General features: G+C 73.1%; 46 protein-coding genes (1 of these 46 running past the window's edge). 18 read left to right on the top strand and 28 right to left on the bottom strand.

Annotated elements, in window-relative coordinates:
* Window positions 1-474: the 5' portion of a phospholipase gene (locus ACFO60_RS24195; RefSeq protein ID WP_380843739.1), read on the bottom strand. It extends 48 nt beyond the left edge of the window; the window shows 474 of its 522 coding nt (coding positions 1-474); the start codon lies at window positions 472-474; the stop codon falls past the left edge of the window.
* 303 nt (window positions 475-777) lie between these two features.
* Between ACFO60_RS24195 and ACFO60_RS24190 the strand changes: the two genes are divergently transcribed.
* Window positions 778-1,926 (top strand): geranylgeranyl reductase family protein, encoded by a 1,149-nt coding sequence (locus ACFO60_RS24190; RefSeq protein WP_380843737.1) that lies wholly within the window; start codon window positions 778-780, stop codon window positions 1,924-1,926.
* On the opposite strand, the gene ACFO60_RS24185 is transcribed toward ACFO60_RS24190, so the two are convergent.
* The 8 genes from ACFO60_RS24185 to ACFO60_RS24150 form a co-directional block, all read right to left on the bottom strand.
* Window positions 1,880-2,689, bottom strand: a complete 810-nt coding sequence (locus ACFO60_RS24185; protein ID WP_380843735.1) for a MerR family transcriptional regulator — start codon at window positions 2,687-2,689, stop codon at window positions 1,880-1,882. The genes ACFO60_RS24190 and ACFO60_RS24185 overlap by 47 nt on opposite strands.
* Window positions 2,686-3,492, bottom strand: coding sequence for an alpha/beta fold hydrolase (locus ACFO60_RS24180; RefSeq protein WP_380843733.1), 807 nt, complete (start codon window positions 3,490-3,492; stop codon window positions 2,686-2,688). The genes ACFO60_RS24185 and ACFO60_RS24180 overlap by 4 nt, the downstream gene beginning before the upstream one ends.
* 117 nt (window positions 3,493-3,609) lie before the next feature.
* Complete coding sequence (locus ACFO60_RS24175) at window positions 3,610-3,927, bottom strand: alpha/beta fold hydrolase (RefSeq protein WP_380843937.1); 318 nt, start codon at window positions 3,925-3,927, stop codon at window positions 3,610-3,612.
* 261 nt (window positions 3,928-4,188) lie between these two features.
* Entirely contained in the window at window positions 4,189-5,325 is a 1,137-nt protein-coding gene (gene nrfD, locus ACFO60_RS24170; RefSeq protein ID WP_380843731.1) for an NrfD/PsrC family molybdoenzyme membrane anchor subunit, read from the bottom strand.
* Window positions 5,322-6,149 carry a 4Fe-4S dicluster domain-containing protein gene (locus tag ACFO60_RS24165; protein WP_380843935.1) on the bottom strand — a complete coding sequence of 276 codons (828 nt, stop codon included), beginning with the start codon at window positions 6,147-6,149 and terminating at the stop codon, window positions 5,322-5,324. Before ACFO60_RS24165 ends, nrfD begins: the two co-directional genes overlap by 4 nt.
* A gap of 77 nt (window positions 6,150-6,226) precedes the next feature.
* Complete coding sequence (gene fdh / locus ACFO60_RS24160) at window positions 6,227-9,454, bottom strand: formate dehydrogenase (protein WP_380843729.1); 3,228 nt, start codon at window positions 9,452-9,454, stop codon at window positions 6,227-6,229.
* Between the two features lie 246 nt (window positions 9,455-9,700).
* Window positions 9,701-10,492: an isocitrate lyase/PEP mutase family protein gene (locus ACFO60_RS24155; RefSeq protein ID WP_380843727.1), complete on the bottom strand. Its 792-nt coding sequence runs from the start codon at window positions 10,490-10,492 to the stop codon at window positions 9,701-9,703.
* 4 nt (window positions 10,493-10,496) lie between these two features.
* On the bottom strand, window positions 10,497-10,994 hold the full coding sequence (locus tag ACFO60_RS24150) for a carboxymuconolactone decarboxylase family protein (protein ID WP_380843725.1): 498 nt from the start codon (window positions 10,992-10,994) through the stop codon (window positions 10,497-10,499).
* Between the two features lie 47 nt (window positions 10,995-11,041).
* Between ACFO60_RS24150 and pdxR the strand changes: the two genes are divergently transcribed.
* The gene (gene pdxR, locus ACFO60_RS24145) at window positions 11,042-12,484 is read left to right on the top strand and encodes a MocR-like pyridoxine biosynthesis transcription factor PdxR (protein ID WP_380843723.1); all 1,443 of its coding nucleotides are present in this window, start codon (window positions 11,042-11,044) and stop codon (window positions 12,482-12,484) included.
* 20 nt (window positions 12,485-12,504) lie between these two features.
* Here pdxR and ACFO60_RS24140 read toward each other — a convergent pair whose 3' ends face one another.
* From ACFO60_RS24140 to ACFO60_RS24130, 3 genes are all read right to left on the bottom strand, one after another.
* Window positions 12,505-12,825 (bottom strand): DUF952 domain-containing protein, encoded by a 321-nt coding sequence (locus ACFO60_RS24140; RefSeq protein WP_380843721.1) that lies wholly within the window; start codon window positions 12,823-12,825, stop codon window positions 12,505-12,507.
* 261 nt (window positions 12,826-13,086) lie between these two features.
* Entirely contained in the window at window positions 13,087-14,601 is a 1,515-nt protein-coding gene (locus ACFO60_RS24135) for an SPFH domain-containing protein (RefSeq protein WP_380843719.1), read from the bottom strand.
* Between the two features lie 32 nt (window positions 14,602-14,633).
* Window positions 14,634-14,834: a hypothetical protein gene (locus ACFO60_RS24130; protein WP_380843717.1), complete on the bottom strand. Its 201-nt coding sequence runs from the start codon at window positions 14,832-14,834 to the stop codon at window positions 14,634-14,636.
* Between the two features lie 349 nt (window positions 14,835-15,183).
* Between ACFO60_RS24130 and ACFO60_RS24125 the strand changes: the two genes are divergently transcribed.
* Window positions 15,184-17,181 carry an NAD(P)-binding protein gene (locus tag ACFO60_RS24125; RefSeq protein ID WP_380843715.1) on the top strand — a complete coding sequence of 666 codons (1,998 nt, stop codon included), beginning with the start codon at window positions 15,184-15,186 and terminating at the stop codon, window positions 17,179-17,181.
* Here the strand turns inward: ACFO60_RS24125 and ACFO60_RS24120 are convergent.
* Together ACFO60_RS24120 and ACFO60_RS24115 are read right to left on the bottom strand one after the other, a co-directional pair.
* Window positions 17,173-18,288 (bottom strand): acyltransferase family protein, encoded by a 1,116-nt coding sequence (locus ACFO60_RS24120; protein WP_380843713.1) that lies wholly within the window; start codon window positions 18,286-18,288, stop codon window positions 17,173-17,175. The genes ACFO60_RS24125 and ACFO60_RS24120 overlap by 9 nt on opposite strands.
* Window positions 18,289-18,446: 158 nt before the next feature.
* Window positions 18,447-19,271, bottom strand: coding sequence for an SDR family NAD(P)-dependent oxidoreductase (locus tag ACFO60_RS24115; RefSeq protein WP_380843711.1), 825 nt, complete (start codon window positions 19,269-19,271; stop codon window positions 18,447-18,449).
* A gap of 109 nt (window positions 19,272-19,380) precedes the next feature.
* Between ACFO60_RS24115 and ACFO60_RS24110 the strand changes: the two genes are divergently transcribed.
* Genes ACFO60_RS24110 through ACFO60_RS24095 form a run of 4 tightly spaced genes read left to right on the top strand, consistent with a single transcriptional unit; the run spans window position 19,381 to window position 23,540 of the window.
* On the top strand, window positions 19,381-22,209 hold the full coding sequence (locus tag ACFO60_RS24110) for a sensor histidine kinase (RefSeq protein ID WP_380843709.1): 2,829 nt from the start codon (window positions 19,381-19,383) through the stop codon (window positions 22,207-22,209).
* The gene (locus ACFO60_RS24105; protein WP_248963046.1) at window positions 22,206-22,613 is read left to right on the top strand and encodes a roadblock/LC7 domain-containing protein; all 408 of its coding nucleotides are present in this window, start codon (window positions 22,206-22,208) and stop codon (window positions 22,611-22,613) included. The genes ACFO60_RS24110 and ACFO60_RS24105 overlap by 4 nt, the downstream gene beginning before the upstream one ends.
* Window positions 22,610-22,984 (top strand): DUF742 domain-containing protein, encoded by a 375-nt coding sequence (locus ACFO60_RS24100; RefSeq protein ID WP_380843707.1) that lies wholly within the window; start codon window positions 22,610-22,612, stop codon window positions 22,982-22,984. Before ACFO60_RS24105 ends, ACFO60_RS24100 begins: the two co-directional genes overlap by 4 nt.
* Window positions 22,965-23,540 carry a GTP-binding protein gene (locus ACFO60_RS24095; RefSeq protein WP_380843705.1) on the top strand — a complete coding sequence of 192 codons (576 nt, stop codon included), beginning with the start codon at window positions 22,965-22,967 and terminating at the stop codon, window positions 23,538-23,540. Before ACFO60_RS24100 ends, ACFO60_RS24095 begins: the two co-directional genes overlap by 20 nt.
* A 314-nt stretch (window positions 23,541-23,854) precedes the next feature.
* Here ACFO60_RS24095 and ACFO60_RS24090 read toward each other — a convergent pair whose 3' ends face one another.
* The 6 genes from ACFO60_RS24090 to xylA form a co-directional block, all read right to left on the bottom strand.
* Window positions 23,855-24,217, bottom strand: a complete 363-nt coding sequence (locus ACFO60_RS24090; RefSeq protein WP_380843703.1) for a DUF742 domain-containing protein — start codon at window positions 24,215-24,217, stop codon at window positions 23,855-23,857.
* Window positions 24,217-24,603: a roadblock/LC7 domain-containing protein gene (locus ACFO60_RS24085; protein ID WP_380843701.1), complete on the bottom strand. Its 387-nt coding sequence runs from the start codon at window positions 24,601-24,603 to the stop codon at window positions 24,217-24,219. The genes ACFO60_RS24090 and ACFO60_RS24085 overlap by 1 nt, the downstream gene beginning before the upstream one ends.
* A 2-nt stretch (window positions 24,604-24,605) precedes the next feature.
* Window positions 24,606-27,266, bottom strand: coding sequence for a nitrate- and nitrite sensing domain-containing protein (locus ACFO60_RS24080; protein WP_380843933.1), 2,661 nt, complete (start codon window positions 27,264-27,266; stop codon window positions 24,606-24,608).
* A gap of 177 nt (window positions 27,267-27,443) precedes the next feature.
* The gene (locus ACFO60_RS24075; RefSeq protein ID WP_380843699.1) at window positions 27,444-28,136 is read right to left on the bottom strand and encodes a DUF998 domain-containing protein; all 693 of its coding nucleotides are present in this window, start codon (window positions 28,134-28,136) and stop codon (window positions 27,444-27,446) included.
* A gap of 322 nt (window positions 28,137-28,458) precedes the next feature.
* Window positions 28,459-29,832, bottom strand: coding sequence for a xylulokinase (xylB, locus tag ACFO60_RS24070; protein ID WP_380843697.1), 1,374 nt, complete (start codon window positions 29,830-29,832; stop codon window positions 28,459-28,461).
* Window positions 29,829-30,980: a xylose isomerase gene (gene xylA / locus ACFO60_RS24065; protein WP_380843695.1), complete on the bottom strand. Its 1,152-nt coding sequence runs from the start codon at window positions 30,978-30,980 to the stop codon at window positions 29,829-29,831. The genes xylB and xylA overlap by 4 nt, the downstream gene beginning before the upstream one ends.
* A 132-nt stretch (window positions 30,981-31,112) precedes the next feature.
* Here xylA and ACFO60_RS24060 point away from each other — a divergent pair, with 132 nt between their 5' ends.
* Both ACFO60_RS24060 and ACFO60_RS24055 read left to right on the top strand, forming a co-directional pair.
* Window positions 31,113-32,279 carry an ROK family protein gene (locus ACFO60_RS24060; protein WP_380843693.1) on the top strand — a complete coding sequence of 389 codons (1,167 nt, stop codon included), beginning with the start codon at window positions 31,113-31,115 and terminating at the stop codon, window positions 32,277-32,279.
* Window positions 32,280-32,382: 103 nt separating this feature from the next.
* The gene (locus tag ACFO60_RS24055; RefSeq protein WP_380843691.1) at window positions 32,383-32,898 is read left to right on the top strand and encodes a VOC family protein; all 516 of its coding nucleotides are present in this window, start codon (window positions 32,383-32,385) and stop codon (window positions 32,896-32,898) included.
* On the opposite strand, the gene ACFO60_RS24050 is transcribed toward ACFO60_RS24055, so the two are convergent.
* Window positions 32,844-35,825 (bottom strand): AfsR/SARP family transcriptional regulator, encoded by a 2,982-nt coding sequence (locus ACFO60_RS24050; RefSeq protein ID WP_380843689.1) that lies wholly within the window; start codon window positions 35,823-35,825, stop codon window positions 32,844-32,846. The two genes, ACFO60_RS24055 and ACFO60_RS24050, sit on opposite strands and share 55 nt — an antisense overlap.
* 233 nt (window positions 35,826-36,058) lie before the next feature.
* Here ACFO60_RS24050 and ACFO60_RS24045 point away from each other — a divergent pair, with 233 nt between their 5' ends.
* Window positions 36,059-36,955 (top strand): M23 family metallopeptidase, encoded by an 897-nt coding sequence (locus ACFO60_RS24045; RefSeq protein ID WP_380843687.1) that lies wholly within the window; start codon window positions 36,059-36,061, stop codon window positions 36,953-36,955.
* A gap of 133 nt (window positions 36,956-37,088) precedes the next feature.
* Here ACFO60_RS24045 and ACFO60_RS24040 read toward each other — a convergent pair whose 3' ends face one another.
* Window positions 37,089-38,312 carry an MFS transporter gene (locus tag ACFO60_RS24040; protein ID WP_380843685.1) on the bottom strand — a complete coding sequence of 408 codons (1,224 nt, stop codon included), beginning with the start codon at window positions 38,310-38,312 and terminating at the stop codon, window positions 37,089-37,091.
* A 135-nt stretch (window positions 38,313-38,447) separates the two neighbouring features.
* Between ACFO60_RS24040 and ACFO60_RS24035 the strand changes: the two genes are divergently transcribed.
* A complete protein-coding gene (locus ACFO60_RS24035; RefSeq protein WP_380843684.1) occupies window positions 38,448-39,197 on the top strand; it encodes an ArsR/SmtB family transcription factor in 750 nt (249 codons plus the stop codon).
* Here the strand turns inward: ACFO60_RS24035 and ACFO60_RS24030 are convergent.
* Window positions 39,151-40,269, bottom strand: coding sequence for a hypothetical protein (locus tag ACFO60_RS24030; protein WP_380843682.1), 1,119 nt, complete (start codon window positions 40,267-40,269; stop codon window positions 39,151-39,153). The two genes, ACFO60_RS24035 and ACFO60_RS24030, sit on opposite strands and share 47 nt — an antisense overlap.
* A gap of 735 nt (window positions 40,270-41,004) precedes the next feature.
* Between ACFO60_RS24030 and ACFO60_RS24025 the strand changes: the two genes are divergently transcribed.
* Entirely contained in the window at window positions 41,005-41,811 is an 807-nt protein-coding gene (locus ACFO60_RS24025) for a putative protein N(5)-glutamine methyltransferase (RefSeq protein WP_380843931.1), read from the top strand.
* Here ACFO60_RS24025 and ACFO60_RS24020 read toward each other — a convergent pair.
* From ACFO60_RS24020 to ACFO60_RS24010, 3 genes are all read right to left on the bottom strand, one after another.
* Window positions 41,805-42,767: a serine hydrolase domain-containing protein gene (locus ACFO60_RS24020; protein WP_380843680.1), complete on the bottom strand. Its 963-nt coding sequence runs from the start codon at window positions 42,765-42,767 to the stop codon at window positions 41,805-41,807. The two genes, ACFO60_RS24025 and ACFO60_RS24020, sit on opposite strands and share 7 nt — an antisense overlap.
* Window positions 42,768-42,945: 178 nt before the next feature.
* A complete protein-coding gene (locus tag ACFO60_RS24015) occupies window positions 42,946-43,614 on the bottom strand; it encodes a response regulator (protein ID WP_380843678.1) in 669 nt (222 codons plus the stop codon).
* A complete protein-coding gene (locus ACFO60_RS24010; RefSeq protein ID WP_380843676.1) occupies window positions 43,611-45,002 on the bottom strand; it encodes a sensor histidine kinase in 1,392 nt (463 codons plus the stop codon). The genes ACFO60_RS24015 and ACFO60_RS24010 overlap by 4 nt, the downstream gene beginning before the upstream one ends.
* 232 nt (window positions 45,003-45,234) lie before the next feature.
* Here ACFO60_RS24010 and ACFO60_RS24005 point away from each other — a divergent pair, with 232 nt between their 5' ends.
* The 5 genes from ACFO60_RS24005 to ACFO60_RS23980 all read left to right on the top strand — a co-directional run bounded on the left by ACFO60_RS24005 (window position 45,235) and on the right by ACFO60_RS23980 (window position 51,893).
* Window positions 45,235-46,362 (top strand): hypothetical protein, encoded by a 1,128-nt coding sequence (locus ACFO60_RS24005; RefSeq protein WP_380843674.1) that lies wholly within the window; start codon window positions 45,235-45,237, stop codon window positions 46,360-46,362.
* 104 nt (window positions 46,363-46,466) lie between these two features.
* Complete coding sequence (cseB, locus tag ACFO60_RS40850) at window positions 46,467-48,530, top strand: two-component system response regulator CseB (RefSeq protein WP_417765085.1); 2,064 nt, start codon at window positions 46,467-46,469, stop codon at window positions 48,528-48,530.
* Between the two features lie 157 nt (window positions 48,531-48,687).
* A complete protein-coding gene (locus tag ACFO60_RS23990; RefSeq protein WP_380843672.1) occupies window positions 48,688-49,968 on the top strand; it encodes an ATP-binding protein in 1,281 nt (426 codons plus the stop codon).
* Window positions 49,969-50,185: 217 nt separating this feature from the next.
* The gene (locus tag ACFO60_RS23985; RefSeq protein ID WP_380843670.1) at window positions 50,186-51,157 is read left to right on the top strand and encodes a hypothetical protein; all 972 of its coding nucleotides are present in this window, start codon (window positions 50,186-50,188) and stop codon (window positions 51,155-51,157) included.
* Between the two features lie 178 nt (window positions 51,158-51,335).
* A complete protein-coding gene (locus tag ACFO60_RS23980) occupies window positions 51,336-51,893 on the top strand; it encodes a hypothetical protein (RefSeq protein ID WP_380843668.1) in 558 nt (185 codons plus the stop codon).
* A gap of 206 nt (window positions 51,894-52,099) precedes the next feature.
* Here the strand turns inward: ACFO60_RS23980 and ACFO60_RS23975 are convergent, their stop codons facing one another.
* Entirely contained in the window at window positions 52,100-53,620 is a 1,521-nt protein-coding gene (locus ACFO60_RS23975; RefSeq protein WP_380843666.1) for an MFS transporter, read from the bottom strand.
* Between the two features lie 79 nt (window positions 53,621-53,699).
* Window positions 53,700-54,374 carry a TetR/AcrR family transcriptional regulator gene (locus ACFO60_RS23970; protein ID WP_380843664.1) on the bottom strand — a complete coding sequence of 225 codons (675 nt, stop codon included), beginning with the start codon at window positions 54,372-54,374 and terminating at the stop codon, window positions 53,700-53,702.
* A gap of 584 nt (window positions 54,375-54,958) precedes the next feature.
* Between ACFO60_RS23970 and ACFO60_RS23965 the strand changes: the two genes are divergently transcribed.
* Window positions 54,959-57,671, top strand: a 2,713-nt coding sequence (locus tag ACFO60_RS23965; protein WP_380843662.1) for a type I polyketide synthase, incomplete at its 3' end; no start/stop codon positions are given.

Below are 57,671 nucleotides of genomic sequence, written 5' to 3'. Positions count from 1 at the left end.
CTCGATCTGGGCGTCCGTCACATTGAGGGAGCCGAATTCCTTGACGGCCTGGTAGTAGGTCCACGCGAGGCTGTTGCAGGTTGCCCTCGGGATGGTTGAATATCCCGCGCACACCTGCTTCATGTCGTAGTAGAACGAGTCGTCGATGCGCGGCTTGTTCGCCGGGAACTGGCTCACCGCCTTGTAGTTGCGGTAACCGAAGTCATGCCGCCTGCACGGCATTCTGAAGTCGAAGCCGAGGGGCTGGTCGGGGCTGGTCGAGCACAGGTCCGTCGACCAGTCGAAGGCGTAGTCCGCCCAGTTCCCCTGGTTCTGCCAGGCGGAGCGCCAGCTCGACGCGCTGGCCGACGTCGGCTGCGTGAAACTGGAAAGTGCGGCGAGTTTTTGCTCCAGCGTCACCGCGTATGCGGGGAGCGTTAATCCGAGTATTGTGACGAGGGAGAGGGCGACGGCTGCGAGGACTCGTCTGAGCATGGGGGGCTCTGCTTTCGCGTGGGGGGATGGCTCTCACGGCAGTGTTCTGCCAATGCACAACAATGCGGCGAAATATCCGGCTACGCCGGAACAGATCTTCATCAAGACCCGAGCCGATATTCGCGAACAATCGCTCTTTACAGGATGACTGCGTCCTGTAAGATCGATCTTCAACGTTCGCGTGGCCATGGCCGGCGCGGCGATCCCCGTGACCAGGCCGCCACCAGGGCCGGCGTCGCGGTCGCCCCGCCCCGTCCGCCCCGTCCTCCGTCCGGTGGCGTTCCGCTGTGGCAGGCTGGCCGGGTGCTGGAGAACTGGGACGTGGTCGTGGTGGGGGGTGGGCCGGCGGGGGCGGCGGCGGCCATCCGGGCCAAGCAGCTGCGACCGGACGCCCGGGTGCTGCTCGCCGACAAGGCCGACTTCCCGCGCGACAAGGCCTGCGGGGACGGCATCGCCGCGCACGGCCGCGAAGAGCTGGCCCTACTGGGCGTCCCCGGCCTGATCGACGACTACCGGCCCGCGCGGGGCCTGTCGGTGGTGTCGCCCGGAGGGGCGCGGGTGACGGCCGCCGTCGCCCGTCCCAACCACGTCGTCCCGCGCACGGTGTTCGACGCCCGCCTGGTGGACGCCGCCCGCGCCCGGGGCGTCGAGGTGCGCCGCCACCGCGTCCGCGCCCTCACTCTCCATGACGATCACGTCGTCCTGGACGGGGCCCTGTCCGCGCGCACCGTCGTCGCGGCCGACGGGGCGAACTCCGCCGTGCGCCGCCTCATCGGCGTGCCGCCGGCGCCGGACAGGCACACCGCGATCGCCGTGCGCGGCTACGCCGACGTGCCCGCCGATGACGACGTTCAGTTCATCGCCATGCAGAAGGACGGGTGGCCCGCCTACGCCTGGTCCTTCCCGGTCGGAGACGGCACCGCGAACGTCGGCTTCGGGATGATGCTGCCCCGGCTGCGCGCCACCGGCCGTCCGGGCCGCGAGGTGCTGCACGGCCGGCTCGCCGAACTGCTGCCCGATCTGCCCACTCGTGACCTGCGCGCCCACCACCTGCCGCTGTCCCCCGGCCGCCCCAGGCCGGGCGCCGGGCGGGTGCTGCTCGCCGGCGACGCGGCGAGCCTGATCAACCCGCTCACCGGCGAAGGCATCTACTACGCGCTGCTCTCCGGCCGGCTGGCCGGAGAGGCCGCCGCCGAGGCGGGCGCGGACCCGCTGGCCGCCTACCGCCGCAAGCTGCGCGGCGCCCTCGGACGGCACCTGCGCACCACGGACGTGCTCGCCCGCGCCGCCCAGTCGCCCGGGTTCATCGACGCCGCGATCGCCACCGCCGCCCGCCACAAGGAGGTCTTCGACCTGCTCGTGGACGTGGGCCTCGGCGCCGGGACCGTCCCCGCGCCGATCGCCCTCACGGTCGCGCGCCGCTGGCTGTGGAACGGCCTGCGCCGAGGCTGAGGACGCCGGCCGCGCGCCATCTCGCCTCGACCAGCGCGTTCAGCCGAGCCCAGGCCGGCCTCCGCTCTTCTCCGTGCTGACTGAGCAGGCTGTACCGGATCGCGCCGTCGGTGCGGGCCTGGAGGCCGGACGGGATGGGCAGCAGCGCGGGATGGGCGAGATAGTGGTCGGCCATGGCTGAGGCGAGTTCGTCGATCCGGGGGTCGTCCGGCTCCCACTCGGCGGCACGCCACATGCGCTTGATCAAGGAGACGTACCGAGGGTCGTCGAGGCCGCGCTCGACCCGGGCGATGTAGTCGTCGAAGCCCTCCGGCACCAGGGCCCTGATCAGCACCAGGCCCTCCCGGGCCATCGTCACGTCGCCGGGGGTGAAGCCGAGATCGGCGGCCACCTTGTCGAGCTTCGCGAGCACGCGGTCGGGCAGCAGCGCCCGGTCGCCGGTGGCGAGCCGGCGCAGCATGTCACGCCGCGCGATCAGCTCGTCGATGCGATCATCGAGGCGCCGTTCGACGTCGACGAGCGCGGCGGCGAACCGGTCGGGATCGGCGTCGAGTATCGCCCCGATCTCGGCCAGCGGCACCCCGGCGGCGGCCAGCATCCGGATCTGGACGAGCCGCAGCAGGTCGGCCGATCCGTAGCGCCGGTAGCCGGAGCCGTCGCGCCGGGGTTCGTCGATCAGGCCGTGCTTGTGGTAGTGCCGCACGGTCTTCACCGTGACGCCGGCGAACGCCGCCGCCCGGCCGATCGTGACGCCGTCCGTCATCCGCGCGGCCGGCCCTGTGATCGCAGGGTGTCCGCGAGTTCGCGAATCGCGTCCGCGACGGCGCGGTAGTCCTTGCGCAGCATGTTGCCGTGGTTGCCGGCGACCTTCGCGCTCACCTTGATGTTCGGGTTGCGGGCGAGCACCGGGCCGAGGGTGGCGCGCATCCGTTCCATCTCCTCCCGGCCGCCTCCGAGGTTGCCGCCCGTGGCGACCACGCACCGGACCGGGAAGGTCACGCCGTCCAGGACCGGGCCGAGAGCGCCGCAGATCTCGACGAGCTCGATGTTGCTCCGGACATGCTCCTCGACGGACATCTTCGCGCACAGGCGCAGTGGACGCAGCACCGGGAACAGCCAGCCCCACCTGCGGAACAGCCCCCTGATGCGTTCCGGGGTGATGGTGTCGGTCCAGCCCTGCGGGTACGCGCCGTCCACGGACACCATCCCAAGGACGCGGTCCGGATTCCGGTCGGCCCAGTGCAGCGCGACGGGCGCGCCGTAGGACCAGCCGACCAGAAGCGGCCGGTCCACGCCCCTCGCCTCGAGGACGGCGTCGACGTCACGGACGTTCGCCTCGAACGAATAGTCCGCCGAACGCCTCGACCGGCCGCGTGCCCGCATGTCGTAGGTGATGTGCCGGTAGCCGCCGCCGAGTTCGGCGATGACGCGCCGCCAGTACGACTGGGTGGCGAACTGGCCATTGAGGTACAGCACGGAACGGCCGGGCCCACCGGTGTCGGTCACGGCCAGCGCGGTGTCGTCGGCCGGCACCATGCCGGTCCAGGTCCGGTTCGAGTCGGTCACCCGTTCAGCGTGCACCCTGCCCCAAGGTCAAGGTCAACCTCGCGTGCGTGCGGCGACCGCGCCACCACAAACCGCCTGATCGATCACAGGCAGAATGGATACGTCTCATCGTCTCGTTCAGTCCGCCTGCGCGGCGTGGATCGCGGTGAAGGCCAGGAGGAGGGCGGCGGTCCGCGACGGATCCTCGAGCATGGGCGAGTGTCCGACATCGGGCAGCAACTCGACCCTCGCACCCGGAACGGCGCGGTAGTCGGCGGCGGAGGAGGATCGCCATCTCCGGTCTTCCCCGCCGAAGATCACCAGCAGCGGCGTGCCGAGGACCGTCAGCCGATCGGGGAGCGCGCGCTGTTGCAGGTAGTCGTCGGCTGCCCGCGATGTCGCGGTGAGCGCATCGTAGGTCATCCCTCGCACATCGTTGACGAGCTGTTGTGGGATGGTCCGCTTCGACCATGCCGCCCACCGCCTGGCCGCGGGTGAAGGCTCGGCCCGAGTCGCGGCCGACGGCGGCTACGCCGACCAGTCCCACCTGCATCGGGACGTCGTGGCGTTCACCGGAGTAACCCCCACGACCGTGGCCGGCGAGCCATTTCTGGCGGTTGACGACGTCGCATGGACCGGCCACGGAACACCCGTCCAAAGACCCACGCGCACGGCCTGGCCCAGAGGGCGGCCCACCGGCCCGGCCGCCCGCACGGCCTAGCCCGGTGGGGTGGACAGGTGGGCGCGTTGCGGGATGACCGTGTAGCGGGGGTCCTCGGTGGAGGCCACGCCGGCCGAGTAGACGCCGAAGCGCACGCAGGCCGCCGCGGCCAGCAGGGCCGCGCCCGAGACGGCCGCGAGGGCGCGTTCACGGCCGGTGCCGGCGCGGCCCGCACCACGGCGGCCCGCACCGTGGCGGCCCGCACCGTGGCGACCCGCACCGCGGCGGCGGGCGACGCCACCGAGGCCGGCGCCGCCAAGGCGGGCACCACCGAGGCCGATGCCACCAAGGCCGGTACCACCGAGGCCGGTGCCACCAGGACCGGCAGAGCCGCCGGTGGTACGGGCGCGGGCGACGCGACCGGCGGCCAGGGCGCCGAGGGCGCCCACCAGGCTCAGCGCCTCTCCCGCGCGGCACAGAGTGCCCGGCCGTCCACGCTCGTACGCCTCGGCCACCATGCCCATGCGGCGGCGCATCAGCCGTCCCGCGACCAGTTCCAGCGCGGCGCCGATGACGGCGGCGTGGCGCGCCGGGGCGTTCTCCGCCGCCGGCGCGGTGAGCAGCGCGGCGCCGGCCGCGGTGGCCATGGCGGAGCCGGCGAACAGGAACGGCATCTCGCGGTGTCCCTCGTGCCAGGCGGGCACGGCGGTGTCGGCGATCAGCACGGCGGTGTAGGTGCCGACCGCGGGACCGAGGACCGCCGCGCCGTAGCCGGCCGCGCGTCCCACCGCGGCGTACCTGCCGGTGAGGTCGGTGAGCGCGCTGACCCCCACCAGGGGCGCGTACGCGGCCAGCAGCCAGGACCCCATGTTCATCGGCGAGGTCGGTTTGACGACGCGCAGCATGTTGACGAACCGCGCCGGGCGCCCGAGATCGGCGACCAGCGCCACCATCGACAGCGTGATGCCGGTGAGCGCGGCGACCTTGGTGGCGCGGGCGAGCCCCGGGCGGCCGGTCAGCTGGCCGCCGGCGGCGAGCGCCGAGGACGCCCCGGCCAGGCCGCCCAGGTACAGGTACCCGGCGATGTACCGCTCGTGCCAGACCGGCGGCTTGAGTATCCGCCGGTCGTAGTAGGAGGCGAACTCCTCCGCCATGTGGGTCGCCTGGCCGTCGGCCCGGGCTCTCGTGGTCATCTCACTCCTCGGCGGGCCGTGGCGAACGCGGCGGCGACGCCGCAGGCGAGGGTCAGCGCCGCGGCGGCGGCGTGCCGCCACATCGAGGGCAGGTCGCGGGTGGTGTCCATGGGGGCGGGTGGAAGGCCGTACACCTCCGGTTTGTCCAGCAGCAGGAAGAACGCGCCGTTGCCGCGGACGCCGTCCTGCGGGTCGTGCCCGTAGAGGCGGGCGTCCTCGACGCCGTCGTGGCGCAGCGACCGCACCCGCGCCTCGGCCCGTTCGAGCAGCTCGTCCAGCGGCCCGTACTGGATGGACTCGGTGGGGCACGCCTTGGCGCAGGCCGGGGTGAGCCCGTCGCCCATCCGGTCGTAGCACATGGTGCACTTGAAGACGCGGCCGTCGTCCTCGCGCTTGTCGATGACCCCGTACGGGCAGGCCGACACGCAGTAGCCGCAGCCGTTGCACACGTCCTGCTGCACCACCACGGTGCCGAACTCCGTGCGGAACAGCGAGCCGGTGGGGCAGACGTTCAGGCAGGCAGCGTCGGTGCAGTGCTTGCACACGTCGGAGGCCATCAGCCAGCGCAGGTCGCCGGTCCCAGCGCCGGCGAAGGCCCCGCCGTCCGGGGCCGGGGCGCCGGAGTGCGCGGGCGCGCGGACGGGTCTGCTCTGCTCGATGAAGGCGACGTGCCGCCAGGTGGACGCCGACAGCTGCTCGGTGTTGTCGAACGACATGGCGGTCAGCTCGAAGGGCGCGTCCGCCGGCAGCCGGTTCCACTCCTTGCAGGCCACCTCGCACGCCTTGCATCCGATGCACACGGAGGTGTCGGTGAAGAACCCCATGCGCGGCGGATGCTCGGGGTAGCCGCTCTCCTTCTGGACGTCGGGCGGCGCGGTGGCCGCGGGCACGGGTCGCGCCGTCATCTCATGCCTCCGTGGTGTGCGGGCTGGTCGATGCCGGCGCGGCGGCGGAAGGTCTCCACCAGGCGTTGCAGCCCTGGCCCGCGCGGCCGCCGCCCGGGCTGGATGTCGGCGGTGAGCACCTTGGTCTCCTGGATGTCGGCGTTCGGGTCGAGCACGATGGAGGTCAGCTCGTTCGCCGGGTCGCCGGTGGCCAGGCCGTTCGGCCCCCAGTGATAGGGCAGGCCGATCTGGTGGACGACCCGGCCGTTCAGGTGGAGCGAGGGCATCCGCTCGGTGACCATGACCTTGGCCTCGATGGCGCCGCGCGCGCTGATGACGGTGGCCCACCCGCCGTGTTCCAGCAGGCGCTCCTCGGCCAGCTCAGGCGACACCTCGCAGAACATCTGCGGCTGGAGCTCCGCCAGGTACGGCACCCAGCGGCTCATGCCGCCCGCCGTGAATTGCTCGGTCAACCGGTAGGTGGTGACCACGTACGGGTACACCTCGCTGCCGGGCGGGTGGTAGCGGTTGCCCGGGCGGTCGTAGGTCAGCCGCGCCGGGTTGGAGCGCTGCGAGGGGTGCAGCGTGTTCTCGGCGGGGGTGTCCTGCGGCTCGTAGTGCGTCGGCAGCGGGCCATCCATCAGCCCGGCCGGGGCGAACAGCCAGCCTTTGCCGTCGCCCTGCATGATGAACGGGTCGATGCCCGACAGCGCGTCGGTGCCCCGGGCGCCCTCCGGCGGACGGTAGTCCGGCGGCCGGTCCTCGATGAAGTCGGGCACGTCGTGCCCGGTCCACCGGCCGATCGAGGCGTCCCACCACACGAACGCCTTGCGCGCGCTCCACGGGTCGCCGTTCGGGTCGGCCGACGCGCGGTTGTACAGCGTGCGCCGGTTGAGCGGCCAGGCCCAGGCCCACTCGCGGGAGGTCCAGCTCTGCTCGGTGTGCGGTCTGCGGCGCGCCGCCTGGTTCACGCCGTCGGCGTACACCCCGCAGTAGATCCAGCAGCCGCACCGCGTCGAGCCGTCGCCGCGCAACTGGGTGTAGGTGGACAGGAGCCGCTCGTCGGGGCCGTACCCGTTGATCTCCTGGAGCACGGCCTCGGCGCTCGGCTCGTCGAGCGGTCCCTCCACCGGGTAGTCCCAGGTGAGGTCGAGGAAGGCGCGGTCGCCGGGCTCGCGGGAGCCGGCCAGCCTCTCTTTGACCATCCGGCCGAGGTGGTACATGAACCAGAGGTCGCTGCGGCGGTCGCCGGTGGGCTCGACGGCGGTGTCGTGCCACTGGATCAGGCGGTTGGTGTTGGTGAAGGTGCCGCTCTTCTCGGTGTGCGAGGCGGCCGGGAAGAAGAACACCTCGGTGGCGATCTGCTCGGTGCGCAGCTCGCCGTCCTGCACCTCGCGGCCGTCCTTCCACCAGGTCGCCGACTCGATGAGCGAGAAGTCGCGGACCACCAGCCATTCGAGGTTGGCCATGCCCAGCCGCTGCAGGCGGGCGTTGGCGGCCCCCACCGCGGGGTTCTGCCCGAACAGGAAGTACCCCTTGCAGACGCCGTCGAGCTGGGCCATCGTCGTGTCGTAGGCGCTGTGCGAGCCGGTCAGCCGGGGCAGGTGCCCGAAGCAGAAGTCGTTGTCCGGCGTCGCCGCGTCCCCGTAGTAGGCCTTGAGCAGGCTGACGACGTAGCTGCGTGCCTCGGCCCAGAACCCCTTCTCCGTGCTGATGACGTCGATGAAGGTGTCCAGGTTCTCGTCGCTGTGCGCGTAGGGCATGGGGATGTAGCCGGGCAGCAGGTTGTACAGGGTCGGGATGTCGCTGGACCCCTGGATGCTGGCGTGGCCGCGCAGCGCCATGATGCCGCCGCCGGGCCGCCCTATGTTGCCGAGCAGCAGTTGCAGGATGCTCGCCGCCCGGATGTACTGCGTGCCCACGGTGTGCTGGGTCCACCCGACGGCGTAGGCGAAGGCGCTGGTGCGGTCGCGCCCGGAGTTCGACGTCAGCGCGTCGCACACCCGGTGGAACAGCTCGGGCGGGATGCCGCACGTCTCGTGGACGAACTCCGGGGTGTAGCGGGCGAAGTGGCGTTTGAGTATCTGGTACACGCAGCGAGGGTCGGTGAGCGTGTCGTCGTGCTCGGGGTGCGCGCCGACCGGGGCGCCGCCCGAGCCGTGCGCCTCGCTGCGGCCGGGCAGGTGGTATTCGGAAAGGCGCAGCCGCCGCCCCGACACCGCCTGCACCGACGACCCCTTGTACCGCCAGGTGCCCACGTCGTACGTGCGGGTCTCCGGGTCCCAGCCGCTGAAGAGCCCGTCCAGGTCCTCGGTGTCGGCGTAGGCGTCGGTGACGATGAACGGGGCGTTGGTGTAGTTCAGCACGTACTCGCGGAAGTCCTTGCCCTTCGACAGGACGTGGTTGATGATCGCCCCGAGGAAGGCGATGTCGGTGCCCGGGCGTATCGGCACGTAGAGGTCGGCCATCGCGCTCGTCCTGCTGAAGCGCGGGTCCACGTGGATGACCGTGGCGCCGCGCGACTTGGCCTCCATCACCCACTGGAAGCCCACCGGGTGCGCCTCGGCGAAGTTGGAGCCCTCGATGATGATGCAGTCGGAGAACTGCAGGTCCTGCAGGAACGTCGTCGAGCCGCCGCGGCCGAAGGTGGTGCCGAGGCCGGTGACCGTTGAACTGTGGCAGACCCGCGCCTGGTTCTCGACCTGGATCACGCCGAGCCCGGTCATCAGCTTCTTGATGAGGTAGTTCTCCTCGTTGTCCAGCGTGGCGCCACCCAGGGTCGCGATGCCGAGCGTCCTTCCGACGCGTCTGCCGTCGCGCTCCTCCTGCCAGGTCTCGCGGCGGGTGCGCACCACCCGGTCGGCGACCATGTTCATGGCCGTGTCCAGGTCGAGCTGTTCCCACTCGGTGCCGTACGGCCTGCGGTACAGGACCGAGTGCTCGCGCCCCGGGCCGGTGGTGAGCTGGAGGGACGCCGAGCCCTTCGGGCAGAGCCTGCCCCTGCTGATCGGAGAGTCCGGGTCGCCCTCGATCTGCACGACCTTGCCGCCGGACACGTACACGTTCTGGCCGCATCCCACCGCGCAGTAGGGGCAGACGGACTTCACCACGCGGTCGGCGGTGGCGACGCGGGACCGCAGGGCGTCGGTGGCGGGCGACCTGGCCGCCGCCCCGAGGCCGCCGCGGTCGGGGCCGGTGAGCTGCCGTAGCACCGGCCACCTGCCGAGGAACCCGCTCATCCTCATACAGCCCCCCGCCCGCCGCTCGCCGGGCTGATCTCGCACCGTCGCCGTCGGGGGGCCATGCGCTTCCTGCGGGTATCTGCCCCTTATGGTCGGGCGCCAACCTCCCGTCATGGCCGCCCGCCGGCCTCCCGCCGTGGCCGCCCGCGGGCCCCTTTCGCGGCTACCCGCCGACCCTTGTCGCGGATGCCCGCCGATCTTGCGCTGGGTGCCCGGCGCCCCCTGTCGCGGATGCCCGCCGATCTTGCGCTAGGGCTGCACGCCGGCCGCCCGGCCATCGTTGTAGGGGCTGTGACCTGCGGTGATCGCCGACAGCATCGCGGCGAGACTCTGCTGGACGGCGGCGTGCAGACCGGAGCCGAAGCTCACGCGGGCGACGCCCAGCTCGGCCAGTTCCGCGAGCGGCGGGACGCCTTGGCGGAAGTACACGTTGACCGGCCCGCCGATCTCCTTCACCAGCGTCCTGATCACCTCGCGGTCCGCGGCCATGATCGGGTAGACGCAGTCGGCGCCGGCGTCCAGGTAGCGGCGTCCGCGTTCGGCCGCCTCGGCCGTCCGCCGCTCGGGCGGCCCCTCGCCGTGGATGAAGGTGTCGACCCGGGCGTTGATCACCAGGTCGGCTCCCGCCTTCGCGGCGCCGGCCCGCACGGCCGCCAGGAAGTCGGCCTGCTCGCCCGGTTCGGCCGGCACGCCGGTCCGCGGGTCGGAGTCCTCCAGGTTGAGCCCGGCCACCCCGGTCTCCGCGAGCCGCTCGCCCAGCTCGGCCGGCGCGAGCCCGTATCCGCGCTCCAGGTCGGCGGTGACCGGAACGGGCACGGCGCGGACGATGCGGGCCACCGCTGAGAACATCGCGCCGGCCGGGGTGTCCTCCTGGTCGGCGTGCCCGAGGACCGCGGCGACCGCCCCGCTGCTGGTGGCCACGGCCGGGAACCCCGCCGCCACCACGGCGCGGGCGGAGGCGGCGTCCCAGATGTTGGGCAGGACCAGCGGCCTGCCGGGCACGTGCAGCGCGCGCAACAGCGCGGCCTTGTCCTGCGGCATCGGCTCAGCCCGACGAGGGGTGGTAGTGGCCAGGGGCCAGCCGGGACGTGACGCCGACGCGGTTCCAGGCGTTGATCACGATGACGGCCCAGATGAGCTTGGCCAGTTCGTCCTCGCTGAAGTGCTGCGCGGCCTGGTCGTAGACCTCGTCGCTCACCCCGCCCGGCAGCAGCGTGACCGCCTCGGTCAGCTCCAGCGCGGCGCGCTCGCGGCCGGTGAAGAACGGCGTCTCGCGCCAGGCCGTCAGGGCGTAGATGCGCTGTTCCCGCTCGCCCGCGGCCCGCGCGTCGATCGTGTGCATGTCGATGCAGTAGGCGCAGCCGTTGATCTGCGAGGCGCGGATGCGCACCAGTTCGAGCAGCGGGGCCTCAAGGCCGCTCCCGGCGACGAGGCCGTCCAGGTCGGCGAGCGCCTTGTAGATCTGCGGGGTCTGCCTGTTCAAGGTGACACGGCGCCGCGCCCGCACGGTGGCGGCGGCGTCCGTGGTGTTCGTCGTTGTCATGCGACCCATGCTAGGAAACGAGTGGACCGACGGTAAGGTCCATTCTTGTGTCGACAAATTGGTCCACTTTCGGAATTGACCTGCATGTCGAGTTCAACGCCGGCGCCGGCCGGCGCGACGGCCTCGAACACGCGCTGCGCGACGCCATCCGCGCGGGCCGGCTCGCACCGGGCACCCGGCTCCCCTCAAGCAGGGCGCTGTCCACGGAGATCGGGCTTTCGCGCGGCACGGTGAGCGCCGCCTACGACCAGCTGGTCGCCGAGGGCTACCTGACGTCCCGCCAGGGCTCGGGCACGTCGGTGGCCGAGATCTCGCCGCAGCGCACGGGCGCGCCGCCCGAAGGCGGCGACGACGTGACGCCCAGGTACGACCTGCGGCCGGGCCGCCCTGACGTGACGACGTTCCCGGCGGCGGCGTGGCTGCGGTCCACCCGCCGGGTGTTCTCCACCGTCCCCGCCGCCGCGCTCGGGTACGGGTGGCCGGGCGGCACCGTCGAACTGCGGACCGCGCTGGCCGCCTACCTCGGACGCACCCGCGGGGTGCTCGCGGGCCCGGACCAGATCGTCATCACCACCGGGTACGTCCAGGCCCTCGCCCTGCTCGCCGGGATCGTCGGCGCCGGCGAGCGGCCGCTGATCGCGATGGAGGACCCCGGGTTCGCCTTCCACCGGAACGTCGTGCGCCGCGCCGGGGCCGGCGTCCTGCCGCTGCCGGTCGACGCGCGCGGCGCGCGCACCGGCCTGCTGACCACGACGGCCTACGACGGCACGGGCGCGGTCGTCGTGACGCCCGCCCACCAGTACCCCACCGGCGCCACCCTGCATCCTGATCGCCGCCGCAGCCTCACCGACTGGGCGCGGAGCACCGGTGGGCTGATCATCGAGGACGACTACGACGGCGAGTTCCGCTACGACCGCCAGCCCGTCGGCGCCCTTCAGGGCACGGCCGCCGATCATGTGGCCTATCTCGGCACGGCCGCGAAGACACTGGCGCCGGGGCTGCGCCTCGCCTGGATGGTCCTCCCTCCGCACCTGGTCGGGCCGGTCACCGACGCCAAGCTGCACGCCGACCACCACAGCGAGACGCTGGCGCAGCTCATACTGGCCGACCTCATCACCTCCCACGCCTACGACCGGCACGTGCGCGCGCGCAGACTCCGCTACCGCCACCGCCGCGACCTCCTGGTCTCCCGGCTCGGCGCCGCATCCGCCCGGGGGCGGCAGGGCGGCGTCCGCGTGGAAGGCATCGCCGCCGGCCTGCACGCCATGATCGGCCTGCCTCCCGGCGGCCCGGACGAGCCGGAGGTGCTGGAACGGGCGCGGGCGCGCGGCCTGGCCCTGGACAGCCTCGGCGAGTACTGGCACGGCGGGGGCGCCGACCGCCCGCAGGGCGTCATCGTGGGCTACGGCACGCCGCCGCAGCACTCCTATCCCGCCGCGCTGGACGCCCTGGCCGCCGTCCTCGGCGCCTCGAGGATCGGCACGTCATAGACGGGCGGCCGAGGCCGGCGTCACAGGGAGAAAGGGGCGACGGAGGTGACGGCGCGCGCGGGAAGGGGGCCGTAGATGTGGGGGAAGGCCTCGTCCGCGCCGGGGGGCACCTCGAAGCGGACGTCGCAGTCCAGCAGCGCCTCGTCGATGGTCAGGACGACCAGGGGGTCGGCGACGCCGGCGTAGAAACGCTCGGCGACCCCTCGCAGCTGCGCCGGGCCGGCGCTGGCGTGGATGAACCCCTCCTGTTCGAGGGTTCGGCCGAGGGTCGAGACGCGGTATTCACCGGCGCGCACGGCGGCGTCCCAGTCGGCGGCCAGCGCGAGATGCAGGATCGTCACCGGGCCGAGCCTAGGTCACCCGGGAGACCCGCCGCCACGCCCGCCCGGCGCCGCGAAGCGGATCACCCGGGACGCTGCGGCGTGCCGCCCCGGCGCCGCGAAGGCCCACGGCGGCACGCGAAGGCTGTGGAGCACGCGTTCCCGGCCCGTCCGTGGGCGGGTCGGCCACGAAGGTCACCGTCGCGCCGGCGTTTCCGGCCCGCATGTGGGCGGGGCCGGGCGCGCCGACGCGCCCGGCCCCGCCGCTCACGTGCCCGAAGGTCAGTTCTCGAGCCTCTTCTCCAGGGGGACGGTGCCGTTCATGACGGTCTCGGGGGCCGCGGCGCCGTTCAGGTTGGGAGGGGTCGCGCCGGACAGCAGGGAGCGGGCCAGGCCCAGGCCGGTGCCGCCGAGGGTCAGCGCCTTGGCCAGGAGTTCCTCGACGCCCTGGGCGCCGTTCAGTACGACCATGTGGTCGACGTTGCCGAACGCCTTGGAGCCGGCCTCGACGATCGCCGGCCAGTTCTCGGCGAGCTGCTGGGCGATGACGGCCTCCTGGTTCTCGGCGAGCGCCTGGGAGCGAGCCCTGATGGCCTCGGCCTCCGCGAGGCCCTTGGCGCGCGCCGACTCCGCCTCGGCGAGACCGCGGGCCCTGGCGGCCTCGGCCTCGGCGATGCCGCGCGCCTGGGCGGCGGCCGCCTCGCCCTCACCGGTGGCGCGGGAGGCGGCGCCCGCCGCTTCCGCGCGCAGCCGCACCGACTCGGCCTCGGCCGCGGCGGCCTGCTTGACCTGGGACGCCTGCGCGACGGCGCGCAGCTCGGTCTCCCTCGCCTCGGCCTCGGCCTGGGCGATGCGGGCGTCGCGCTCGGCCTGGGAGAGGGTGACCGTCTCGTATGCCTTGGCGTCGGCGGGCTTGCGGACCTGCGACTGGAGCCGCTGCTCGGCGAGGTTGGCCTCCAGCTCGGCGGCGCGGGTCTCCTGGACGACGACCTCCTGCCGGGCCGTCGCCTCCGACAGCGGCCCCGCCTGCCGCGCCTTGGCCGACGCCTGGTCGACCTCGGCCTGGTAGCCGGCCTGCTGGATCTGGGACTCGCGGATGGCCGCGGCCTTCTTGGCGCCGGCGACCTGCTCGGCCTCGGTGGCCTCCTGGTCGCGCTGGGCCTCGGCGATGCGGGCGGAGGCGGCGACGCGGGCGGCGTGCGGCTTGCCGAGGTTCAGGATGTATCCGGTCTCGTCGTCGATCTCCTGGATCTGCAGCGAGTCGACGACCAGGCCGAGCTTGCTCATCTCGTCGGCGGCGCTGCTGCGGGTCTCGCCGGTCAGCCGCTCGCGGTTGAGGATGAGGTCCTCGACGGTGAGGTTGCCGATGATCGAGCGCAGGTGGCCGGTGAACAGCTCGTGGATCGCGCCGCTCATGCTGTCCTGCTGGTCGAGGAAGCGGCGGGCGGCGTTGGCGATCGAGACGAAGTCGTCGCCGACCTTGTAGATGATGACGCCGCGCACCTGGACCGGTATGCCCTGCTGGGTCACGCAGTTGACCTGGAGGTTGGTCGCGCGGCTGTCGAGCCGCAGGCGGCGCGCGGTCTGGAAGCCCGGGATCACGGCGGTGCCCTTGCCCGTGATTATCTTGAAGCCCAGGCTGTCGGCCAGTTCGTTCCTCGTGTGGGCGCCGAGGCCGGAGATGATGAGCGCCTCGTTCGGCTCTGCGACCCGCCAGACGGCCTTGAACAGCAGGATGAGGACGACGAGCAGCAGGACGATGCCGCCGGCCCAGAAGGCCAGCTCCGTACCGGTCATGGGAGACCTCCGTGATGAGGGGGGTGGGAGGGTCAGACGATCGCGCGTGCCACGTAGACCGTTCGTGGCGGCGAGTATTCGACGACGACGATGATCGTTCCCACCGGGATCTCCTCTTCGGGCAGGCTCGGGTAGGCGTAGAAGGCCTCGACGCCCCCGCGTATCGGCACCATCACCTCGCCCACAAGGCCCGGCCCGATCTTGCCGGTCACCCTGCCCTGCCTGCCCACCACTGCAGCACACCCCGTCGTCATAAAATCGACCGCGAACGCGAACGTTACCCCGTTTGCCCCGTATCTTCATCGGCTCGCGAGAAAGGCTCCCCTAGCCTTTCTCGACGATTCCGACCGTTCGCGCGCATCGTCTTCATCCCGCCAACGAACCAGGTGATCGCCGCGTTCCCCGCATGAGGCACGATCTCCCCCAAAGCAGGATGCCGCGCCCGTAGGGCCGACGCAATGAACCCGAAAAGACTCGGCTCGTACCCCGCGACGTGCGCCTTGTTCGGTTCCCTGCCGGGTGAGGATCGGCGGAATGACGGCTCATTTCCCGCCTGGCGGGCAATCGCGTGGGACGCGGGCGATGACCACCCCCGAGACGGATCGGGAGATCAGCCGCCGGGAGTTCCTGGACGGCGTGGCGACGGTGGCCGCGTGCGCCGCCTTCGCCTCCCCGGAGTGCGGGCAGGCGGCGGAGGCGCCCTGCCCGCCGGCCGGCGGCCCCGGCGGCGACCCGCCGTCCCACGAGCACTGGGCGCGCGAGAGGCACGGGCGCGCGGCGCGGCATCCGGCGTCGCTGCAAGGGCTGCGGGGGGACACCCCGGACGCGCTGAGCGTGGCGCACGCCCTGCGCGACGGCAGGTTCTGGGAACGCGCCGGCGCGCCGCGGCGGGCGCGGGAGACCTACGACCTGGTCGTCGTCGGCGCCGGCATCAGCGGCGTCACCGCCGCCTACACGTGGGTGCGGCGCCACCCCGGGGCGCGCGTGCTCATCCTGGACGACCACGACGACATCGGCGGCCACGCCCGCCGCAACGAGTTCCACCCCGCCGGGCGCGGCGGGCCGCTGGTCGGGCACGGCGGCGCGCACTCGCTTCACGCTCCCTCGGCCTGGTCGCAGGAGGGCAGGGACCTGCTGGCCGACCTCGGAGCCGAGCCGGGGAGATTACGCGCGTGCGCCGACCCGGACCTGTATCCCGGCCTGGGCATGCACGACGGCGTCTTCTGCGACCGGGAGACCTACGGCGCCGGCGCCGACCGGCTCGTGGCGCTCCATCCGGCCAAGACGACCTCCCAGTGGGCCGCCGAGCTGCCGATCGCGGCCGAGGCCAGGAGAGACCTGGTCATGCTGTACGACGACCCTCCCGACTGGTTCCCCGGCCTGTCCGACGAGGACAAGAAGCGGCGGCTCGCCGAGCTCACGTACACCGGCTTCCTGCGCGAGGTCTGCCGTGTCCACCCCGACGCCGTCGCGTTCTGCCGGACGATGCCCAGCGCCGCCTGGGCCCACGGCGCGGACGCGCTGGGCGCCATCGACGCCTGGGCCGCCGCGGACCGCTTCACCTATCCCGGCTTCGCCGGACTGGCGCTGGACGACGCCAAGCCCTCGCCGTACAACTCGGCGCGGGCCGCGAGGAAATGGCAGGCCGGGGACGGCGACGTGTACTGCCTGCCCGAAGGGCCGCAGGCCCTGGTCCGCATGATGGTCGGGCGCATGGTGCCGGGGTTCGCCGGGACGACGGCCCTGGACGGCATCACCACGACCTCGTTCGACTACGGCGCCCTGGACCGGCCGTCGAACCGCGTGCGCGTGCGGCTGTCCAGCCCGGCGGTGCTCGTGCGCAACGACGGGGAGCCCGGCACCGCGACCTCGGTCACCGTCGGGTACTTCGACGGCCACGAGGTCGTCACCGTGCGGGCCGCGGCCGTGGTCATGGCGTGCTGGGCGGCGGTGGTCCCGTACCTGATGCGCGACCTTCCCGCCGCGCAGAAGGACGCGATGCGGCAGGCGGTGCGGATGCCGGTGGTGTGCGCGACGGCGCAGCTGCGGGCCTGGCACGCGTTCCGCGAGGCGGGAATCCGCCGCGCCCGCTTCACGGGGGCGTTCTGGGTCTCCGCGGAGCTGGCCCCGCCGGTCGGCGCCGGCTCCTACCGGTGCCCGCGCCGCCCGGACGAGCCGATCAACGTCCATCTCGTGCACGCGCCGGCCCCGCCCGGCATGGCTCCGGCGGACGCGGCGGCGGCGGGGCGCCGCGCGCTGGCCGCCACGCCGTACGCGGCGCTGGAGTTCGGCGTCAGGGAGCAGCTCACCCGGCTGCTCGGCCCGTTCGGGTTCGACGCGGCCCGTGACATCGAGGGCCTCACGGTGAACCGGTGGGGGCACGGGTACGCGCGCGAGTACGCGCGGCCGTGGGACGCGTTCCATCCCGACGGGCCGCTGCCGTCGGACACGGCGCGGCGGCGCTTCGGGCGCGTCGCCATGGCCGGCGCGGACGCGGCGCCGGGGGGCGACGCGGACGCGGCCGTCAGCGCCGCCTGCCGCGCCGTGCGCGACCTGGAGGACGCCGGCCCTTCATCGTGAGGGGCGGGGGCGCCGGATGGCGGTGAAGGCCCAGGAGATGTCCGGCTCCACGGCCCACCGGAACACGCGGCGCACCGGCGGCGTGCACAGCACGGTGGCCAGCACCACGCCGAACGCGGACGCCAGTGCAACTCCCCCCGGAGTGCTCAGGTCGGCGTCGTACCTCTCAAGGACCTTCACCGCGAAGCCGTGCAGCAGGTAGGCGTACATCGTGGACGCGCCGAGGCCGGAGAACCACGTCCGGCGCGAGGGCGTCACCGCGAGGAACGCGAACACCAGCACCGCGCCCCCCGAGAGCATCGCGAGCCGGATGAGGCTCCCGCCGAGGTCGCTCACGCCGATCTTGGCGTTGCTGTGCCGCCAGCGGATCCACTCGGTGGCGACGTCGGCGTGCACGGCGAACGCGACGGCCAGCCCGGCGACCAGGACCGCGGCGCCGGCGGCCCGCACCCACGGACGCTTCAGGAGGTCCAGGTGCTCCGGGCGGAGCATCAGGCCGAGGACGTAGAACGGCAGCAGGCCGAGCGTGCGGTTCATCGACAGCTCGTCGGGCAGCTCGCTCATGCCCGCGAGCAGGGACAGCAGCACCGCGACCGCCAGCGGCCACCGCAGCTGCTGCCACACCGGGGTCGACAGCCGCCACAGGAACAGCGACATCAGGAACCAGGTGAGGTAGTACGGATCCAGCAGGCTGATGTCGAGCTTGCCGTACATGACCAGGCGCGGCAGCGAGTACGCCAGCTCGAAGATCACGTACGGCAGGGCGAGCCCGCTGATCAGCTTGCGCGCCTTGCCCGCCGAGAAGGTGAAGTCGCGCGACAGGTAGCCGCTCAGCGTGATGAACAGCGGCATGTGGAAGGTGTAGCCGAAGAAGTAGAGGGCGTGCGCGGCCGGGACGTCCCGCAGGCCCTCGATGAGGTGCCCCGTCACCACCAGGAGGATCGCCAGGTACTTGGCGTTGTCCAGGTACGGGTCCCGCGCGGCCTTGCCTCCGCCCGCGCCGGCGGGCCCCGCGAGTGCGACGGGCGTCGTGGCGGGGGCGTGCGAGGGCGCGGGCGTGGCGGGCACGAGCGGCGTGGCGGGGAGGGGGGGCGTGGCGGCGGTCACAGCCCCGGGACCCTAACGACGTGGTCTGGGAACCAGGCGAACGACGCGTGACCGTTGGGCGAACAGCGTCCGACTCCGGCCATCCCCGAAAGGCGGCCCGGGCGGCTCTGGTGATCGGGTGGCCGGGCCACCGGACGGCTCGGGTGGCCGGGCGGCGTCTAGATCTTGTCGCTCGCGGACAGGCCGGTGGCGGCGAGGCTGGTCTTCCAGAGCGCGGCCGCCAGCGCGGGGTCGGTCATCGTCCTGCTCGTCGAGGCGAGGGCGCTCTTGGCGAAGAACCGGCCGGGGTGCTCGACGCCGTCGGGCGTGGTGGCCAGGTGGACGAGCGTGCTCGCGCCCTGCTCGGGCGACCGGGCGGCACCGGGGATCATCATCAGCGCCTTCATGTAGAGGCTGTCGGGCGCGAAGCCCGTCCTGACCACGCCTGGGTGGAAACTGGTGGCGTTCACGCCCCGCCTGGCGAGTTCGACGGTGAACAGCGTGTTGGCCTGCTTGGTGTCGCCGTACTGCAGCCAGGCCATCCACCGGCGGTGCGCGCGGTCGAGGTCGGCGGGGTCGAGGCGCCCCGTGCGCGCGGCGGCCGAGGAGGTGGTGACGACCCTGCCGCCGGAGGCCGTTACCCGGTCGAGCAGCAGGTTCGTCAGCAGGAACGGCGACAGGTGGTTCACCTGGGCCATCAGCTCGTGCCCGTCGCGGGTCAGCCGCCGCGAGGTGGACATCACGCCGGCGTTGTTGGCGAGCACGTCGATGCGCTCGTACCGGTCCAGCAGGTCGGCGGCGAGCCGGGTGACGTCCTCGAAGGAGGCGAAGTCGGCCACAGCGATGTCGGGACGGCGGCCGGAGACGCCGGCGACGCGGTCGGCGACCGTGCTCAGTTTGGCGCGGGAGCGGCCGACGATGACAACATCATGACCCGCCCTGACCAGGGCCTCCGCAGCGGCTGCTCCGATGCCCGCACTTGCCCCAGTAATCACAGTTATCATCTGATCCTCCAGTACGCGGAAACTGTATCGGTGCTAACCTGCTGTGCGATCTTCCGGAGGTGCATTCCCCCCAAATGCGGCAGAGCCTCCGAGCGATGCAGGAGTGACCATGAGTTCCGGAAAGCGGTCCATCCGAGTCAAAATTTTTGCGCTGTTGCTCCTGCCGTTGCTCTCGCTCAGCGCTTTGTGGGGGTTCGTCCTCAACCTCACGGTCGGGGATGGCATCTCTCTGATGCGGGCGAACACGATCTATCAGAGCGTGGGCGTCACTTCAACTGATCTGGGGTTGCAGATCCAGGCCGAGCGCGCCCTGTCCGCCGGCGCCCTCAGTGGCCGGAGCGGTGACGGCAGCCGGCTCGCCGCCCAGCGGCACACCACCGACGTCTCCCTGGGGAAGTTCCGCGCCGACGCGACGGCGGACGGCACCCGGAGCGCGCTGACCGAGGCGACGAAGGCGTCGATCAACTCTCTGCTCGACGAGCTGCAGGGCCTGCAGAGCCTCCGCGCCAGCGTCGACACCGCGCAGTCCAACCGCCTGGAGACCGTCCAGGCGTACAACCGCATCATGGACGCGCTGTTCGTCGTGTACACCCGCATGACCTCGGTGCCCGACCTCGCGATCTTCGAGCAGGCTGCGGCGATGCAGGCCGTGGGCAACGTGCGCGAGATCATCGCGCGGGAGAACGCGCTGGTCACCGGCGCGCTGAGCTCCGGAGGACTGAGCCACCCCGAGTTCTCGGCCTTCGCCGAGTGGGCCGCCAACCGGCGCTTCCTGCTCACCAAGGGCATGGCCGCCCTGGACCCCGAGCTGCGCAGGCCGTACGAGGAGGTCATCTCCTCCCCGACGTACAAGCGCTTCACCGCCATGGAGCAGGACCTCTTCGGGAAGATCCACACCGGCGGCCCGCTGCCCGCCACGCTCGACAAGTGGCAGCCGATCACCGACAACCTCTCTTCGTCGCTCGACCAGGTCGGCGCCAAGGCGACCCGCACCCTCGCCGAACGCGCCAAGTCCGTCGCCACCGGCATCCTGCTGCGCATCATCCTGGCCGGCGGCCTCGGCCTGGTGGCCGTCATCGCCTCGATCGTCATCTCGGTGCGCTTCGGCCGCCGCCTGGTGCGCGAACTGGCCGACCTGCGCAACTCCGCCCGCGAACTGGCCGACGTGCGGCTGCCGCGCGTCGTCGACCGGCTGCGCAAGGGCGAGGACGTCGACGTCGAGGCCGAGGCGCCGCCGATCATCGGCGGCGACTCCTCCGAGGTCAGCGACGTGGCGCAGGCGTTCAGCTCCGTGCAGCGCACGGCCGTGGAGGCCGCCGTCCAGCAGGCCGCCATGCGCCAGAGCGTCGGCCAGGTGTTCCTCAACCTCGCCCGCCGCAGCCAGGGCCTGCTGCACCGCCAGCTCAGGCAGCTCGACACCATGCAGCGGCGCACGAACGAGCCGGAGGCCCTGGAGGGCCTGTACCAGCTCGACCACCTCACCACCCGCATGCGCCGCCACGCCGAGAGTCTGATCATCCTGTCCGGCGCCGCCCCCGGCCGCGCCTGGCGCAAGCCGGTGCCCATGGTGGACGTCGTGCGCGCCGCCGTGGCCGAGGTGGAGGACTACACGCGGGTCAACCTCTTCCCGCTGCCGGAGGCCTACCTCGACGGCGCCGTCGTCACCGACGTCATCCACCTGATCGCCGAGCTGATCGAGAACGCGACGATCTTCTCGCCGCCGCAGACGACGGTCCAGGTGCGCGGCGACGCGGTGGGGAACGGCTTCGCCGTCGAGATCGAGGACCGCGGCCTCGGCCTCACTCCTGACGAGTACCGGGCCGTCAACGACCGGCTGGCCGACCCTCCGGAGTTCGACCTGGCCGACAGCGACCGTCTCGGCCTGTTCGTCGTCGGCCGGCTCGCCGTGCGCAACGGCGTCAGCGTGGTGCTCCGCGGCTCGCCCTACGGCGGCACGACGGCCATCGTGCTCATCCCCAAGCACCTGCTGGCCGACCCCGCGGCGCCCGGGGCGGGCACGCCGGCCGAGAGCGGCCCCCGGCACGCGAGCGACCAGCCGGCCGTCAGGCCGCCCTCCGCGGCGGCCTTCCCGGCAGGCGCCGCGGGCGCCGCGGGTCCGGCCGAGGGGCCCACGACGGACTCCTCTCTGTTCTTCACGTCCTCTCGCGGGGACGCCCGGCCGCACGGCGGCACGCCGCCGCCGGCGCTCACCGTGGTCCCCGGCATCGCCGACACCGGCCCGATCGGCCTGAACGGCGACGCCGCCACGACGGCGGACGCGGGCGCGCCATCCTCCCCCGGCGCGAACGCCCCCTCCGCGCGGGACGCCCAGGCGCCCCCCCGGAACGCCGGCCAGGCGTTCGCGGGGAACACCGGCGAGACGTCCTCCCCTGACGTGGGCGAGGCGTCCTCGCCCACCCGGCCGCCGCGCCCCGGCGGCACGCCGTCCTCGCGCACCAGCGCGGCCAACGGCACCCACCGAGGTCTGCCGCGCCGGGTGCGGCAGGCGAACATGGCCCCGCAACTGCGCGAGACCACCGGCCCGCTGGCCGCCCCGACGCCCCTGGCCGCTCCGACGCCCCTCGCCGCCCCGACGACCTCCGCCGGTCCGCCGGCCGAAGGGACCGGCCCCGGCGGCTCGAGAGCCGCCGAACGGTCCCCGGACGAGGCGCGCGCGATGTTCTCCGCCTTCCAGCAAGGAGGGCGGCGCGGACGCCTGGAAGCCGAGCGCGAACTGCCGGACGATTCCGCCGAGGGCTCACCAGGGCCCGAAACCCCGGCGAGCAGCGACGACGCTGGAAACGGCCTGCCGCGACGGACATCCGGCACCGGCCGGAGCACTGCGGACGTGCCCGACGAAGGTGACCAAAGGCGCGGGCTGCGCGACCATAGTGAGGGTTACGTACAGCAGGCGACTGGCGAGAAGGGTGACGAATGACCGGCAATGTCTCGTCGAACGGCGAATTGAACTGGCTCCTCGACGATCTCATCAGCAGGGTCGCGGCCGTGCGGCAGGCGGTCATCCTCTCCACCGACGGGCTCGTCGTCGGGGCGTCCAAGGGCTTCAGCAGGGAGGACGCCGAGCACCTGTCGGCCGTGGCGTCCGGCTTCCAGAGCCTCGCCCGCGGCGCGGGCCGCCACTTCGGCGGCGGGGAGGTGCGCCAGACCATCGTCGAGATGGAGTCGGCCTTCCTCTTCGTGACCGCCGCCGGCACCGGCACCTGCCTGGCGGTGCTCAGCAGCTCGGACGCCGACGTGGGCCACATCGCCTATGAGATGGCGATGCTGGTCAAGCGGGTCGGCCAGCACATCTCCACCAACCCGCGGCGGACATTGTCATGAGAACGCGTGGCGAGCAGTGGCTCGACGAGGAGGCGGGGCCGATCGTGCGGCCCTACGCGCTCATCCGCGGCCGTACCCGTTCATCGGGCGACGATCTCGACCTGATCGCTATGGTCACGGCGACCGGGGCTCCCTACACTGGCGAAGCCGGTCTCGGCCCTGAGGAAGCACGCATCCTCAAGCTCGCCGACCGGCCGATGTCGGTCGCGGACATCGCCTCCGAGATCGACCTGCCGCTCGGCGTGGTCCGCGTTCTCCTCGGCGATCTCCAAGATCAGGACATGATCAGCGTCCGGGCGCCCGCCCACGCGGGACCGCGCCCGAACGAGCGCATTCTCAAGGAAGTGATCAATGGCCTACGAGCACTCTGAAGAGCCCGTCGCCCTCAAGATCCTGGTGGCGGGCGGCTTCGGCGTGGGGAAGACCACGCTGGTCGGGGCGATCAGCGAGATCCGTCCCCTGCGCACAGAAGAGGTCCTGTCCGACCGCGGCATCGGGGTCGACGACATCGACGGCGTGGAAGGCAAGACCACCACGACCGTGGCCATGGACTTCGGGCGGATCACCATCCGCGAAGGCCTGGTGGTGTACCTCTTCGGCACCCCCGGCCAAGAGCGGTTCTGGTTCATGTGGGACGAGCTGTCCTACGGCGCGCTCGGCGCGGTCGTGCTCGCCGACACGCGGCGGCTCACCGACTGCTTCCCCTCCATCGACTACTTCGAGCAGCGCGGCACGCCCTTCATCGTCGCGGTCAACTGCTTCGACGGGGCCGAGCAGCACGAGCCTGAGGACGTCCGCATCGCGCTCGACCTGGACCCGGAGATCCCGGTGCTCCTGTGCGACGTGCGGCGCCGCGCCTCGGCGAAGGTCGTGCTGGTCACGCTGGTCGAGCACGCCCTGCGCACCCTGACCCCCGCCGCCGGATAGGGGCTCGCCGCCCGGCGAGTGAGAATCGGGGCTCCGTGAGGGGTCTCGCCGGGCGCTTCACCGGCCCACCCCATGACGGCGCCCCACGAGGGCGCCACGTGCTGTAGGCACCGCGCGGCCCGGCCGGAAGCCTTCCCTGGCGTTCGATGGACGCCGAACTCCAGCACCATGATCCGACCGGCCCTGACGACCTTGGGGTCGATCGTGAAGCTCTGCCCGCAGCCCTCAGGCGCGGGGAACAAGCGCGCGACATCGGTGGCGATGCCCGGCCGCGCGAACTCGCCGGAGAGCCGCTCGAACGCGAGCGTATCCCGTCACAGGGCCTGGAGGCCCTTGATCACTTCTTGGAGGAGGGCGGCCTTCGGGGTGCGCGCGTCGGGAGCCGGGGGGCGGGCGGCGACGAGGCCGTGGGTCACCAGGTCGGCCAGGAGCAGCCGGATCAGGCCGACGGGGAGGTCGATGTCGGCGGCGACCTCGACCAGGGGGCGCGGCTCGGGGACGAGCGCGAGCAGCCGATGGTGCTCGGGGCCCAGGTCGGCCGTGTGGAGCGGCGGCGCTCCGGTCGCGACGATGTGGGTCAGCAGGTCGAACGACGCGGCGGGCGGCGGGGTCCTGCCTTTGGCGAGCGCGTAGGGCCGCACCACAGGCCCGTCGTCGACCACCTCGGACTCGTCCATCACACGGCGCCCCTCGGCTGCGTCGCGAGGTGCCGGCCGGCTCCGGAGACCAGGCGGGCCATCTCGTAGGCGACGACGCCCGCGTCGGCCTGCATCATGCTCAAGACGGCCAGGCAGCTGCCGTTGCCCGCGGAGGTGACGAAGAGCAGGGCCGACTCCATCTCGACGATGGTCTGGCGGACCGCGCCGCCCTGGAAGCGCAGGCCGGCGCCCTTGGCCAGGCTCTGGAAGCCCGCCGCGACGGCCGACAGGTGTTCGGCGTCCTCGCGTTCGAGGCTGCTCGACGCGGCCACGCGCAGGCCGTCGTTGGACAGGATGATCGCGTGGCGCACGTCGGTCACCCGGGCCACGAAGTCGTCGAGAAGCCAGTGCAGCTCTGCCGACATCGTCACATCTCCTCGCCGTCTCGTCGGTCCTCGGCCCTGCCCCGCTTCCAGCCGAGCTGGAGGGAGTCGAACAGGGCCCTGGACTCCTCGGGGGATCGTTCGGGCGCTCCCTGCCCGGCGGCCTGGCCGCCGTGGCGATCGGCCCGGCCGTCGGCGCCGCCGCCGTGGTTCGCCGGCCCGTGGTTCGCCGGCCCGTGGTTCGCCGGCCCGTGGTTCGCCGGGTTGTGGTTCGCCGGGTTGTGGTCGGCGAGGCCCTGCGCCGGGACGTGGCGTGCCACCGGGCCCTCGGCCGGGGAGCCGCCATGCGGCGCCGGCGCGGCGGGGTCGTGCGGGCCGTTCTGGTGCCTCAGCTGGGGCGCCAGGTTCGCCTGCCGGGTCCGCCGCGGCAGGATTCCCTTGCCGGACGGCGGGACGTCCGGCGGCTGGACGGCGCCGGCCGGTTCCGGGGTTCTCCGCGGCACCGGTGTGCCGGGCGGTTCGAGCGGGTCCACCGGACGCGGAGCGCGGGGCGCCGGCGCGTCCGGCGTCTTCGGGCCGTCCGGCGCGCTCCTTGTGCCCGGCCTTTCCGGGGCGTTCCCTGTGCCCCGCAGTCCCGGCGCGTTCCTTGTACCAGGCATTCCCGGGGCGTCCGGCGGCCGGGAGGGTTCCACGGGCCTGGATGCTCGCGGCGGCCGGGTGGGCAGGGCCCTCGACGGGCCGGCCGGTGCCGCCGGCGGGCTCGCGGGCCGCTCCTCGAAGAAGGACCTGGTACGCGCGCTGGGCGAGGTCGTGCTCCGCGCGGGCGGCGGCGTGGGCCGTACGGGCGTGGCGGCCGGGCGCTCGGGCAACGTGATCAGGTGGTCGGGGACCAGGACGATGGCGGTCGTCCCCCCGTACGGCGACCCGCGCAGCTCGACGCCGATGCCGTGGCGGGCGGCGAGCCGGCCGACGACGAACATGCCGAGACGCTGGGTGTCGGCCGGGTCGAACTCGACGGGGCGCGCCAGCTTCTCGTTCAGCGCGTCGCGCTCTTCGGCGGTCATGCCGAGGCCGCGGTCCTCGATCTCGACGGCGAAGCCCCGCCCGACCATCTCGCCGTTCACGGCGATCTCGGTGTTGGGCGGGGAGAAGGACGTGGCGTTCTCGACGAGCTCCGCGCAGAGGTGGATGACGTCGGCGACCGCGTTGCCGACGATCATGACTTCGGGCATGGGGTGGACGCGCACCCGCGTGTAGTCCTCGACCTCGCCGACCGCCGCGCGCAGGGCGTCCATCACCGGCACCTCCTGCCGGAACGTGCGGCCCGGCGAGGCGCCCGACAGGATGACCAGGCCCTCGGCGTGCCGCCGCATGCGGGTGGTGAGGTGGTCCACGCGGAACAGGTCGCGCAGCGTCTCGGGGTCCTCCACGTGCCGCTGCATGCCGTCCAGGAGCTTGAGCTGGCGCTGGAGCAGCGACTGGCTGCGCCGGGCGAGGTTGCGGAACGCCTCGCCGACGGCGTGGCGGAGCGCGGCCTGCTCAACGGCGGTCTGCACGGCGGTGCTCTGGACGCTGCTGAACGCCGCGCTGAGGTCGCGCACCTCGGTGGTCGTGGCGGTGGTGGTCAGCGGCGGCGCCTCGACACCGGTGTCGACGTCCTCGCCCGCCCGCAGCCGCCGGACGACGCGGGGCAGCCGGACGGAGGCCAGGTCGGCGGCGGCGGCACGCAGGTCGCCGAGCTCCTTGGACAGCCGGCGTCCCACCCGGAACGCGATCAGGAACGAGGCGACGATCGCGAGGAGCCCGAGCGCGCCGGCGAGGCCGGCGCGGACGAGCGAGCCCACGGCCACCGGTTCGGCCGCCGCCGCGAGCGCGGTGCCGGCGCGCGTGAGGCCGGCCTGGTAGGAGCCCTCCACCCTGTCGGTGACCGTCCGCCATGTCTTGTGGGAGAACGTGCGGCCTTCGCCGAGGACGATGTCGTTCTCCAGGGTGGAGAAGCGCCTGTAGTCCTCCGAGCGCGCCAGTGCGGCGAAGGGCTCGCGCACGGAGGGGGTCAGCTCGGCCATGCCCTGGTCGAACAGGAACCGGCGGGTGGTGGCCAGCGCCGAGAAGGTCCGCAGCTCGCCGGGGTTCAGCGCGCGGTTCTCGATCAGCGCGCCGGCGGCGAGCGCCCGCTCGCGCGAGAGGTAGTCCTTGGCGTAGCCCATCGCGGTCAGGCTCTGGGACTGGTGGTAGAGCTCCAGGTCGTTGGTGAGCGCCATGCTGGTGACGAGCTTCTGCATCGCGTCGGGCACGAGGGCGTAGTCGCGGGTCAGCGTGACCAGGTCCATGGCCCCGCTGTCCACGGAGGCGCGCGTGGCGTCGAGCCGGTCGACCGCCGTCATCAGGTCGGCGAACCTGGAGCGCATCTCGGGCGTGGTGAGCCTGGCCTGCGCCGTCTCCGTCAGGGCCAGCCGGCGCATCCGCTGCCGGAGCAGGTCGGACTGCTGACGCTGGTGCAGCAGGTCGGTCTGGGTCTTCTCCGAGGGGTCGCCGAGGTACTCGGCGGACAGCAGGTGCTCACGCTGCAGGGCGAGCGTCAGCCGTTCGCCGGGGCCGCCGATCTCCTCGTACAGCGAGGCCACGTTGAGCAGGTCGAGGGAGTCCCGCGTCGTGACGCTCGTCCCGAAGATCCACAGAGCGGTCAGCGAGAGGAGCGGGATCACGAGCAAAGCGGAGATCTTAAATCTTATGGACCTGCTCGATGCCATGGCACCTCATCGGTTGGCGGGTTGCCGTCAGGGACCGGCAACCGAGGGTGAAGATCGGCGAGCAGACTAGCATTGTGGCGGCTGAATTTCTTGATGCTCCTGTGATATTTCGCGAATTAAGTGCTTCTGCGTTTACTGTCGGCTTAACGCCGCCGTGGTGTTTCGTGCGCCACTTGTAGCATTTTCCATGGTCGCGGCCATCGCCATGATCGTGGCAATCCGCGGCCGCGCCGGCGAGGCGACGCGAAGCAGCCCCACGGCGGAAAAGGCCAGTGCGGCGACCTCGATGCCCAGCAGAGACCACTCCACCAAGCCGATCAGCACCTGGTGTCCGGGAAGGGCGACGTAGGTCAGCACGGCGAGGCCGCCGCCCGCGCCCAGCGCGAGCCACTCCAGCGGCCGGGCAACCGCCGCCCACCGCGTGTCCTCGCCGAACCGCCGGGCCATCAGCGCCGCGGCGGCGGCCATGCTGATCAGGGCGATCGCCACCAGGGCGTCGGCCACCCCGGCGTGCGGCACGACCGCCGCGCCCATGAGGGACACCGCCCACGCCAGCAGCAGCCGCTCCGGCCAGCCGGACACGGGTGCGGCCACGGCGCGCATGCCGGCCAGCAGCCCCAGCGAGGCCAGTCCGAGAAGCGCCAGCGCCGGCTCGGTGACGCCACCGGGGTCGAGCGCGGCGGCGTGGCCGATGGTGATGTCGATGCCGCCCGAGGGGGCGCCGACGCGGCCGGCCGCCATCGTGAGCGATGCGACCAGAAGGGCCGGGATCGACGCGACGATCATGCCCGCTCCGGCGGCCAGGGGGTACAGCCTTCTCAGCATGGCTCCAGACTGTCCGGAAACCACCGTTCCGAACATCCGGTGCCGTCCCTGAACGACCCCTGAGGCGATCTCGGGGTCCCTCAGGGTCACCGGCCCCTCGGCGCCGCCGGTCCGTCGCCGGTCCGTCGCCGGTCGCGGGCCTTTTCCTGGCGCGCCGGTCCGCCCGCGCCCCCGGCCGGACCGCCCAGGGTGGCCCTCGGGGCGCGGGCCTTTCCGAGCGCGCCGGTTCGCCTTCGTGGTGGCCGTGGCCGGCCGGCCTCCGGGACGCCCGCCGGCCACGGGTCCGGGGCCTCGCGCGCCGTCCGCGGCGGCCCCGGACAGGTCAGACGGCGGCGGCGGCCTCCGCGTACCGCGAGCGGACGGCGGGAACCGGGTCGGCCTCGTGGACCACCGGCTCGCCCGCCTGCCACCGCGGCGGCTCGGCCGCCCCGCTGAGCAGCCACGCTGCCTGCCGCGCGGCGCCGTCGGCGACGTACTCGCCCGGCTCGGGCACCACGACCGGACGCCCGAAGACCGCCGGGGCGATCGCGCGGACGGCCTCCGACCGCGCGCCCCCGCCGATCAGCAGGATGCGCTGCGGCTCGACGCCCAGCGCGTCCAGCCCGTCGGCGAGCCCGCACAGCATGCCCTCCACGGCGGCCCGCGCGAAGTGCGCCGGCGTGGAGTTGCTCAGCCGCAGCCCGTGCACCGAGCCGGTGGCGTCCGGCTTGTTCGGGGTCCGCTCGCCTTCCAGGTACGGCACGAGCACGAGCCCGTCCGCGCCGGCGGGCGCCGACAGTGCCAGGGCGTCCAGCTCGGCCAGGCTGACGCCCAGCATGCGCGCCGCCGCGTCGAGCACCCGGGCGGCGTTGAGCGTGCACACCAGGGGCAGGAACCGGCCGGTCGCGTCGGCGAATCCGGCCACGGCCCCGGACGGGTCGTGGCTCGGCTCGCCGGCGCAGGCGAACACCGTGCCGGAGGTGCCGATGGAGACCGCCACGTCGCCGGGCAGCAGCCCGACGCCGAGGGCGGCGGCCATGTTGTCGCCGGTGCCCGGCGCGAGCGCCAGGTCTCCGGCGCGCCCGGCCTCGCCCGCCGGGGCCAGCACGCGGGGCACCACCGGGGTGTGGCCCATCGCGAGCTTGAGCAGGTCGGGACGGTAGGACCCCGTGCCGGGCGACCAGTAGCCGGTGCCCGAGGCGTCGCCGCGGTCGGTGGTCAGCGCGTTGACGCCCGCGGCGCCGGCCAGCCGCCAGGTGAGCCAGTCGTGCGGCAGGCACACCGCGGCGGTGCGGGCCGCGTTGTCCGGCTCGTGCTCGGCCAGCCAGCGCAGCTTGGTCACGGTGAAGGAGGCCACCGGGACGCTGCCGACCGCCTCCGCCCATGCCTGCGGCCCGCCCAGCTCGGCCACCAGCTCTTCGGCGGCCCGTGCGGAGCGGGTGTCGTTCCACAGCAGCGCGTCCCTGACGACCTCGCCCCGCTCGTCCAGGCAGACCATGCCGTGCTGCTGGGCGCCGACGGACAGCGCCGCCACGTCCGACAGCCCGCCCGCCTGGGCCAGGGCCTGCTGGAGGGCGTCCCACCAGTGGCCCGGGCTCACCTCGGTGCCCGCGGGGTGCGGGGCCCTGCCCTCGCGGACGAGGGCCCCGGTCTCGGCGTCGCGGATGACGACCTTGCAACTCTGCGTCGACGAGTCGACTCCCGCGACGAGCGTCATCCCCGGACTCCGAGGAGGTGCTCGAGCGCGAGCTGGTTGAGCCGGGTGAAGTGGAAGCCGCGCTCGGCCGCCTTGTCGAGGTCGAAGTCGTCGTTGACCAGGTTCTCGTAGGTCTCGCCGGGGGCCAGGGTCGGCTGGGCCAGCTCGGTGACGCGCGAGTCGGCGAGGGCGGCCTGGACCTCAGGGTCGGCGCGGAACGCCGCGGCCTTGGCCTTCAGGATCAGGTAGGTGCGCATGTTGGCGGCGGCCGAGACCCACACGTCCTCGGCGTCCTCGGTGCGCAGCGGCTTGTAGTCGAAGTGGCGCGGGCCCTCGTAGCCGCCGTTCTCCAGCAGGTCGACCAGGAAGAACGCGCTCTTCAGGTCGCCGTGGCCGAAGACGAGGTCCTGGTCGTACTTGGGACCGTGCTGGCCGTTGAGGTCGATGTGGAAGAGCTTGCCGTGCCAGAGCGCCTGGGCGATGCCGTGCACGAAGTTGAGCCCGGCCATCTGCTCGTGGCCGACCTCGGGGTTGAGGCCGACCATCTCGGGGTGCTCAAGCTCGTTGATGAGCGCCAGCGCGTGGCCGATGGTGGGGAGCAGGATGTCGCCGCGCGGCTCGTTGGGCTTGGGCTCGAGGGCGAACCGGATGTCGTACCCCTTGTCGAGCACGTACTGGCACAGCAGGTCCAGGCCCTCCTTGTAGCGGTCGAGGGCCGCGCGGACGTCCTTGGCCGCGTCGGACTCGGCGCCCTCGCGCCCGCCCCAGCAGACGTAGGTCGTCGCGCCGAGCTCGGCGGCGAGGTCGATGTTGCGGATGACCTTGCGCAGGGCGTACCGGCGGACGTCGCGGTCGTTGCTGGTGAAGGCGCCGTCCTTGAAGACGGGGTGGGTGAACAGGTTCGTGGTCGCCATGGGGACCTTGAGGCCGGTCTCGCTCAGGGCCTGCTTGAAGTTCTGGACGGCCTTGTCGCGGTCGGGCTCGGTGGCGAGGAGGTCGTCGTCGTGGAAGGTCACGCCGTAGGCGCCCAGCTCGGCGAGGCGGTGGACCGAGGTCACCGGGTCGAGCGGCGCGCGGCTGGCGTCGCCGAACGGGTCGCGCGCCTGCCAGCCCACCGTCCACAGGCCGAATGTGAACTTGTCTTCCTTTTTGGGTGTGTACGCGTCCACGGAGACTCTCCTGATTTAGTCTAGGTTGTGGACTAAATACTCTGCCCGTATCCGCGCCGGGTCAAGAGGGAGCGCCGGACCACTTCACCGGGCGAGACTGGAGACTGTGATCGGAACCGGAGACACCCCCTGATGACCCAGGCCGTGCGGCACGACGCGATGCGGGCGGGAAATCTCGCCGTGGTACTCGGCGCGCTCGACCGCCGCGGCCCGCTGACGCGCGCCGCGCTCGCCGAGACCACCGGCCTGTCCAAGACCACGGTGTCCAAGCTGGTCGCGGACCTCATCGAAGCCGGCATGGCCGTGGAGTCCGGCACCGTCGGGGACGGCGAGCGCGGCCGCCCCGGGGTGGCCGTCAGCCTCAGCGGGCACCGCGTGGCCGCCCTCGGCCTGGAGATCAACGTCGACTACCTGGCCGGCTGCGTCGTCGACCTGAGCCGGACGGTGCGGCTGCTCCGTACACAGGCTGTGGACAACCGCGCCGCCACGCCCGAGGACGTGATCCTCCGGCTGCGCGCCCTGGCGACGTCCATGCTCGCCGACGCCACCGGCCTGGGGCTGTCGGTCGCGGGCGGCATCGTCGCCCTGCCCGGCCCGGTCGAGCGGTCCACCGGCACCATCCACCGCGCGCCGAACCTCGGCTGGCGGGACGTGGCGGTCGCCGGCGCCCTGCGGCTGCCCCTGCCCGTGCTCGTGGACAACGAGGCCAACCTCGCCGCCCTCGGCGAGCTGTGGTTCGGCTCCGGCGCGGCGCTCGGGGACTTCCTGCACGTCTCCGGCGAGATCGGCATCGGCGCCGGCGTGGTGGTCGACGGGGCGCTGTTCCGGGGCGCGCACGGGTACGCGGGCGAGCTTGGCCACGTCGTGGTCTCGCCCGACGGGCCCGAGTGCCGGTGCGGCGGCGCCGGATGCCTCGAACGGTACGCCGGGCAGGACGCCCTGCTGCCGCCGGGACAGGACATGACCACGCTGGTGGCCCGGCTCCGGGCCGGCGACCCCGCCGCGTCCGCCGCCTGCGAGCGGGCGGGGTCGGCGCTCGGCGTCGCGCTCAGCAGCGCGGTCAACCTGCTCGACCCGGACACGATCGTGCTGGGCGGCATCTTCGCGCCGCTGTTCCCGTGGGTGTCGGGGCCCGCGGAGGCGGCCTTGCACCGGCGGCTCGGGCAGATGCGCGCCCGCGTCCCCGCGGTGGTCGTCTCCCAGGTCGGCGCGGACGCGGCGCCGCTGGGGGCCGCCGGCCAGGTGATCCAGCGCATCATCGCCGACCCGGGCGCCTACCTCCTGGCACCGCAACGCTGAGGGCCGAGCCCCTCGGCCGGACAGATATTTGACGGACGGATAGTTGCATCGTCAAGTAAGTTCGGCGTATGATTGGTTGAGAGTTCAAGCTATGGGAGGCATCATGCCGGTCCACCGTCTCAACCACGCCGTCCTGTACGTGCGCGACGTCGAGCGCAGTGTCGCCTTCTACCGGCAGGCGCTCGGGTTCCGCCAGGTCATGGGCTTCCCCGGCGCGGCCTTCCTGCAGGCCCCCGACTCCAGCAACGACCACGACCTCGGCCTGTTCCAGATCGGCCCGCAGGCCGGGCCGTCCGAGGCCGGGCGGGCCACCGTGGGCCTCTACCACCTGGCCTGGGAGGTCGAGACGCTCGACGACCTCGACGAGATCGCCGCGAAGCTGCGCGACCTCGGCTCGCTCGTCGGCGCCTCCGACCACTCCACCACCAAGGCCCTGTACGCCAAGGACCCCGACGGCATCGAGTTCGAGGTCTCCTGGCTGGTGCCCGCCGCCCTGCTCACCGAGGAGACCCTCGCCGGGCGCACCGCCGTCAAGCCGCTCGACATCGCCCGCGAGAAGCAGCGCTACGGCGGCGGCACGCGCGGCGGCGTCGGCGTCTCCATCCCCGCCGCCCGCTGACCCGGGACGGCGCGCCCACCCGCCGCGGTCAGTTCACGCTGCAGGGCGACCGCCTGGTGCAGGTAGTCCCGGGCCAGGTCGGCGCGGCCGGCGGCCCGGTGCAGCTCGCCGAGCATCCGGGTCGCGCTCGCCTCCCCGCTGCGGTCGCCGAGCCGCTGGAAGATCGTGCGCGAGCGTTCCAGCTGGGCCGAGGCGTGCACGCGCTCACCGCGGACGGCCCGGCGGTTGCCGAGGCTCTGCATCGCGTACGCCGCGCAGTGGCAGTCGCCGAGGCTCTCGAAGATGTCGAGCGCCTGGTCCTGGAAGTGCATCGCCCGGTCGAAATCGGCCGCCAGGTCGTGCAGCCGTCCGAAATGATTGAACACGCACCCTTCGCGGTGCCGGTCGCCGATGGCACGGGCCAGTAGCAGCGCCTCGTCCAGCCACCGCGCCGCCGCGTCCAGGTCGCCCGACTCAAGGCACACCTTGCCGATCGCCTGCCGCGCGTACGCCTCGCCCGCCGGGTCGTCCATGCCGATGAACATGCCGAGCGCCTGCCGGAACCGCCGCAGCGCCCTGGCCCGCTCGCCGCGGATCTGGTCCACCGCGCCGAGCCCGCAGATCGCGATCGCCTCGCCCCTGCCGTCCCCGAGCCGGCGGAACAGCCCGTACGACCGGTGGAACATCCCGGCCGCCTCGGCGTACCCGTCCTGGTACAGGTAGACCTGGCCCAGGCCGCGGAGCAGCGCGGCCTCCCCGCGCACGTCCCCTTTCGCGCGCACCGCCTCCAGCGCGATCTCGTGGGTGCTCCGCCAGGCGTCGTAGTGGCCGCGCAGGTCGAAGTACGGCACCAGAGAGGCCGCGAGTCCCCACGCCGAGTCGGCCATGCCCGCGTCCGCCGCCAGCCGCACCGTCCCCACCAGGCCTTCCCGCTCGGTGTCGAACCACGACAGCGGGTCCGCGCCGACCTGGCCGACGGTGGACTCGGCCGGCTCCCAGCGGGTGGCCGTGGGCGACATCAGGCCGAAGACCGTGGTCGGCAGCAGGGCGGTGGCCCGCTCGGCGACGGCCAGCCACGCGCCGACCACCCGGCCGAGCGCGGGCGTCTCCGGGTCGGCGTACGCCTTCTCCCTGGCGCCGCAGCGGATGAGGTCGTGCAGCCGGTAACGGAGCTGGCCGGCCGGGTCTCCGCCGACCGGCTGCAGCAGGTTGGCGTCCACCAGGTCGTCCACCACGTCGTCGGCCCGGTGCCGGTCCAGCGCGGCGTCGACGACCCAGGCGGGCAGCGACCCCGGCCCGAGCAGACCGAGCGTCCGGAACGCCCGGGCGGCCTCCTCCGGCAGCAGCCGGTAGCTGCGGTCCACGCTGGCCCGGACCGCGAGATCCCCGGCCCGCAGCTCGCTCAGCCTGCGGGCCTCGTCCTCCAGCCGCCGCTCCAGCAGGGCCAGCGGCCACCCGGGCCGCGCGACGAGGCGCGCGCCGGCGATCCGTACGGCGAGCGGCAGGTGACCGCACGACCGGACGATGGCCGCCGCCGCTTCCCGCTCGCGCTCCAGCCGTTCCAAGCCGATGATCTTGCCGAGCAGTTCCCCGGCCTCCCGCGGCGCCAGCACGTCCAGCTCCACCTGGAGCGTCCCGGGCAGCTCGGTGATCCTGCGGCGGCTGGTGACCAGCACCGAGCATCCGCCGCCCGGCAGCAGAGGACGCACCTGCGCGGCGCCCGCGGCGTCGTCCAGCACGAGCAGCACGCTGCGTCCCGAAAGCAGCGACCGGTACAGGGCGGAGCGCTCGCGCACGCCCGCGGGGAGCGCGCCCTCGGTCACGCCCAGCGCGCGCAGCGCCTCCGCCAGCAGGTCGGCGGGGTCGGCCGGAGCGGACGAGGTGCCGCCCAGGTCCAGGTAGAGCTGGCCGTCGGGGTAACCCGCCCGTACCGCGTGCGCGCAGTGCACGGCCAGCGCGGACTTGCCGACGCCCGGCGGGCCGACGACCACGGTGATCGCCGGAGGGCCGGCCGCCCGCTCGGGTGCGAGCGCGGACGCCAGCGCGGCCACGTCGTCCGACCGGCCGGTGAAGTCGGGAATGTCCGGCGGCAGCCGCCACAGGGTCGGCTCCCCCGGCCGCAGGGCCGGAGACGGCTCCACCGGCGCCTGCGCCGACGGCGCCCCGGGCGGCGGCTCCAGTGGCGGGCAGGGGTCGCCCGCGAGCACGGCGGCGTGGGTGCGGCGCAGCTCGGCCCCCGGCTCGACCCCGAGCTCCTCCACCAGCCGGTCGCGGATCGTGGCGTACGCGCCCAGCGCCTCGGCCTGGCGGCCGCTCCAGTGCAGGGCCAGCATGAGCTGCCGCCACAGGCCTTCGCGGAAGGGGTGCTCGATGAGCAGGCCGCGCAGTTCGCTGATCGCGCTGGTGTACTGCCCGAGGGACACCCGCATGCCGAGGAGCTCCTCGGCCGCCGTGAGCCGGGCCTCCACCAGGGGCGACAGGCGGCCCTCCCAGAGAGGACTGCCCGGCAGGTCCGCCAGCGGGGCGCCCTGCCACAGGGACAGCGCCCTGCACAGCAGGTCCGCCGCCTCGGCGGTACGGCCCTGCGCCCCCGAACGCCTGCCCTCTTCGACGAGCCGCTCGAAGGTGAGCAGATCGAGGCCGTCCGCGGGTAACTCGATCATGTACCCGGACTGCCGGGCCCGGATGACCGCCCCGGCGATCGGGACCTCCGCGAGAGCGGCGCGGAGGGAGCTGACGTAGGTCCGCAGGTTCGCGACGGCCGAGCGCGGGCGGCGGTCCGGCCACAGCACCTCGACCAGATGGCCGGTGCCCACCACGCGGTTGGCGTGGAGCAGCAGAGTCGCCAGCAGCATCCGCGGTTTGGTGCCGCCGAGTGTCACCGGCCGCCCGCCGAGCCGGACGTCCAGGGGTCCGAGAACGCTGAATGTGGGCCGATCAGTCGTCATGCCCGCCTGCTCCTTTGAGACTTTGCACCCGGCTTTACCGGGTGGGTCACTCAAAGCTCTGGATCTCTTTGTATCCGTTTTGGACGTTTCTTATACGGCTTATCCGGACGCTGTACGCCAAACGAGGGGCCTCTGATCGGCCCTTCGGAGTTTTCCTCCCGAGCATCCCGTAACCGGCCTGACAGGCACTGGATCAGCACCGGACCAGGCCGGGACCGCGAGAAAGGATCCGCATGAAGCTCAGAGGATTGTTGACGGCGGGCGTCACGCTGCTGCTCAGCCTGGCCGGCGGCGTGGCGCTGGCACCGGGCGCCTCCGCCGCCGGTCCCCGCCCGAACTTCCAGCTTCCCTTCCCCTGCGGCCAGGCGTGGACCGGCAACTCCAACGCCAGCAGCGCGCACGAGTCGTGGGAGATCGACTTCAACCGCGGCGGCACGGCGGACGCCGACCTCGGCGACGCCGTCGTCGCCGCCGCGGCCGGCACGGTGGTCATCTCGGCCCACCAGGGCTCGACCAACGGGTTCGGCAACCTCGTCAAGATCGACCACGGTGGCGGGTGGTCGACGTACTACGCGCACCTGAGAGTGCGCTCGGTGAGCGCGGGCGCGCACGTCTCGCAGGGCCAGAAGATCGGCGAGGTCGGCAACACCAGCAAGCCCGGCAACAACATCTCGCCGCACCTGCACTATGAGGTGCGCACGACCGACACCTCCTACCCGGCCAACATCCAGAAGGCCGTCTTCAACGGGACCACCTTCGGATACCCCGTGCAGACGGTGACCTCGCGCAACTGCTCCGGCAGCAACAACCCGTACACGCCGGAAGAGGTCTGCGGCAGCGGCTACGACGTCATCGACTCGGCCGCGCTCGGCACGGCGGGCCGGGTGTACCTGCTCTACAACGGCTCCAACGGGTACAACTGCGTGACCACGATCAAGAGCGCGTCGGTGGGCACGGCCACCGCGACGACCGCCTACCTCGAAGTCCAGGGCAAGAGCAGGATCACCGACTCGGGCAGCTTCTCCTACTACGCGGGTCCCGTCCGGGCCTCGGCCGGCGGCACCTGCGTGAAGTGGGGCGGCAAGGCGGGCTCCTCCGCCTACGACAGCCCCTTCGAGCACTGCGGCTGATCGGGTGAACCACGAGGGCCGGCCCGGGCAGGACCCGGACCGGCCCTCTCCGTGCGGCACAAGACCCGCCCGCCGACGGCACATGACCGGCTCACCGGGCGCGCACGGTGAGGACCCGGCCCGCGCTCACGGTTCAGGGGCGGCGGGTGCGGACGGCCCACCGGGCGAGAGCCGGGACGGGCAGGGAAAAGGACAGGAAGACGGCGGCCATCAGCAGCCAGCCCCATGCCGCGAGGCCCGTGAGCGCGAGGGTGAACACGGCGGGCGCGAACATCTGCACCGTCGCCGTCGCCGCCTCGGAGGCGCCCTGGTAGGCGCCCTTGGCGTCCTCGCGCATCAGCTCCACCGACAGGCCCCAGCCGCCGCCGACGTACCCCAGCTCGCCCGCCACGTGGAACAGCGCGGCCAGCGTCACCACCCCGATCGCCACCGCGCCCGCGCCCCCGGCCGTGGTCGCCAGCAGCACGCAGCTCGCGGCCAGGAGGGCGCCGGCCCAGACGACGGTGCGCGCGGCCTGGACGATGGTGGCGGTGAACCTGGTGACGAAGACCTGCGACGCGGCGATGCCCACCGAGCTGATCACCACGACGGCGCCGCTCAGAGAGAGTGGGAGCCGCGTCGCGTTCGCGATCCACAGGGGCAGCCCCGTCGAGAGCATCGCCCAGCACAGCGACAGCACCGACGTGGCCCCGATGACGGCGAGATAGGGCAGGTCGCGCAGGACGACCCTGATCCCCGGCCGGCGCTCGCGTGCCGGACGCGCGCGCGGCGGCGGGGCGACGGTGGCGGTGAGCGCGGCCAGGACGGCGAAGCTGAGCGCGTTGCCGCCGATGGCGAGCAGGTAGGCCTGCGGCCGGTCCGCCGCCAGCACCACCGCGCCGGCGGCGGCGCCCAGCGCGTACCCGGCATGCTGGGCGACCCGCTGCCGGGCGAGGGCCCGCACCCTGCCCTCGGTGCCGGTGACCAGCCCCGCGACCAGGGCGGTCCTGACCGCCGAGGCCCCGTTCGCGGGCGCCACGAAGACGACCGTGACCAAGACGATCGCCCACGGCTCGCTGACCAGCGTGTACGCGGCCATGGCGGCCCCGCGCAGGATCGTCGCCGCGACCAGGACGGCGCGCGGGTCGTACCTGTCGGCCATGGCGCCGAGCGGCATCGCCATCAGCAGGCCCGCGCCGCCGGCAGCCGCCATTGCCAGCCCGACCAGGGCGGGCGGCAGGTGCAGGATCCGGGTGAAGTACAGCGCCCAGATGGTGAACCACAGCCCGTCGCCCAGCGCCGAGACGCTCCTTCCCCACAGGAGCCGCCGCAGGCCGGTGGCCTCGGGGGCCGTCTTCCTGCTGAGGGTCACCACCATCCACCCGACCACCTTTCACGAGTAACTTAATGGTGAATGTACCGACGTGATCTCGCCCAGGCAACCATCATTCACGACACCGTGAAGCTTGCTAGCCTGTGAAGGCGACGCAACAGAGGGAAAGGAGACCGGCCGATGGGCGAATGGATCGACGCGCGCGAACCGGTGCTGGGCTCGGCCATCTCTCTCGCGCGCGAGCTGGCCGACCCGGTGCGGCTCACCGCGCTCCAGCTTCTCTCGGCCGAGGGCCCGCACACGCTCAGCCAGCTCGCCGACGTCCTCGCCATCTCCGCTCCGCGCATGAGCAACCACCTCGCCCGCCTGCGCGCCGCCGGGCTCGTCACCGTCGAGCACACCGGCCGGCACGCCGTCTACCGGGTGGCCTCACCCGGCCTCGGCGACGTGCTCACCGCGCTGGCCCGATACGCCCACGCCGATCTGGCGGTGCGTCCCGGCCGCCCACGGGCCGCGGACGACATCGCCCACACCTGCTATGACCACGCCGCCGGTCTGCTCGGCGTGTCGGTCTTCGCCACGCTCGTCGAGCGCGGCGCGCTGCGCCCCCCGGACGGACGCGACAGCGCGCTCACGCTCGGAGCCGGCGCCGCCTTCTTCGCCGACCTCGGCGTCGACGTGGCCGCCGTGGACACCCGCCGCCGCAAGCTCGCCACCGCATGCCTGGACCGCACCCACCGCCTCCCTCACCTGGGCGGCGTGCTGGGCAAGGCGGTGCTGGACGCCTTCGTCGCGCGAGGACTCATCGAGCCTCGCGAGGGCGCACGCGAACTCGCCGTGACCCCCCTTGGCGACTCCGTCCTGCCGACCCTCCTGCCCGGCTTCACCTCAATGACGGCGACTCCGGCGGTGTCCGCGCCGGCGCCGTGAGCCGCGCCGCAGCGACCCGCCTGGCCGCGAGCAGGAGCAGCGCGAGCGCGCCCAGCACCAGTGCCACCTGCGCGAGCAGATTCGCCGTGCCCGCGTTCCCCTCGAAGTACAGCAGCAGGAAACCGAGCCAGGCGTACGTCAGCAGCGCTCCACCGCCGAGCGCCAGCCGATGGGCGTCGCCCCAGCCGGCCCGTCCCGACCAGCGGGCGACCACGACGGCCGTCAGCGCGATCAGGCCGGCGCCGATCACGACACCCCACCAGCTCTCCGGCCGCGCGGCGAACACGCTCGCCGTGACGAACGCCGCCGGGCCCACCAGCCACGGCCCCGGCGCCCGCCGCACGCCACCACCCGAACCCGCGCCAAGGCCCACCCCTGAGCCCACTCCGGAGTCCTCCCCAGAGCCCACTCCGGAGTCCGTCCCAGAGTTCACTCCGGAGTCCGTCCTGGAGCCCGCGCCTGGGCTCGAGGGGTGAGCCGGCGGGGCGGAACGCCGTCCGGCGGCGAACGCGACGCCGATCAGCGCCACGATGACGGCGGACGCGCCGGCCACCTGCGGCACCGCCGCGACGAAGGTCGTCCTGTGGTCGGCGGCGATGACGGCGGAGCCGACGACGAACAGCACGCCGGTCACCGCGAGGCCGGGAACACCCAGCCAGGGCCGCGTCCGGCGAGCGGGGACGATCGACTCGACGAGCAGGACGGGCACGCCGATGCTCCAGACCGCGTGGCCGACGACGAAGGTCAGCGCGTAGTGGGCGCTGATGCCGAGCACCGGAACGTGCGCGACGCTCTGGAAGTCATAGCCCTCGTCGAAGGACGGGTTGAACAGCGACTGGTCGAGCAACCCCGCCTCCAGCAGGCCGTACGCCGCGCCGAGCACCAGGATCGTCGGCCAGCCGCGCCCCGCACGGCGGGCCACCTCACGGATCAGGAGGGCTCCGCCCCCGTACATCGGCGCGAGGATGAGCACTCCTGCCAGCTCTGACGGCGGGATGTTGCCCAGCAGGTACTCGGCGACCAGCGGCGCCAGGAAGAACAGCCCGACGGCGGGCGCGACGCGTCTCAGCATCCGCGGACGGCGGGTGGCTGCCGCACCGGAGGCGGTCATGCGGGCGAGGTGGCACGGGACAAGGGCAACGAGGTGTCGCGCATGATCCGACACTAGACACCGTCACGACGGGGCTGATCGGCCATCGGCATCGCCCGCCGCGACGGACGTACCCGCCGTGCCGTCCCCACTCCGACCAAAGTATCGCCCGTTCACAGCCCCGCCCACCCGCCGGAGCCGGCCCAAGTCGGCCGTTCACAGCCTCAACGGCCAGCCGGAGTCGTCCGTTCACGGCCTCCCCCGCCGGCTGGAGGCGGCCGGCGACGTTCGTTCACGGCCTCCCCCGCCGACCGAAGTCGGCCCTTCACGGCCTCGCCCGCCGGCCGGAGGCGGAAGGGGCCGAGACGTCACGCCCGCCGGACGGGCAAGGGCTTCTCGATCCCGCGATGGCGGGGCTTGGGACGACGCATATAGTGGTGCCGTCCCAGCAGTGGACCGGACCGAGGAGGTGAGACCCATTACCGCTGTATCAGGTTGGGTGCTCCCTGCTCGCGATCGAGCGATCCGAACGGCTTAGATGACCGAGGGAGCGCCCGCGAGGCATCCCGAAAGGCTCTCATGTCGGCTTCACCATCGCCCCGTCCCCACTCCTCCCCGACCCCCTCCACTCCCTCGGCCGGCGCCGCGCTTCCTTCCGCCGACCTCGCGACCTCCGCGGACGGCCACGTGGTCCGCGCGGACGGGGCCGGGCTTCCCATGTCGGCCGTCGTCGACAGGCTGCGCGCCGCGGGGTGCGTGTTCGCCGAGGACGAGGCGCTGCTGCTCGTCTCCACCGCCCCCTCAGCCGCCGACCTCGCCTCCATGGTGGAACGGCGCGTCTCCGGCCTTCCGCTCGAACACGTCCTCGGATGGGCGGAGTTCTGCGGCCTGCGGGTGGCCGTGGACCCCGGCGTCTTCGTCCCCCGCCGTCGCACCGAGTTCCTCGTCCACCAGGCCGTTCCCCTCACCGGGCCGGGGTCGGTCGTCGTGGACCTGTGTTGCGGCTCGGCCGCGCTGGGCGCGGCGCTGGCCGTGCTGGGGCGGCCCGCCGAACTGCACGCGGCCGACATCGACCCGGCCGCTCTGGCCTGCGCCCGCCGGAACGTCGCCGCCGTCGCCGACCGGCTCCCCGGCGGTGGCCGGGTGTACGAAGGCGATCTCTACGCGCCCCTGCCCGCCGGGCTGCGCGGCCGGGTGGACGTCCTGCTGGCCAACGTGCCGTACGTGCCGACCGAGCAGATCGGGCTGCTCCCCGCGGAGGCCCGCCTGCACGAGGCGCGGGTGGCGCTCGACGGAGGCGCGGACGGGCTGGAGGTCCTGCGCAGGGTGGCCGCCGGCGCGCCGCGTTGGCTGGCTCCGGGCGGTCACCTGGTGTTCGAGACCAGCGAACGCCAGACACCGCAGGCCGTCGAGACCGTGGCCGGGGAAGGGCTGATCCCCCGGGTCGCCACGTCCGAGGAGTTCTCCGCCACCGTCATCGTCGCCGCCCGGCCACGGGACGCGTCCGCCGGTGATCGTCAGTGACGGACGCCGGGGAGGATCACCTCGTCGATCACCACTGAGGCGGTCTGGTCGGGCACGTCGTACTGGCCCGCGGTGACGGCGGCCACGAGGTCCAGCGGTGGCGACACGTAGACGCGCTGGCCGCCGTTGCCGAACCCTCCGGACCAGTTGTCGCCCATGTACCACTGGTAGCCGTAGTGGAAGCCATCGTGGATCCGCACGTGAGGACGCAGCGCCACCTCCAGCCAGGACGCGGGCACGACGTCCCGCCCGCCGTCCAGGACCAGCCGGCCGATCTCGAGCAGGCCGCGAGGGGTCAACCGCAGCCCGGAGGCGGCCAGGGCCGCCCCGTCGGCGCCGGTGGACCACTCGGAGGATGTGATGCCGAGCGGCTCCAGCAGCCTCGCACGCGCGTAGTCTTCGAGCTTCGAGCCGGCGCCCTTCTCGATGAGCCTCCCCAGCAGCGCCGACGCGCCCCCGCAGTAGGACCACCGGGAACCCGGCTCCTCGACGACCGGCCTTTCGAGGATGTACCGGTAGCGGTCGGGGGCCATTTCCATGGCGATCTCGCTGTTGGCCGGGCTCGTGTAGGGCACGTCCTCGTTCCACTCCAGCCCGAGCGTCATGGTGAGCGCGTGCTCCACCGTCAACGCGGCGCGCCGGGGGTCTTCGGCGAGGTCGGCGTACTCGGGGAACGATCGCAGCAGCGGCTCCTGCGGCGCGGGCACCCGGTCGTCGGCGAGAGCGATGCCGTACAGCAGCCCGACGACGCTCTTGGTGACCGAACGGAGGTCGTGGAGCGTGCTCGGCGTGAAGCGGACGTGCCCCAAGGGCGTGTTCAACATGTGGTCCTCGCCCTCGCCGTAATGCTCCAGGACCACCTGGCCACGGTGGACGGCGACGACGCCATGGAGCCCCGGCACCCGGTTCCGCTCGATGGCCTGGGCGAGGCGACCGGTGAATGTCTCATTGCTCATCGAGCTGTTCTACTCAATTTCGGCACACGCTGACCAGCCGGACCGGCGGCCCTCCCGCTCACCCGCCGCGCCCGCGCGTCCGGCATCCCAGGACCCTGACCACCCCCGCGCCGGTCGGCACGGCGCCCCGTCGAGCCGGCCGCCCGCCGGAGCGGGTGATCCCGCCTCTCGCCGCCCGTCAGGCGACGCCGGGCTCGATCAGGCCGGCCTCGTAGGCCAGGATCACCGCGTGGACCCGGTCCCGCAGGAGCAGTTTCGCCAGGATGTTGCTCACGTGGGTCTTCACCGTCTGCTCGCCGATCACCAGGCCGGCCGCGATCTCGGCGTTCGACCGTCCGCGGGCCATGAGTTGCAGCACCTCGCGCTCCCTGGCGGTGAGCGTCTCCAGGGCGGCGGGAGCCTTCTCGGGCGGGCGCGGGCGGCGGGCGAACTCGCCGATGAGCCGCCTGGTGACCGAGGGGGCGAGCAGCGCCTCGCCCGCCGCGACGACGCGCACCGCGTTGACCAGGTCGTCCCGGCGCAGGTCCTTGAGCAGGAAGCCGCTCGCCCCCGCTCTCAGTGCCTCGAACACGTAGTCGTCGAGGTCGAACGTCGTGAGCATCAGCACCTTCACCGGGTACGCCACTCCCGGTCCCGCGAGCCGGCGGGTCGCCTCCAGCCCGTCCATCCTGGGCATCCGGATGTCCATCAGCACCACGTCGGGACGGAGCCGGCGGGCGACCGCGACCGCCTCGGCGCCGTCGGCCGCCTCGGCGATCACGTCCATGTCCGGCTGCGCGTCCAGGATCATGTGGAAGCCGGCCCGCACCAGCTCCTGGTCGTCCGCCACCACGATCTTGATGCTCATCGGGTCCCCCCGATCGGCAGCCGCGCCACCACGGTGAAGCCTCCGCCAGGGGCGGGCCCGGCGGTCAGCTCGCCTCCGAACAGCTGAGCCCGCTCGCGCATGCCCACCAGGCCATGACCACGCGTGCCGTTCGCCGCGTGGTGCGCGACCTCCGGCCCCGGCACCGCCTCCCCCACCGGCGCGTCGCGCCGGCCCGTCGCGGCCTTACCCATCGCCACCCCCCATCCGTCCGGAACGGCCATGACCGCCGCCACTCCCCGCCCGTCCGGCACGGCCATTCCCGCCGTCACCTCTCGCGCGTCCGGTGCGGGAGCCAGGGCCGGCCCGTTCCGGTTTTGATCGCGGGGGCCGGCGTCATGGATCTCGACGCGGACTTCCCGGTCGCCGTAGCACAGCCGGACGCGCGCGCGTGCCGGGCCCACGTGCTTCCGCACGTTGGTCAGCGCCTCCTGGACGATGCGGTAGGCCGACAGGTCGACTCCGGCCGGCAACGGAACCGGATCGCCCTCGATCTCCAGCACCGCCTCCAGGCCGGCCAGGCGCACCTGCTCGACCAGGCCGGGGAGCTGGGCCACTCCCGGTTGCGGCGCGAGCCCGGCGTCCTTGTCACCGGTCTCTTCGCGCAGCACGCCGAGCAGGCGGCGCATCTCGACCAGCGCCTGCCGTCCGATGCCGGAGATCGTGTCGAACGCCCGCGCCGCCGCGAGCTCGTCGCGTTCGGCGGCGACCGGGCCCGCCTCGGCCTGCACCACCATCATGCTGACGTGGTGGGCGATCACGTCGTGCAGCTCGCGCGCGATGCGGGCACGCTCGGCCGTCACGGCCCGCCGCGCTTCGAGGTCCTGCTCGCGTGCCAGCCAGGCGGTGCGCGCCTCCAGCTCGGCGGTGTACGCGCGGCGGATGCGGGCGCTGTCGCCGAGCACCCAGGCGCTGCCCAGCGCCAGCGCGCCGAAGGCGAAGTCCAGCAGGTCGCTGTCGGTCGCCGGGTAGACGGCGACGGCCACGACGGCGGCCCCGCTGATCAGGCCGACGACCACCGACCTGCGGCGGTCGTCGCACCACGCGGCCATGCTGTACATGGCGACCAGACCGCCCAGTGGCACCGAGGTGACCAGGTCGGGCAGGGGCGTCGCCCCGTACACCCCCGACGCCACGCCGGCCGCCAGGTTGGCCCAGAACGGATGACGCCGGCGCCACACGAGCGGCACGTTGATCAGCAGGATGAGCACCACCGCGGCCGTGCCCGGCGGCGGCAGGTGCTCGGCCCGCGTCTGGAAGGCGAGCGCGAGCAGGGAGACGGCCGCGAGCACCCCGCCGAGTGACGCGTCCGCGGCCAGCGGGTGCGTCTTGGCCCACGCCACGGGGTTCGATGATCGGCCGGTTCCCATGCCGCCAGTATCCGTCCTCGCGACCGCGCCGGGCCTCCCCCGCCAGAGGGATCGGCGGACGTCCCGGCACGCCCGCGGCGTCCCTCCGGCGGGGGAGGGCGGCGGGCGGCTCCCCGGCGCGGGGGAGCCGGAAGTTGGGGAGCGCGGGGGATCCGGGCGCGGGGGGCCACTGCCTACCGTCCGGAGTGTCCTCGGCGTCCATGCCGTCGCCGTACTCCTCAAGGAGGCTCCGATGTCCACCGCGATCCCCCGGCCGGTGCCCGCACGCACGCCGGAAAAGCCCGTCACCTCCCCTCCGCCCGCGAGGCGCGCGGACCGGGCCCCGGCGGCGGGGCCCCGCACGCCGGGCGTGCCGGCCGCCTTGGGGACGTCGTCGAAAGGGTCGCCTCGGATCGCGGTGCGGGAGCTGCTCAGGGCCGTCCGGGTCTCGGCGCGGAGGGCCTGGGACGAGGCGCCGGGAGACCGGCGGCTGATGTACCTCACCGGCGCGGCGCTGGCCGCGGCGGGACTCGTGCAGGCGGGCATCTGGGCCGTGACCGGCGGCTCGGCGTCCGGTCCGCTGTCCTGGCGCAAGCCCGTGACCTTCGGCCTGTCGTTCGGCGTGACCACCGTCACGCTCGCCGCGGTCGCCGCGTACCTGCCGATGCGGCGCTGGATCGGATGGGTGCTGAGCATCCTGCTGTGCGCCTCCACCGCCATCGAGGTGATCTGGGTGAGCGTGCAGCACGCCCGCGGCGTCCCCTCGCACTTCAACGGGACGAACCCGCTGGACGGCGCGCTGTTCACGGCCGCGGGGATCACCATCGGCGTCACCATCCTCGTCATGGCGGTCATGACGGTGCTGTCCTTCGTCCGCACGACGGCGCCCGCGCCGATGGCGTGGGCGATCAGGGCGGGGCTGGTGGCTCTGCTCGCCGCGCAGGGAGTGGGCCTCTGGATGATCTTCCACGGCGAGGCGCTGCTGGACGCCGGAGCCGACCTGCTCACCCGGTCGATGACCACGTACGGCCTCGCGGGGGCGATGAAGTACGCCCACGCCGTCCCCATGCACGCCATCCAGGTCTTCATGGCGCAGGCCTGGCTGCTGGGACTCTCGGGGGTGGGCCGGGGCCGGCAGGCGCGGCTGGTCGCGGCGGCGATCGCCGGGTACGCGTCCCTGTTCGCGGTCGCGCTCCTGCGCACCGCCGCCGGGCTGGCGCCGTTCGACCTCAGCGCCTCCACGCTGATGTACCTGATCCCTGCCGTGCTCCTCGCGGGCTCGGGCGCCGCCACCCTGGCGCACGTGTACCGCGCGCTCGCCGGCCCGAGGAGCGGAGCGCCCACGCGCGCGATCACCGAAGCGCAGCCGATACACAGCTGAGCCGTCGCTGACGTGCCGCCACGACAGTGCGGACATGTGCCCCGTCCAGGGTTGCCCTGGTGGGCCGGTACGGCGCACCGGTTTCTCCCCAAGGTGGTCCAGCGATGTCCTCCCTTTCCGCATCCGGCACGTCTTGCGCGCCCCGCCCGCCGGCGCCCGTCCCCGCCGCACGAACCCGGCCGCCGGCCGGGCTGACTCCGCGAGGCACAGCCGGGCGGGTCCGCGAGGCGGCCGGACGGGCTGCGGAAGCCGCCGCGCCGGCACCGTACGCGCCGCCGCGTACCGTGTGGGCCGACGCCGCCAAGGGCGCGTGCATCCTCCTCGTGGTGCTCTGGCACGTGATCACCAAGGACTACCTGCGGATCGGCTGGCACCTCGGCGTGCCCATCCCGGGCCTGTGGGGCCTGGCGGGGAACCAGCTCCTGACGCTGCGGATGCCGCTGTTCTTCACGATCTCGGGCATGTTCGCCACCGGCGCCTTCCAGCGCCCCTGGCGCGTGGTCGCGCGCTCCCGCATCGTGCGATTCCTGTACCTGTTCGTCCTATGGGTGTCGATCCACACGGTGCTGCTCGATCTGGCGCCCGGTTTCGACACGGCCGGCGCGCACGACCTCGCGGAGTTCGCCGGGCAACTGACGATCAACCCGCCGAACCTGTGGTACCTGTACGCCCTCGCGCTCTACTTCACGGCCGCGAAGGCCCTGCGCCGGCTGCCCCCGCCCCTGGTGATCGCCGCCGCCCTCGCCCTGTCCGTCACCGTGTCGGCCGGGATCGTGCCGGCCGAGGGAAACCGCGCCTCGCTGCTGCAGAACCTGGTGTTCTTCCTGGCCGGGCTGCACCTGCGCCCGCGAGCCGAACGGCTCGCCGCGACCACGGGCGGGCGGCGGACCCTGCTGATCGGAGCCGGGTACGCGCTGGCGCTGACCGCGATGACGGTCACCGGCGCGCAGCGCCTGCCCGGCGTCTGGACGGCCGTCTGCGGACTGGCCACGGTGTTCGGCGTGTCGGCCGCTCCGCTGGTGGCCGCCGTCCCCCTGATAGGCGACGGCCTGGCCTGGCTGGGTCGCCGTACCCTGCCCGTGTACCTGATCCACATGCCCGTGCTCGCCCTGCTGCACCAGGCTCTCGCCGCACCGCTGTCCCACGCGGGGCCGCAGGCGCGGTTCGTGCTCGCGGCCGTCCACCCGGTGCTCATGACCGCGGTGATCGTGGCCGTATGCCTCCTGACGGAGGCCGCGCTCCGGAGATCCCGGGCCGCCTGGCTCTTCGACCTGCCCGCGTGGATCTCGCTCCCGCCCGGCCGGCGCGGCTTCGAGCCGGTCAGGGGCCCGGCCGGGCGGCTCGACGCGCCGGCCGACTCCGCGGGCGGCTATAGGTTGGAGGAGATGTCCGATTCAACTGCGCACGGGGGCACGTCCGAGCCGGTCACGATCCTCCTGGTCGAGGACGACGAGGTGATCCGCAAGACGGTGGCGATGGCGCTGGAGCGCTACGGCTACCGGGTGAACGTGGCGGCCGACGGCCTGACCGCGCTGGAACTGTTCCGCGAGCGGCGGCACGACCTGCTGCTGCTCGACGTGATGCTGCCCGAGCTGGACGGCATCGGCCTGTGCCGGAAGATCAGGGAGACGAGCCTCGCGCCCATCCTGATGATGTCGGCGCGCGGGGACGCGCTCGACGTGGTGGCGGGCCTGGAGGCCGGCGCCGACGACTACGTCGTCAAGCCCGTCGAGATGTCCGTGCTGGTGGCCAGGATCCGCTCGCTGCTGCGCCGCGCCACCTTCGCCCCCGCCCCAACCCCCGCCTCTGCCGCCGTCCCGTCCGCGGACGCGGGCCTCACGCCCTCCGCCGAACCGGCGACGGACGGCGCGTCCGCCCCCGTCGACCTGCTCGTGTTCGGTGACCTCGCCATCGACACCGGCGGCCTCGCCGTGTTCAGGGCGGGCGAGCAGGTCGCGCTGGCGCCCACCGAGCTGCGGCTGCTGCTGGAGTTCGCGGCGCATCCGGGGATCGTGCTGGACCGGCAGACCCTCCTGCGCAACGTCTGGGACTACGGGTGGGACGGCGACAGCCGCGTCGTCGACCTGTGCGTGCAGCGGCTCCGCAAGAAGATCGGGGCGGACCGCGTCGAGACGGTCCGCGGGTTCGGCTACAAGCTGCGGCGCTGAGATGGACGACGCCGTCGCGCGCGGAGCACACGTCCCGCCGAACCCGAGCCCGCCGAACCCGGATTCCCTGACCCCGAACCCGCCGAGCCTTGGCCAGAGCCGGCCGAACACGATCCCTCCGGCTTCGAGCACATCGGGCAGGTTCAGTTCGCTGAACTTGAGCTCGCTGCGCTGGAAGATCGCCGCGCTGGTGGCCGTGGCGTCCTGCGCGGTGGCGCTGGTCGTCGGGCTGCTGGTCCACCGCAGCACCTTCGACCGCGCCCTCGACCTGGGCGAGAGCCGGGCCGAAGTCGCGCTGCTGTCCGCGATGGACCCCCACCAGCGCACCGGGCCCGGCTCCGACGCCGGCGTGGTCGAAACCGCGGAGATCCCTCCCGGCCTGGCGCGGCTCCTGCCGTACACCGAAGAGGTCAGCACCTGGTACGACGATCGCGATCCCGGCATCCCGTGGATGTGGGCGGCTCAGCGCTCCGGGGGACGCACCTTCGCCGTGAAGATCGACATGGGGCCCGACATGCGCAGCCTGCGCGCCCTCGACCGGCACATCGTGATGGCCTCGCTCGCCGCGCTCGCCGTCGTCGTGCCCGCGGCCGCGCTGGCGGCCGAGCTGCCCAACCGGCGGCTCAGGCGGGTGGCCCGCACCGCGCGCCGCATCGCCGCCGGAGACCTGGAGGCCCGGACCACCGGACGCGACCACGGCGGGAACGCCGAAGCCGCGGCCGTGCTCGCCGGCCGCCGAGGCGACGAGATCAGCGAGATCTCCGCAACCGTCGACCTGATGGCCGACAGCCTGCGAGATCGCCTGCTCAGCGAACGGCGCTTCACCGCCGACGTCGCCCACGAGCTGCGCACCCCCTTGATGGGCCTGGTCACGGCCGCGGGGCTGCTGCCGGAGAGCGAGGCGACCGAGCTGGTCAGGGACCGGGTCCGGGTGCTGCGGGTGCTGGTCGAGGACCTGCTGGAGATCTCGCGGCTGGACGCGGGCGTCGAACGCGCCGACCTCGCACGGGTGCCGCTGGGCGACGTCGTCGAAGAGTCCGCGGCCCGCACGGGGCTCCCCGCGCGGATCACGGTCACGGGCGCCGCCACGGCCGAGACCGACCCGCGCCGCCTCGACCGGATCATCTCCAACCTGCTCGTCAACGCGCACCGCCACGGCCGCGCGCCGGTCGAGATCACCGTGGAAGGGACGTCGATCGTCGTACGCGACCACGGCTCCGGCTTCCCCGACGCCGTGCTCGCCTGCGGGCCACAGCGGTTCCTCACCGGCGCGGCCGAACGCGGGCACGGGCACGGCCTGGGCCTCACCATCGCGCTGGGCCAGGCCGGCGTCATCGGCGCCTCGCTCGCCTTCGCCAACGCCCCCGACGGCGGCGCCGTCGCCACCCTCCGCCTCCCCGACCTCCGCCGTCTCCCGGACACCGGCACCGCCGGCTGACCACCCCGAGCGATGCGTGCCCCTCCGGGCCGCCGCAGGCAGGGGGGCGGGCCCGGACACCGGCCGGCGAAGCGTCGTGCGACCTTCGCCGCCTCACGGACAGCCCGTCATGCACTACTCTCTCGCCGGATCGATCTGCTTTGCGAGACCGGAAGGCGCCATGGCACGGATCTCCAGAGCATGGACGGGACGACCTGCACCGCTTCGTTTCGGCGCGGTGCTCGCCACGGCCGGCCCGGTGATCGCGGCGCCCTTCGGGGCGGACATGCGGAGCACCGGATGGTTCTGCCCCCTGCCCGTCTCCTATCCCTACTCGCCGCAGAGGGTGCTCGTCGAGGCGCTGTTCTGGGCGAGGCCGCTGCTGCCCGTGGTCGTGGCCTGCCTGCTGCTCCGATGGCCGGGCAAGGCCACCGGCGCGTCCGTCTGCGCCATCGGCGCCGCGCTCGCGCTCGCCCTGGTCACGGTGGCCGGCATGCCGGGCACCGATCCGTGCACCGGCACGGACCTCGCGTTCTCTCCGCCCTGGATCTTGATCGCCTGCTATGCGGCCGCCGTGGTCTCACTGATCGCGGCGGCTTCGTCGCCACCTCCACCGGCGAGGCGCGGAGTCCTCCTCTGGGTGCCCGCCGCCGCGGTCGCGGGGTGGACGGCGGCGGCCTGCCGGACACCCGTGATCGACGTCGGCCCTTTGGTCGCCGGCGTCGTCCACACCCCGGACACGCCGCTGGACGTCGTGTGGCTGTGGGCTTCCACCGCCGACGTGGCCGGACTGCCGGTGGTCATCGTCGCGCTGGCCGCGGCGGCCACGGGAACCGTCTCGGCGCGGTGGGGACGTCTCGCCGGCACGGCGGCCGGGGTCTTCTTCGTCCTTCTCTCCCTGCGCGTCCTTCTCTCCCTGCACGACCTGGTGTGGATCGTCGGCTACCTGGCCGACGACCTCGCCGAACTCCCCCGCGAAGTGCACTGGCATCTCTTGCTCGCCGCCGCCCTCACCGTCGTGGCCACCGTCCGCGCGTACCGGGCACCGGTCGCCACGACCGATGCCGGCTCCACACCACCAGGCGAACGGCTCGCAGGCCGGGCGGCCCGCGCCGCCGGGGCCGTCCGCCGGCGCAGGGACCTCGCCATACTGGTCGTCGTGGCGATCTCGGCCGCCTGGCTCGTCGTCTCCTCCTTCACCGGACCTTGATCTCCTCCCCGGCCTGAAGCGGCCGAAGAAGGTCACGGCCGACGATCCCCCGCGGGCCGGCTGGTACGGGCCCGGCGTGATCGGGATTCCGCCGAGCGGCGGCGGCGCCGCGTGAGTCATGGCGAACATCCGCTCTCGTCCGCCGAACAAAGTGCCGGGCGGCGCACTCTCATAGGGCATGAAGTCTTCTCCGAAGCAGCCCGGAACCCTCGGCGCCCTCGCCCGTGCCGCGACGGTCACCGCCGCGCTCACCGCGACGGTCGCCGCCGCGCTCGCGACCGGGACGCTCGCCGCCGACGCGGCCGCACTCCCGCACTTCAAGCAGCCGAAGGTGTTCGGCACCTCCTTCCAGACCGACCCGCGTCACGACTTCACGAAGAGGATCAGCCCGCGGCACGACGGCATCCTGCGCGGCTGGGTGACCTACTACAAGGGCGGCGTGGCCGAGTACACGCCGATCAAGTGGGTGCGGGACAAGACCGGCAACACCGAAGGGCACTTCGCCGGCCCGTCGGAGGGCGACGTGACGGCGTACGCCTCACCCGTGTCGTCGAAGGTCGCCTTCTACAGCGCCACCGGCTGCGAGGGCACCGAGATGACCGCCCGCCGCGCCCTTGGCGTCGAGCGCTGTTCCCGCAAGGTGCTCCTCGCCCGCCTGAAGCACGACCGGCGCCCCGCGCTCATCACCGTCTACCAGGGCAAGATCGTCAAGTTCCAGGAGATCTACACCCCCTGACGGTGGTCACCGCCGGGGCCGGTCGGAGGGGTGACCGGCCGCCGGCCGGAACGACGGAAGGCCGCTCCCGGTGAGACTGGGAGCGGCCTTCCTACGCGTGTCCGAGGGTTCCGGCTCAGGCCCTCCGCACGCCAGGGCCGATGTGAGCCCGGCCCTGGACGGCGTGCACGACGGGCCTGCGCGAACTGGAGTCGTACGGACTCGGATCAGTGGGCGAGCACCGGGACGGCCGGGGCGTCCTCGTGACCGTCCTCGCCGGTCGAGGCGGCGGGGCGGCGCCCCTGGTGGCCGCTGTCGACGAGGGTCAGCACGATGGCCGCGGCCAGGACCAGGATGCCCACGGCCCACCAGATCGCGGTCGCGTAGCCGTGCACCGCCGCCTCGTTGGCGAAGGCGGCCTTGCCGAGGGTCCGCGCCTGGGCGGCGTGCGAGGTGACCCAGCCGGTGACGGCGCTGGCGGCGATGGTGTTCAGCAGGGCGGTGCCGATGGCGCCGCCGACCTGCTGGGAGGTGTTGACCATCGCGGAGGCCACACCCGCGTCGCGCGGCTGCACCCCGAACGTGGCCAGGCTCATCGCCGGCATGAAGGCCGTGCCCATGCCGAGGCCGAGCAGGACCTCCGCGGGAAGCACCAGGCCGGCATACGAGCTGTCGACCTTCATCTGGGTGAGGATGAGCATGCCGACGGCGGCGACCAGGAAGCCCGGCACCATCAGCAGCCGCGGCGGGACGCGGGTCATCAGGCGGGCGCCGATCTGCGTCGAGCCGGTGACCATGCCCGCGACCATGGGCAGGAAGGCGAAGCCCGTCCGCACCGGCGAGTACCCCTTGACGGCCTGCAGGTAGTAGGTCAGGAAGAGGAACAGGCCGAACATCGCGATGATGGCCAGCCCCAGGGACAGGTACACGCCACCGCGGTTGCGGTCCATCACCACGCGCAGCGGCAGCAACGGCGCCTTGACCTTGCTCTCGACCAGCACGAACGCGACGAGCAGCACGACGGCCGCGACGAACAGGCCGATGGTCACGTTCGCCGTCCAGCCGTCGGACTCGGCGCGGGTGAAGCCGTAGACCAGGGAGACCAGGCCGAGGGTGGCCAGAACGACGCCGGGGACGTCGAGGCCGCGCCCGTTGTGGGTCCCGGCGGGCTCACGGATGACGAGGAAGGCGCCGACGACGGCGAGGACGGCGAAGGGGATGTTGACGTAGAACGTCCAGCGCCAATCGAGGTACTCGGTGAGGAAGCCGCCGAGGATCAGGCCGACGGCGCTGCCGCCGCCCGCGATGGCGCCGTAGATGCCGAACGCCTTCGCCCGCTCGTGGGCCTCGGTGAACATCACCGCGAGCAGCGACAGGGCGGCGGGCGCCAGCAGCGCGCCGAACGCGCCCTGGAGCGCGCGGGCGCCGAGGAGCATCGCCTCGTTGCCGGCGGCGCCACCGATCGCGGAGGCCAGGGCGAAGCCGATCAGGCCGGCGATGAAGGCGCGCTTGCGGCCCCACAGGTCGGCGATGCGGCCGCCGAACAGGAGCAGTCCGCCGAACGCCAGGGCGTAGGCCGTGATGACCCACTGGCGGTTGGCGTCGGAGATATGGAGATCCAGCTGCGCGGACGGCAGGGCGATGTTCACGATCGTCGCGTCGAGCACGACCATCAGCTGGGCTATGGCGATGAATCCGAGGGCTTTCCAGCGCCGGGGGTCCGGCTGGACCTGGGCTGTTTCAGACATGCGTTAACTCACTTACGGTGCAGAAATGCCGAATTGGCAGGTGAGGGGCAGAGAGCGATCTGTTGCCGGAGCAGGGATCTCAGGCGGTCGGCGTCGTGGTCGGTGGCCGCCGATTGAGGTCCTCGAAGGTCGCGCCGGCTCCGGGGAGGATGGAGCGCGCCGGAGCACGGAGTCCGTCGAGGAAGAGCTCCAGATGACGATCGACGAACCTGTCGAGGTTCAGGCATCCGGAACCCGGCAGCGGCCGGGTGAGCTGGGAGAGTGCGATCAGAATGTCACCGGGGGTCACGTCCGGGCGCAGGAGGCCCGAGTCGCGCCCCCGCTGCACGATGGCCTCCACGGCCCGTTCGAGACGGGCGCGCTCTGGGGCGAGCGCCGAGGCGATTCTCTCACAACCGTCGGAAAAAATCGGACACAGGGCCCCAATTCGCTCTTCGGTGGCGCCGTGCACGAAACGCCGCAGCGCCTCGAACGCGTTCGGCTCCTCGGCGAGCGCCGACTCGGCCAGCTTCAGGATGCGGTTCATGACCTCCAGGGTCACCTGGCGGATGAGCTCCGGGCGGTCGGCGAAGTGCCGGTAGATCGTGGCGTTGCCCACTCCGGCCCGCCGCGCGATCTGGTCGAGAGTCACCTCGGCTCCGTACTCCACGAACGCCTCACGCGCTGCGGCCACGATGCGCTCCCGGTTGCGTGACGCGTCCGCCCGCAGCCGCTGAACATGGCTCCGCTCGGCGGTCGTGCTCACGGCCCCCACAGCGGTGCTCCCTTCCGTCCTCTGCCGCGAACCGGGGAGAGACTCCCCGGTTCCTGAGACCTACGTGCAAACGGGGAGGACGTCCCCGGTTATTTCGGACACCCTTGTGAACTGCGTCACATGTCCGCAACCCTGCCGCCCCAGCGCCACCCCCACGGCTCCGGGACGCGTGCAGGCGTTCGGTCGTCCGGCGCCGCCGTAGATCTTTCGGTATCTCACCATCTCGGCCCGGGCGACGCCGGCGACCGAAGCCCGGCCGCCCGGCTCCCGCCGCGGTGCGGCATCTCCGGCCGCGAACGGGGTAGGGCGTATCCGCCGGGCGCCGGACGGTCTTCGCCGCTTCCGGCGGCGCCCTCGTGGAGGGCGGATCACGATCCAAGGACAGACTGCGGTCCAGCCATGCGGCGGCGTCGCCGCGACGCCGCACCGGTGATCTGAGGCGGAATTCTCCGCACGTTCGCGCAGGTCAGACATGATCGGTTATCGCCGCAGCAGGTGAATCGCGCTTTTCACCTTGCTTGCCAGAAATCTGGACTCCCGTTTACATTTCAATAAATGATGGTTGAGCGTAGGCGAGGTCAGCTATGGACCGGCTCAACGAAAGATCGGGAAAACCGGCGGGAATCGCGATCACCGGCATCGCCTGCAGGTACCCGGGGGCCCACGGGCCCGAACAATTCTGGCGGTTGCTGATGGACCGCAAGGACGCGGTGGGCGCCGCACCCGGCGAGCCCCTTCCCGGCACGGGCGCCGGGACCCGGCACGGCGGCCGGCTCACCGCGATCGACGGCTTCGACGCCGCCTTCTTCGACATGGCGCCCCGGGAGGCGCGTCTGGCGGACCCCCAGCTCCGGCTCTTCCTGGAGGCCGCGTGGGAGGCGATCGAGGACGCCGGTCTGAGCCCCGAGCGGCTCGCGGGCAGCCGGACGGGCGTGTTCGTCGGCCAGGCGACCTCCAATTACTGGGAGATGCTCTGCCGGCACACCGATCCGGACATCTACGGCCTTGTCGGCAGTGAGTTCCGCGCCTCGCTGCCCGGCCGCGCGTCGTTCCACCTCGACCTGCGCGGCCCGAGCGTCTCGGTGGACACGGCGTGCTCGGCGTCCCTGACCGCCGTCCACCTGGCATGCCAGAGCATCCGGCTCGGCGAGTCGACCACGGCGCTGGTCGGCGGCGTCAACCTGGCGCTGCTGCCGCACGAGGGCCTGGCCTTCTCCGACGCGGGCATGCTGGCGCCCGACGGCCGATGCAAGTTCGGGGACGCCGGCGCGGACGGCTTCGTCCGCTCCGACGGGGTGGGGGTGGTCGTTCTCAAGCCGCTGCCCACCGCCGTCGCCGACGGCGACCGGGTGTACGCCGTCATCCTCGGCAGCGCGGTCAACAACGACGGGCGCAGCAACGGCCTGTTGATGACGCCGAGCGTGGAAGGCCAGGAGCACATGCTCCGGCAGGCGCTCGACGCCGCTCAGGTGGAGGCGGGCGACGTCGGCTACGTCGAGGCGCACGGGACCGGCACGCGGGTGGGCGACGCGGTGGAGCTCGCGGCCCTCGGCCACGTCCTCGGCGAGGGACGGCCGCCCGGGCGTCCCTGCCTGGTGGGGTCGGTGAAGTCCAATATCGGGCATACCGAGGCCGCCGCCGGCATCGCCGGCCTGATCAAGGCGGCGCTGTGCGTGCACCACCGCACCGTCCCGCCGACGCTGCACGTTCGCGAGCCCAACCCGGCCTTCCCGTGGGAGGACTCCCCTCTCGAACTGCCCACCGAGCCACGACCGCTCACCGGGCCGGACGCGGCGGTGGCCGGGGTCAGCTCGTTCGGCATCTCTGGGACGAACGTCCACGTCGTGCTGGGCGAGCACGCCGCCCGGACGGAGCCATCGCCCGGCGGCCCTCTTCCCGTCACCGGAGAGCATCTGCTCACGCTGTCGGCGCGGTCGCCCGAGGCACTGCGCGAGGCGGCCATGGCGGCCTCCGGCTTCCTGTCGCCCGGCGGCGGCGGCCACGCGTCCGATCTGGCCGACATCTGCGACACGGCGGCGATGCGGCGCAAGCATCACGAGCACCGCCTGGTGGCGATCGGCTCCGGCCACGACTCCTTGGCCGTCGCCCTGCGCGCGTACGGGCGGACCGGCGCCGCGCCCGGCGTGGTCGGCGGGAACGACGACGAACCGGCAGGCCGGGCCCGCATCGCGTTCGTCTTCCCCGGGCAGGGGTCCCAGTGGCAGGGGATGACGCGCGACCTGCTGTCCTCGTCGGAGGTCTACCGGGACGCCTTGCGGCGCTGCTCGGAGGCGGTCGAGGCCGAGACGGGCTGGTCGGTGCTGCGAAGGCTCGAGACGGGATCTCCGCTGTCCGGCGCGGAGGAGATCCAGCCGGCTCTGTGGGCGGTCGAGGTGGCGCTCGCCGCGCTGTGGCGCTCCCTCGGCGTCGAGCCCGACATCGTGATCGGGCACAGCATGGGCGAGGTGGCCGCGGCCTGCGTGGCGGGCGGCCTCGGGCTGACGGACGCCGCCGCGGTCATCTGCCGCCGCAGCGGGCTCGCCCGGCGGATCAGCGGCCGGGGTGCCATGATCTCCGTGGCGCTGCCGGAGGCCGCGGCCGAGTCGGCGCTGGCCGGGTACCGGGACAGGGTCGCGGTCGCCGCCGTCAACAGCCCGTCCTCGACGATCCTGTCCGGCGACCCGGCGGCGCTCCGCGAGATCACCGAGGCGTTCGACCGGCGCGAGGTCCACCATCGCGCGATCCAGGTCGCGTTCGCCTCGCACAGCCCGCAGGTGGACGAGCTCGGCGACGATCTGCTGCTGGCGCTGCGCGATGTGCGGCCGTCCGCCGCGCGGGTGCCGATGTGGTCGACGGTGCTGGACGAACCGGCCGACGGCGCCTGCCTCGACGCCGGCTACTGGGTGCGCAACCTGCGCGAGCCCGTGCGGTTCGCGTCCGCGGTGAAACAGGTGGCGGGCGCGGCCACCACCGTGTTCGTGGAGATCAGCCCGCACGCCGTCCTCACCGGCGCCGTGCGCGAGTGCCTGCGCCACCACCGGCTGGCCGGCACGGCGGCGGCGTCGCTCGGCCGCGACCAGCCCGCCTGGCCGCGGCTGCGCGAGTCGCTCGCGGCGATCCACATCGCGGGCGGGCGGGTCGACTGGCGGCGGCACCACCCGGGCGGGCGGCCGGTGCGGCTGCCCTCCTATCCCTGGCAGCGCGAACGGTACTGGTACACCGACTCCCCGCCCCGCCCCGCCGCCCCCGCCCCGTCCACGGCCGGCCCCGCCGCGGACGCCGCTCCGTCCACCGCCG

The sequence above is a fragment of the Sphaerisporangium dianthi genome, assembly GCF_042654065.1.
GTDB classification, from domain to species: domain Bacteria; phylum Actinomycetota; class Actinomycetes; order Streptosporangiales; family Streptosporangiaceae; genus Sphaerisporangium; species Sphaerisporangium dianthi.
Note: the sequence above shows the minus strand (reverse complement) of the source record. Positions and strands in the feature narration are given on the sequence as shown.

Bases quoted from the DNA above. Each gene is read 5' to 3' on its own strand.
- ACFO60_RS24185 (WP_380843735.1), bottom strand. From the start codon at position 2,689: ATGACGGACGGCGTCACGATCGGCCGGGCGGCGGCGTTCGCCGGCGTC.
- nrfD (WP_380843731.1), bottom strand. From the start codon at position 5,325: ATGACCACGAGAGCCCGGGCCGACGGCCAGGCGACCCACATGGCGGAG.
- ACFO60_RS24165 (WP_380843935.1), bottom strand. From the start codon at position 6,149: ATGGGGTTCTTCACCGACACCTCCGTGTGCATCGGATGCAAGGCGTGC.
- fdh (WP_380843729.1), bottom strand. From the start codon at position 9,454: ATGAGGATGAGCGGGTTCCTCGGCAGGTGGCCGGTGCTACGGCAGCTC.
- ACFO60_RS24155 (WP_380843727.1), bottom strand. From the start codon at position 10,492: ATGCCGCAGGACAAGGCCGCGCTGTTGCGCGCGCTGCACGTGCCCGGC.
- ACFO60_RS24150 (WP_380843725.1), bottom strand. From the start codon at position 10,994: ATGACAACGACGAACACCACGGACGCCGCCGCCACCGTGCGGGCGCGG.
- ACFO60_RS24135 (WP_380843719.1), bottom strand. From the start codon at position 14,601: ATGACCGGTACGGAGCTGGCCTTCTGGGCCGGCGGCATCGTCCTGCTG.
- ACFO60_RS24125 (WP_380843715.1), top strand. From the start codon at position 15,184: ATGACCACCCCCGAGACGGATCGGGAGATCAGCCGCCGGGAGTTCCTG.
- ACFO60_RS24115 (WP_380843711.1), bottom strand. From the start codon at position 19,271: ATGATAACTGTGATTACTGGGGCAAGTGCGGGCATCGGAGCAGCCGCT.
- ACFO60_RS24110 (WP_380843709.1), top strand. From the start codon at position 19,381: ATGAGTTCCGGAAAGCGGTCCATCCGAGTCAAAATTTTTGCGCTGTTG.
- ACFO60_RS24105 (WP_248963046.1), top strand. From the start codon at position 22,206: ATGACCGGCAATGTCTCGTCGAACGGCGAATTGAACTGGCTCCTCGAC.
- ACFO60_RS24100 (WP_380843707.1), top strand. From the start codon at position 22,610: ATGAGAACGCGTGGCGAGCAGTGGCTCGACGAGGAGGCGGGGCCGATC.
- ACFO60_RS24095 (WP_380843705.1), top strand. From the start codon at position 22,965: ATGGCCTACGAGCACTCTGAAGAGCCCGTCGCCCTCAAGATCCTGGTG.
- ACFO60_RS24090 (WP_380843703.1), bottom strand. From the start codon at position 24,217: ATGGACGAGTCCGAGGTGGTCGACGACGGGCCTGTGGTGCGGCCCTAC.
- ACFO60_RS24085 (WP_380843701.1), bottom strand. From the start codon at position 24,603: ATGTCGGCAGAGCTGCACTGGCTTCTCGACGACTTCGTGGCCCGGGTG.
- ACFO60_RS24075 (WP_380843699.1), bottom strand. From the start codon at position 28,136: ATGCTGAGAAGGCTGTACCCCCTGGCCGCCGGAGCGGGCATGATCGTC.
- xylB (WP_380843697.1), bottom strand. From the start codon at position 29,832: ATGACGCTCGTCGCGGGAGTCGACTCGTCGACGCAGAGTTGCAAGGTC.
- ACFO60_RS24060 (WP_380843693.1), top strand. From the start codon at position 31,113: ATGACCCAGGCCGTGCGGCACGACGCGATGCGGGCGGGAAATCTCGCC.
- ACFO60_RS24055 (WP_380843691.1), top strand. From the start codon at position 32,383: ATGCCGGTCCACCGTCTCAACCACGCCGTCCTGTACGTGCGCGACGTC.
- ACFO60_RS24050 (WP_380843689.1), bottom strand. From the start codon at position 35,825: ATGACGACTGATCGGCCCACATTCAGCGTTCTCGGACCCCTGGACGTC.
- ACFO60_RS24045 (WP_380843687.1), top strand. From the start codon at position 36,059: ATGAAGCTCAGAGGATTGTTGACGGCGGGCGTCACGCTGCTGCTCAGC.
- ACFO60_RS24040 (WP_380843685.1), bottom strand. From the start codon at position 38,312: ATGGTGGTGACCCTCAGCAGGAAGACGGCCCCCGAGGCCACCGGCCTG.
- ACFO60_RS24035 (WP_380843684.1), top strand. From the start codon at position 38,448: ATGGGCGAATGGATCGACGCGCGCGAACCGGTGCTGGGCTCGGCCATC.
- ACFO60_RS24030 (WP_380843682.1), bottom strand. From the start codon at position 40,269: ATGCTGAGACGCGTCGCGCCCGCCGTCGGGCTGTTCTTCCTGGCGCCG.
- ACFO60_RS24025 (WP_380843931.1), top strand. From the start codon at position 41,005: ATGTCGGCCGTCGTCGACAGGCTGCGCGCCGCGGGGTGCGTGTTCGCC.
- ACFO60_RS24020 (WP_380843680.1), bottom strand. From the start codon at position 42,767: ATGAGCAATGAGACATTCACCGGTCGCCTCGCCCAGGCCATCGAGCGG.
- ACFO60_RS24015 (WP_380843678.1), bottom strand. From the start codon at position 43,614: ATGAGCATCAAGATCGTGGTGGCGGACGACCAGGAGCTGGTGCGGGCC.
- ACFO60_RS24010 (WP_380843676.1), bottom strand. From the start codon at position 45,002: ATGGGAACCGGCCGATCATCGAACCCCGTGGCGTGGGCCAAGACGCAC.
- ACFO60_RS24005 (WP_380843674.1), top strand. From the start codon at position 45,235: ATGTCCACCGCGATCCCCCGGCCGGTGCCCGCACGCACGCCGGAAAAG.
- cseB (WP_417765085.1), top strand. From the start codon at position 46,467: ATGTCCTCCCTTTCCGCATCCGGCACGTCTTGCGCGCCCCGCCCGCCG.
- ACFO60_RS23980 (WP_380843668.1), top strand. From the start codon at position 51,336: ATGAAGTCTTCTCCGAAGCAGCCCGGAACCCTCGGCGCCCTCGCCCGT.
- ACFO60_RS23975 (WP_380843666.1), bottom strand. From the start codon at position 53,620: ATGTCTGAAACAGCCCAGGTCCAGCCGGACCCCCGGCGCTGGAAAGCC.